This is a genomic window from Mycobacterium gordonae (genome assembly GCF_002101675.1).
GTDB lineage: Bacteria > Actinomycetota > Actinomycetes > Mycobacteriales > Mycobacteriaceae > Mycobacterium > Mycobacterium gordonae.
The window spans coordinates 1-57,671 of record NZ_LQOY01000016.1; the positions used below are offsets into that span (position 1 = coordinate 1).

Consider the following 57,671-nt stretch of genomic DNA (forward strand, 5'->3'; position numbering starts at 1 on the left):
ATGCTCCCCAACAACTCTGGGGTGCCGGGCTTCTCAAACGTCAACGCGCACAGGCGATCCGCGTACGCTTCGAGTCCGCGGAGGACCTCGGCGATCTCCTCGCACGTGCTCGCTGACATACCTTGAATTGTACGAACGGGTACTGACAAGTCGCCGTTAGCTGCTGGCCGGAACGCCGTCGACTCAACAGATTTCGTGGTGGGTGACCAAGGCGGTGACTGCCCGATGCCGCGATCGCTGCACTTCGAACGAAGACATGCCAAGCTCCGTCCTGCGCGACCGAGATGGCGCGAGGTCGATAGTTGCCGCACGCTGGTTCTCACCACGACAGCCGAGACCCCGCAGCCCCGCGTTGACGTTCAATGTCTAAGATAGTAAAAATAGACTTACGCGCCGAACCGCGGTGAAGTGTGGGCGGCCCATCGCCGCGCCGCCGCGTGGGAACGGAGAGCTCGTGACGGACATATCTTCAGACCTACCCGGAACCGAAGACCCCTCAGACCAGGAGTTCGGGCCGTCCGGGATTGCGCTGTCCACCTACCGCTTTCCGACGGGCTGGTTCATCGTCGGCTTCGCGTCTGATCTTGCTTCCGGCGAGGTCAAGCGGGTGCACTACTTCGGTGAGGAGTTGGTGCTGTTTCGCACCAAGTCGGGCAAGGTGCATGTGCTGGACGCCTACTGCCAGCACCTGGGCGCCAACATGGGCGTCGGTGGCACGGTGGAGGGCGAACACATCGTCTGCCCGTGGCACGGCTGGCAGTGGCGTGGTGACGGCACCAATGCGCTGATCCCGTACAGCAAGATCGGCTGCAAGAACAACGTCCGCATTCGTACCTATCCGGCCACCGAGTGGTACGGCTTCATCCTGGTCTGGCACGAGCGCCACGGGCGTGCCCCGTACTGGCAGCCGCCGGTGCTGCCCGAGCTCGAGACCGACGAGTACTACCCGCTGCATCCGCATACTCGGATGGTCAATCGGGTCAAGGTGCACGCGCAGATGATCATCGAAAACGCGGCCGACCCGTATCACGTGCAATACGTGCACAAAGCGGCCAACCCCGCCAACACCGCCTCGTTCGAGGTGTCCGGCTATCACCTGCACGCCACCGTCAACGCCCATTTCGGCGGCGGCCGGGCCAAGACCTGGCTGACGCCGAACGGTCCGGTAGACGCCAAGATCATCTACGACAACTACTCGCTGGGACTGGGCGTCGTCCGCTTCCCGAGCGACCTGGTGGCCACCTGCCAGGTCACCGGCCAGACCCCCGTCGACGAGGACTACACCGACTACTTCTACACCCAGGCCTCCATCCGTGAGCCCGGCGACAAAGGTGACGCTCCGACCGGCCGTGCGGCTAAATTCCTGGCGCTGCAACAGGAAGTGATCAAACAGGACTTCTTCACCTGGGAGAACATGAAGTATTTGGAGAAGCCAAACCTGGCGCCGGAAGAGGCACATGACTATGCGGCGCTGCGCCGCTGGGCGCACCGCTTCTACCCAGGTAAACAACCGTCTCCCAATGACTTCGGCTATACCGCCGACGGCCAGCCGGACCCGGCGGCTGCTGAGGCCTGATGGGACCTCTCGAGCCGGCCGACTTCGGTGTCGACAGCTTCACCGTCCCGGCAGTGCTCGATCGCCGCGCCGAGCAGTATCCGGACCGGGTGATGCTGTCGGTGGCCGGCATCGACATCACCTTCGAGCAGTTGCGGCAACGCTCGTGTGCGGCGGCCGATCTGTTGGTGCGCAGCGGTATCGGTGCCGGTGACTGCATTGCGTTGTTCACCGCGACCTGTCCGGAGTGGATTTATTTCTGGCTGGGGGCGGCCCGGATCGGCGCCGTGAGCGCCGCGGTGAACGCGGCCAACAAGGGTGATTTCCTCCTGCACAGCCTCACGCTGTCGCGGGCGAAGCTGGTCATCACCGACGCAGACCGGCGGCATCGCATCGATGAGATCGCAGATGTGAAAACCATTGTGGTGGAGGACGACTCGATCGCCACAGCGCTCGACCGAGACGTTACCTTCCCCGGGGTCGACGGCAACGAGACGGGGGCGCTGTTCTTCACCTCGGGCACCACCGGGCCGTCGAAGGCGGTTGCCACATCCTGGCAGTACCTGTTCACCGTGGCGGCCACCGCGGCCCAGGCCTGGGAGTTGAGGGCGGGGGAGGTGTTGTGGACCGCGATGCCGCTGTTTCACCTCAGCGCGGCCCCCAGCGTGCTGGCGCCGATGCTGGTCGGCGCAACGACGTTGCTGGCCGGTGCTTTTCACCCCCATCAAGTATGGGACGACGTCCGGGCACACGGGGCAGTCGGTTTCGTGGGTGCCGGCGCGATGGTGTCGATGCTGCAGAACCAGCCCGCCGATCCGCGCGATGCGGAGCTGCCGCTGCGGTTCATCTCGGCAGCCCCCATTGACGCAACCTCCTACCGGATGATCGAAAAGCGTTACCGCTGCGCCGTTGTCACCATGTACGGTATGACCGAGGCCTTTCCCCTCGCGGTCAACGGCGTCTCCTACGACGGGGTGCCCGGCACTTCGGGCCGCATCAACCCGAACTTCGAGGTGCGCATCGTAAACACCAACGGTGCGGAGTTACCAACTGGATCAGTCGGGGAAATCATCTGCCGGCCGCGGTTCGCCCACCTGATGAGCCAGGGTTATGTGCGTGCGGGTGACGGTCCGGATTTGCGGGTCGATCCACACCCGGACTGGTTCCGCACCGGCGATCTGGGCAGACTCGACCATGACGGCAACCTGACCTACGTGGACCGGGTCAAGGACTCGCTGCGCCGACGCGGGGAAAATGTCTCGTCGGTGGAAGTGGAGGCGGTGGTGATGACGCACCCGGCGGTGGCCGAGGCCGCCGCGATCGCCGTGCCCAGTGATCTCGGTGAAGACGACATCCTGCTGATCGTGACGTTGCGGCCTTCGGCCACAATGGATTGCGCCGAGCTGCTCGACTACTGTGCGGCCCGGATGCCCTATTTCTGCGTACCGCGGTACGTCGATACGGTCGAGGAACTTCCGAGAAATGTTATCGGGCGGATACGCAAAGACCTGTTGCGCGCCCGGGGATTGTCGGCAGGTGTGTGGGATCGTGAGCGCCACGGATACGTGGTGAGTCGGTGAGTCCGGAAGGCGAGGTTCGAGAAACACCATGACAATGACCTATCAGGAACAGCAGATGCTGCAGGCCGCGACCGGTCGCGCCGGCATCCTGGATCTCACCGCGCGACACAACCGGGCCTACTCCGCCGGAAACCGTGAAGCCTGGATCGGCACCTTTCGCCATTCCGGCGCCCGTTACACCCGCGGGGGCGAGACTTTCACCGATCTGTGGTCGGCATTCGACGGCGGCGACGGGCAGCGCCTGGTCAGCCTCGATCACGAAATCCACATTGATGGCGTGCACGCGACTCAGCATTGCGTGGCAATACTTTTCGCAGCAGTACACAATGACACCACCCTGCAGGCGACCGGCACCTACCGCGATCAGCTCATCTATGAACGGGGCGGCTGGTACTTCACCTCCCGCGAGCTTGTCTGGGACTCGGTACCCAGCCGCCATCTCGTCATGTGAGTGTCGCCGTGGAGCTGAGTTACCAGCTGGCTTTCGGCAGCTACGAAGACGCACTGCGAATGGTCGGCAAGGCGGGCGAACCCCGCACGGCGGCAACGCCGATCAGCGCTGCGCGCATCCAGTTGTTCGCCGCCATGGTCCGTGACGGCAATCGTTCGTACTGGGATGCCGAGTTCGCCCGCCAGCGGTGGGGTGGCCTGCTGGCACCCCCGGCCCTGTTGATGGGCTGGCTGGTCCCGCCACCGTGGCAGCCGGGGGGCCGCCCGCCGACCGCGTCACTCGCCTTGCGGGTCCCGTTGCCCGGTACCACCTTCATCAACGCCGCCAACGTTGTCGAGTTCCTGCACCCGATCCTGGAAGGCGACCGGCTCACCGCCATCGAGGAGCTGGTGTCGGTGTCCCCGGAGAAGCGGACCCGGCTCGGCGCGGGGCATTTCGTCGAAACGCTGGAAACCTATCGCCGCCAGGACGGCGCCGTCGTCGCAATGTCCCGCAACACCCTGTTCCGGTTCACCCCCGAGTCGCTACCGTGAGTGATCTGGACTGGAATGCGATTAGCATTCCCGCCCACCTGCCCGACGTCGTCGACGAGATCACCTACCAACGGGTGATCGAGAATGCCGGGGCAACCTGGGACTATTTTCCCGGCCACTTCGACCCGGCTTATGCGCAAAGCCACGGAAATCCAACGATTTTCGTCAACACCATGCACCTGGCCGGATTTGCCGACCGGCTAGCGACCGACTGGGCCGGTCCGGGCAGTCGCGTGGTGCGACGCTCGATGCGGCTGGCCGGCTCGATCTATGCCGGGGACACCATGGTCGGCCGCGGCCAGGCGGTGGCCAAACGTTGCGACACCACGACAGACCCGCCCCGCTATCTGGTCGACCTGCGGATCGAGGTGCGCAACCAGCACGACGTCCTGTGCTGCCCGGTCGAGATCACTTTGCAGCTTCCTCAACCGGATTGAGCGGAGGCAACTTTCCGTTGCAGGCGACCGACTGCAGCTCCACATACTCCTCCAAGCCCTCCGGCCCGAACTCACGGCCGATCCCCGAGTGCTTGAAACCCCCGAACGGGGTGCTGATGTCGAGCATGTACATGTTGATGCCATAGGTGCCGGTCCGAACCCGCGCCGCGATATCCAGGCCATGGGCGGTGTCGGCGGTCCACACCGAGCCGGCCAGACCGTAATCGCTGTCGTTGGCGATCCGGACCGCGTCGTCCTCGTCGGCATATGTCAGCACCGTCAGCACCGGACCGAATATCTCCTCGCGGGCGATTCGCATGTCGTTGGTGGCGTCGGTGAACAGTGTGGGGCGCACGTACCAGCCGCGCGGCTCGGGTGCGTCCGCGCCTCCGGTCACCAGGCGGGCACCCTGCTGTTGTCCGGACCGGATGTAATCCTGGACCCGCCGCTGTTGGCGTTGCGCCACAAGGGGTCCGATGTCGGTCTTGTCATCGGTGGGGTCGCCGACGGACAGGCTCGACATCATGTCGGCCAGTGCGTCGACGAGGTCGTCGTGACGCTGCCGGCTGACCAGGATGCGGGTCTGCGCGACGCAGGCCTGGCCGTTGTTCATCAGCCCGGCGGTCTTCAGCCCGGCCACCGTCTTGCCGATGTCGGCGTCGTCGAGGACGATGGCCGCCGACTTGCCGCCCAGTTCCAGGCTCACCCGCTTCAACTGCTCGCCGCACAGGGCCGCGATGCGCCGCCCGGTGGCGCTCGATCCGGTGAACGCGACTTTGTCCACGCCGGAATGCCGGACCAGCGCCTCGCCGGCAGCCGGGCCGCCGGTGACCACGGAGACGACGCCCTCCGGCAGCTCGAGCTGTTCGATCATCTCGGCCAACCACAAAGCATCCAAAGGGGTTTCGGGCGCGGGCTTGATCACCACGCTGCAGCCGGCGATCAGCGCGGGAATCAGCTTGGGCATGATCAGGCACTGCGGGACGTTCCACGGCACGATCGCCCCGACCACACCGACGGGCGCCCGGCGCAGGTGCGCCTCGCCCAGCACACCCCGCCGGCGTTCCACCCAAGGGAAGTCGCGGGCGGCCGCAAGTGTCAGATGGATCATCGACGCGGCCCCGGCCGCTTGCCCGAGCCGGCTGAAACTGCGTGGCGAGCCCATCTGGGCGGTGATCAGGTCGGCCATCTCGTCGATGTGCCGGCCGTAAACCCCGGCAAGTTCTTCGATCTTGCGCATCCGCTCCTGCGGCTGGAGCCGCGGCCACGGTCCCTGGTCGAAGGCATGGCGGGCGGCCGTGACGGCGGCGTCCACATCCTCGGTGGATCCGGCGGGGACGTCGGCGATCTGCTCCTCGGTGTGCGGCGAGATGACCGACAGACGCTCCGGGCTGGACGGTTTGCGCCACCGGCCGCCGATGAACAGTTGGTCATAGGAGCGGAGACTCGCCGTCATCGGGTGACCACCTCAGGGCAGGCGACGGTAATTTCGCTATTGATGCTAACATAGCCAAAAAAGCGGGGTTTCCCCTCGAGACGAGGCGTGACGTGACCAGCGACTGGCGTAGCTACCCGTTCGAATTGGTGCCCGGTGATAGTCAACTGGATTTCCCCGCGGCCGAAGGCCAGCACCCCGATCAGGAGTCCGACACCTGGTTCATCGCCGGTGAACTGGCCTCCGCCGATCGCTCTTTCGCGTTCCTGACCATTTTCAACCGGAACCGGCCGGGCGGCAGCATCGTCGCGGATTTCTACACGCTGGCGCTGTTCGATCTCGACACCGGTGAGTACGGCACCTACACCGATTACGACATGCCGCCGGCCAGTGCCGAACCGGGTGCCACGCCGAAACTGTCAAGCGCGGTAGGGCACCTGGACGTGTCCTACGACACCGGAGCCGGTGTTGCCCGGTGGGCCACGGTGCGCGACGCCGATGGCGCATTACGGCCTTACACCTACGACATCAGCCTGACGGGCACCGACCAGGCCGGCCAAGCCATGCGCCTGGACCTCACCGTCACGCCGACCCGGGCCCCGACACCGCTGGGCGCCTCGACCTACAACGGCAAGATCGCCTGCTTCGGCCAGGACGACACCTACTCCTACTTCCAGACCGGCATGGCCATGACCGGGACCCTGCAGTGGGGCGAAATCCGGGAACCGGTGACTGGAACGGCCGGACACGTGGACCGGCAATGGTTTCCCAAGTATGCGGGCGGCGGAACCGGTGAGCCGCCGCGCACCAGATCCCACGAATGGCGCACCATCAACTTCGACAACGGCGTGGACATGAGCATCTGGCGCCAATTCTTGCGCACCGAAGGCAATGCGCTGCAACCGTTTACCGGCATCACGACGAGCTATCCCGACGGACGGCCGCCGCAGTGTGTCGAGGACTTCGAGGTGACGGTCAGCAGCTACGTGCGGTGGCCCGATGAAATCCGCACCCTGATCCGCCCGCCGAGCAAGGCCCGCTACCTGCCCGATCGTCACCGGATCCGCTGTGCGGCATTGGGATTGGATATCGTCGGTGAGCCGCTGGTGGCCGCTCCGGCGCATGGCCTGCCGATCGAATACATGGAAGGTCCCTACCGCTACCGAGGAACGCTGGCGGGTGAGGCGGTGACCGGGTTCGCGTTCAACGAGCGCTCGCTGGCGATGTACCGGGACTGGGAGTTAGTTGACGTGCTGGCGTGCGCAGAGGCTGACGATCCCGACATCCGGGGTGCGGTCGATCAGTTGACGTCGCTACTGGCATCCGGCCGCCTCGACGAGGCGCTGGAGTTGGTGTCGAAGCTGCGCGACCACCGGACCGCCGCAACCATCCTCGACGACCTCAGCACGGCGTTGAGTCAGCCAGCGTGAGTGCCCGCTGCCACGCCAGGTGCCGATGCTGCAGCCCAGGTTCATTGCGCCCAAACACAAGTCGCTGCCGCGCACCGGATTCCAGATTGGCCTGCAGGCTTTCCACCAACCGGTAGTCCTCGTCGCGCACTGTAGCGTGGGCGTACTCGAAAACGGCCTGTGCACCCGCGGCGACGGAGTCGTCGGACATGTCCAGCGGAGTCGAGTTCTGGTGGACGGTGATGGATCTGCCCGGCCGGTCGCCGGGATACACGCGAAACAGCTCGCCGTTGGCGATCGTCACCGAGATCACGATGTTGGGGAATAGCGCGTAGATGACGACCAGGTTGTTCAACGGAACCCATTGGTCTTCGGCCTTCTCGTCAAGGTCGAGAATCGTGTTCAGCGGGAAGATCAACCGGTGGTGCGGACCGTAGGCGTCGAACACGGTGCAGTTACTGCGGGCGATGGTCGCAAACGTCTGCTGATGCACGGTGGCGAAGTGATAGTTCTCGGCGAAGGTGTCGATGGCCAGCTTCCAGTTGATGGGGGAGTCGAGCACCTTCTCGCCGAGCGGTGACCAGCGGCCGATGCCCCAGGAGTCGAGCTCGTCCGCCAGCGGTCCCAGATGCGCGGCCACGTCCAACTCAGTGCCGGGTTCCATTGCCACCCAGAGGAATCCGGCGAACTCGGTGGCGGGAAGTTCGGTCAGCCCGTCGGACTTGGGTGTGACATCGGGGAACCCTTCCCGGCCCGGCACTGTCACCAGGCGGCCGGTGTTGTCGTACGTCCAGGCGTGGTACGGACAGGTGAAGCGCCTGGCGACCCCGCACCCCGAAGCCACCTGTGACTGCCGGTGCAGACACACATTGTCGAAGGCCTGCACGGAACCGTCGGCCGTCCTGGTCAGCAAGATCGAACGGCCCATCACCGTCTTCGTGCAGTACGAACCGGGTGTCGGCAACTCGGAGACGTAGCCGACCAACTGGGGGCTGGCCAGCACCATCGCGCGGTCGCGCTCATGGGGTTCGGATGCGGTGTACTCGCGCGCGTCGACGTGGTGCTGGGTGGGTGCAAGGTCAGTTGTCTTGTCCCGCGCCAATTTCAGAGCGCGCCGCGTGAGGTCGATGAGCTGGTCGTGTTGCATCCGAACCCCCGGAGTAGCGATGGCCTTCACCCTAAGATTACTAACTTTATAGTAAAGCGGGAGAACCCTCATGGCGGCCCGATGTAGCGCAGCAGAGCGCGCCCCGACGAGCCGCGCCGCGGTGGCCGCGTCTTATGCGCGCTGGGCCCGGCCGGTTTGGGTCGCTCTCGTCTGGCCACCGTTGCGACACAGTGACACATATGTGACCGCTGAGGTCCCTGAGTCTGCTGGGGTCGTTGCGTACCCTGTGGCCTGTGCCGGTATCGCGACGTGACGTGCTCAGACTCGCGGCCGCCACTCCGGGCCTGCTGGGCCTCGGCGTCGCGGCGGCGTCGCTGGGTGCTGCGCCGGCATCCGCCTCGCTCGGCACCTTGCTGGACTACGCGGCCGGCGTCATCCCGGCCAGTCAGATCAGGGCGGCGGGCGCTGCGGGGGCCATCCGGTACGTCTCGGATCGCCGGCCCGGCGGCAACTGGATGCTCGGTAAACCGATCCAGCTCGCGGAGGCCCAGGACCTGCATGGCAGCGGCCTGAAGATCGTCTCGTGCTACCAATTCGGCAAGGGCAGCACCTCCGACTGGCTCGGTGGCGCGGCTGCCGGCATGCAGCACGCCAAGCGCGGCGCGGAACTGCATGCCGCGGCCGGAGGCCCCGCCGGTGCCCCGATTTACGCCTCGATCGATGACGACCCGTCGCTGGAGCAGTACAAGAATCAGATCGTGCCGTATCTGCGGTCCTGGGAGTCGGTCATCGGACACCAGCGCACGGGCGTATACGCGAACTCGAAGACAATCGACTGGGCGGTGCATGACGGTTTGGGCGCCTACTTCTGGCAGCACAACTGGGGCTCGCCCAAGGGGTACACGCACCCAGCCGCGCACCTGCATCAAGTCGAGATCGACAAGCGAACGGTGGGCGGCATCGGAGTCGACGTCAACGAGATCCTCAAGCCCCAGTACGGGCAGTGGGCGTAAAGGTTGCACTTCCTAAGACTTTGACAAACATTCCAGCAAACACTCGTTCGCTCAAAGCTGCTCGTCGGCTACGCCAGTGAATCCGCGTAGCCACGACGCGCGACACGGCGGGCAGTGGCGGCGACAGAAAATTTTGAGATAACGATTTGGTAACAATGCTGCTTTGATCAGCGCCGTTATAGCTACTCGACCGTAACCACCTGCATGCAGGACGTTTGTTCGAGATGTTTGTGCCGACCGTTTGGGCCGGTGTTACCCGCGACACGGTTACCCGCGCGTAGAACTCGTCAGTAACCTTCCGACGTCAAGAAAACGTACAGACCCTTATGACACTCTTATGGGGTCCGATGCAGGTTGACGGTGCCACTTCGTAGAGGGATCAGGCGCCGACGAAGCACCGGTCAGACGACTATCGGCTGCGATTCGGTGCGGAATCGCCCGGAATGTGACTGGGTCCTTTAACAGGGGCCGGCCCGGAACCGGCCGAACGAACCGAAACGCAACAGACGCGTAGACGCACGAACACAGACGCATACAGGGAGATTCGAAGGTGACGATCCACGAGCAGGACAGCTTGTCAGCAGACCGCGACGGCAGTGGACCGCACAGCACCCACGCGTTGGTCGATCGTCTGACGGCAGGAGAGCCGTACGCGGTCGCGTTCGGCGGTCAGGGCAGCGCCTGGCTGGAAACGCTCGAGGAACTGGTCTCCGGGGCGGGCATCGAAGCGGAATTGGCCGAGTTGGTCGGTGAGGTCCAACTGCTGCTCGAGCCGGTCGCCCGAGAGCTGGTGGTGGTGCGTCCGATCGGCTTCGAGCCGCTGCAGTGGGTGCGCGCGCTGGCGGCCGAGGACACCGTTCCGTCCGAGAAGCACCTGACGTCGGCGGCGGTCTCCATACCGGGCGTGCTGTTGACTCAGATCGCCGCTATCCGCGCGCTGGCCCGCCAAGGCATGGACCTTGCCGAAACCCCGCCGGTCGCGCTGGCGGGTCACTCGGCGGGCGTGCTGGCGGTCGAGGCACTCAAGGCGGGCGGTGCCCGCGACGTCGAGCTGCTGGCCATGGGCCAGCTCATCGGCGCGGCCGGAACGCTGGTGGCGCGCCGCCGCGGCATCTCGGTGCTCGGTGATCGCCCGCCGATGGTGTCGGTGACCAACGCCGACCCGGAGCGGATCAGCCAGCTACTCGACGAGTTCGCCCAGGACGTCCGCACCGTGCTCCCGCCGGTGCTGTCGATCCGCAACGGCCGCCGGTCGGTCGTCATCACCGGAACCCCCGAGCAGCTGTCCCGGTTCGAGCTCTACTGCCAGCAGATCTCCGAGAAAGAGGAAGCCGACCGCAAGAACAAATTGCGGGGCGGCGACGTCTTCGCGCCGGTCTTCGATCCGGTCAAGGTCGAGGTGGGCTTCCACACCCCCCGGTTGTCCGACGGCATCGACATCGTCGGCCGCTGGGCCGAAAAGGTCGGCCTCGACGTCGAGCTGGCCTGCCACCTGGCTAACGCGATCCTGGTCCGCAAGGTCGACTGGGTCGACGAGATCACCAAGGTGAATGACGCTGGAGCTCGATGGATTCTTGACCTGGGTCCCGGCGACATCCTGACCCGGCTGACGGCGCCGGTGATCCGCGGTCTGGGTATCGGCATTGTGCCAGCCGCCACCCGCGGTGGTCAGCGCAACCTGTTCACCGTCGGCGCCACCCCGGAGGTCGCCCGCGCCTGGTCGAGCTACGCGCCGACCGTCGTCCGCCTGCCCGACGGCCGGGTCAAGCTGTCCACCAAGTTCACCCGGCTCACCGGCCGCTCACCCATCCTGCTGGCCGGCATGACGCCGACCACCGTCGACGCCAAGATCGTCGCCGCGGCGGCCAACGCCGGGCACTGGGCCGAGCTCGCCGGCGGCGGGCAGGTCACCGAAGAGATCTTCGCCGACCGGGTGGCGCAGCTGTCCCGGTTGCTCGAGCCTGGCCGCACTTATCAGTTCAACGCGCTGTTCCTCGACCCCTACCTGTGGAAGTTGCAGCTGGGCGGCAAGCGACTGGTGCAGAAGGCCCGCCAGTCCGGTGCCGCCATTGACGGCGTGGTGGTCAGCGCCGGCATCCCCGACCTCGAGGAAGCCGTCGAGCTGATCGAAGAGCTCAACGACATCGGCATCAGCCATGTCGTCTTCAAGCCGGGAACCATCGAGCAGATCCGCTCGGTGATCCGCATCGCCACCGAGGCCCCCACCCGCCCGGTGATCATGCACGTCGAGGGTGGGCGCGCCGGTGGCCACCACTCCTGGGAGGATCTCGACGACCTGCTGCTGGCGACCTACTCGGAGCTGCGCTCGCGGGCCAACATCACCGTTTGCGTCGGTGGCGGCATCGGTACGCCCGAGCGGGCCGCCGACTATCTGTCCGGGCGCTGGGCGCAGGCATACGGCTTCCCGCTGATGCCGATCGACGGCATCCTGGTCGGTACCGCCGCAATGGCGACGCTGGAGGCCACCACGTCACCGTCGGTCAAGCAGATGCTGGTGGAGACCGGTGGCACCGATCAGTGGATCGGCGCCGGAAAAGCCCAGGGCGGCATGGCTTCCAGCCGCAGCCAGCTTGGTGCGGACATCCACGAGATCGACAACAGCGCGTCGCGCTGCGGGCAGTTGCTGGACGAGGTGGCCGGCGACGCGGACGCCGTGGCGGAGCGTCGCGACGAGATCATCGCCGCGATGGCCAAGACCGCCAAGCCGTACTTCGGCGACGTCGCCGACATGACCTATCTGCAATGGCTGCAGCGCTACGTCGAACTGGCTATCGGAGAAGGCAATTCGACTGCCGACACGGCCGCCCCCGGCAGCCCCTGGCTGGCCGACACCTGGCGCGACCGGTTCGAGGAAATGCTCAAGCGCGCCGAAGCACGTTTGCACGCACAGGATTTCGGCCCGATCGAAACGTTGTTCAACGACCCCGAGCTGTTGGAGGATCCGCAGCGGGCCATCGACGCCCTGGTTGCGCAGTACCCGGACGCGCAGACCATCCAGCTGCACCCGGCCGACGTGCCCTTCTTCATCTCGCTGTGCAAAACGCTGGGCAAGCCGGTCAACTTCGTGCCCGTCATCGACAAGGACGTCCGGCGCTGGTGGCGCAGTGACTCGTTGTGGCAGGCCCACGACGCCCGCTACGACGCCGACCAGGTGTGCATCATCCCCGGACCCGCCGCCGTCGCCGGCATCACCCGGCTGGACGAGCCCGTCGGCGAGCTGCTGGACCGCTTCGAGCAGGCAGCGATCAACGAGGTGCTCGCCGCGGGCGCCGAGCCGCGGGAGGTCACCGCCCGCCGGCTCGGTCGCGCCGACGTCCGCGGACCGCTGGCCGTGGTGCTCGATGCGCCCGACGTGCTGTGGGCGGGCCGCACCACCATCAACCCGGTGCACCGGATCGCCGAGCCCGGCGACTGGCAGGTGCACGAAAGCCGCACCGCCACACACACATCCACCGGTTCGAGGCTGCAGGTGACGGCCACCGGTGACGGAGTGACGCTGAGCGTGCCGGTGTCGGGCACCTGGATCGACATCCACTTCACCCTGCCCGCCAACACCATCGACGGCGGCATCCCGGTGGTGTCCACCGAAGATGCCACCGCCGCAATGCGTTCCGTGTTGGCTATCGCCGCCGGAGCCGACGGACCGGAATCGCTGCCCGAGGTGGTCGACGGTACGGCCACCGTGACGGTGAACTGGGACCCCGAACGGGTCGCCGACCACACCGGCGTCACGGCAACTTTCGGCGAGCCGCTCGCGCCGAGCCTCACCACCGTGCCCGACGCGCTCGTCGGACACTGCTGGCCGGCGGTATTCGCGGCCATCGGTGCGGCGGTGACGGACACCGGCGTGCCTGTCGTGGAGGGTCTGCTGAGCTTGGTGCACCTGGACCACGCCGTCCGGCTGGCCGGTCAGCTGCCCCAGGAACCGACCCAATTGACCATCGCCGCAACCGCCTTGAGCGCCACCGACACCGACATGGGCCGCGTGGTGCCGGTCACCGTCAGCGTCACGGCAAGCGACGGCGCCGGTGTCGCGACGCTCGAGGAGCGGTTCGCGATCCTGGGCCGCACCGGGCCGGCCGAACTCACCGACCCCGCGCGGGCCGGCGGCGCGGTCTCCGAGAATGCCACCGACACCCCACGTCGCCGGCGCCGCGACGTCACGATCGGGTCCCCGGTCGATATGCGCCCGTTCGCCGAGGTGTCCGGGGACCACAATCCCATCCACACCGACAAGGCCGCCGCTCTGCTGGCCGGCCTGGGATCGCCGATCGTGCACGGGATGTGGCTGTCCGCTGCGGCACAGCACGCGGTGACCGCGACCGACGGGCAGGCCCGGCCACCGGCCCGGCTGGTCGGCTGGACCGCCCGGTTCATGGGCATGGTACGCCCCGGCGACGAGGTGGACTTCCGGGTCGACCGTGTCGGAATCGACCAGGGTGCAGAGGTTTTGGAGGTTGCCGCCCGCATCGGATCGGATCTCGTCATGTCGGCGACGGCGCGGTTGGCCTCGCCCAAGACGGTCTACGCGTTCCCCGGTCAGGGTATCCAGCACAAGGGCATGGGCATGGACGTCCGGGCCCGGTCCAAGGCGGCCCGCAAAGTGTGGGACGAGGCCGACCGGTTCACCCGCGGCACGCTGGGTTTCTCGGTGCTGCATGTGGTTCGGGACAACCCGACCAGCATCATCGCCAGCGGCGTGCACTACCACCACCCGGACGGCGTGCTGTTCCTGACGCAGTTCACCCAGGTCGCGATGGCGACGGTGGCGGCCGCACAGGTCGCCGAGATGCGCGAGCAGGGCGCCTTCGTGGAGACCGCGATCACCTGTGGCCACTCCGTTGGTGAGTACACCGCGCTGGCCTGTGTGAGCGGCGTGTTCGAACTGGATGCGTTGCTGGAGGCCGTATTCCACCGCGGCTCCAAGATGCACGACATCGTCCCGCGCGACGAGTTGGGCCGCTCCAACTACCGGTTGGCGGCCATCCGGCCCTCCCAGATCGACCTGCCCGACGAGGAGGTCACCGACTTCGTTGCCGGCATCGCCGAACGCACCGGGGAGTTTCTTGAGATCGTCAACTTCAACCTGCGTGGTTCGCAGTACGCGATCGCCGGCACCGTGCGGGGTCTGGAAGCGCTGGAAGAAGAGGTCGAGCGGCGCCGCGAAATCACCGGCGGCAAGCGCTCTTTCATCCTGGTGCCCGGTATCGACGTGCCGTTCCACTCGCGGGTGCTGCGCGTCGGGGTCGCCGAATTCCGGCGCTCGCTGGAGCGGCTGATGCCCCGGGACAAGGACCCCGACGTCATCATCGGGCGCTACATCCCCAACCTGGTGCCGCGGCCGTTCACGCTGGATCGCGACTTCATTCAGGAGATCCGGGATCTGGTGCCCGCCGAACCGCTCGACGAAATCCTCGCCGACTACGACACCTGGCGGAACGAGCGGCCGCGCGAGCTGGCCCGCAAGGTCCTGATCGAGCTGCTGGCATGGCAGTTCGCCAGCCCGGTCCGCTGGATCGAGACGCAGGACCTGCTGTTCATCGAGGAGGCGGCCGGCGGCCTGGGGGTGGAGCGCTTCGTCGAGATCGGGGTGAAGACCGCGCCGACCGTCGCGGGCCTGGCCACCAACACCCTTAAGCTGCCCGAATATGCCCACAGCACAATCGAAGTGCTCAACGCCGAGCGCGACGCCGCGGTGCTGTTCGCCACCGACACCGACCCGGAACCGGAAGACGATGTGGTGGTGTTGGATTCCGACGCTGCCGCGTCGGAGGGCGCGCCCATTTCAAATGGCGCGCCGGACGTCGCTCCGGCTCCCGCCGGAGCTCCGTCCGGCGCTCCGAGACCCGACGACATCGGGTTCGACGCCGCCGACGCCACCCTGGCATTGATCGCCATCTCGGCCAAGATGCGCCTGGACCAGATCGAGCCGCTGGACTCCATCGAGTCCATCACCGACGGCGCGTCGTCGCGACGCAACCAGCTGCTGGTCGACCTCGGCTCCGAGCTGAACCTGGGCGCCATCGACGGCGCCGCCGAGGCCGACCTGGCCGGCCTGCGGGCGCAGGTCACCAAGCTGGCCCGCACCTACAAGCCGTTCGGCCCAGTGCTTTCCGACGCGATCAACGATCAGCTGCGCACCGTGCTCGGACCCTCCGGTAAGCGGCCCGCCGCCATCACCGAGCGGGTTTTGAAGACGTGGGAGCTGGGCGAGGGGTGGGCCAAGCACGTCACCGTCGAGGTGGCGCTGGGCACCCGGGAAGGCTCCAGCGTTCGGGGCGGTGCCATGGGCCACCTGCACGAAGGCGCCCTGGCCGACGCCGCGTCGGTCGACAAGGTGATCGACGCCGCCGTAGCCGCGGTGGGCGCACGACTTGGGATCGCCGTGTCGCTGCCGTCCGCGGGCGGTGGCGGCGGCGCGACCGTCGACGCCGCCGCGCTGAGCGAGTTCACCGACCAGATCACCGGCCGCGACGGCGTGCTGGCCTCGGCGGCGCGCCTGGTGCTGGGTCAGCTAGGCCTCGACGACCCGGTCACCGCCTCACCGACGGCTACCGACGCCGAACTCATCGACCTGGTGACCGTCGAATTGGGCTCGGACTGGCCACGTTTGGTGGCGCCGACGTTCGACGGCAAGAAGGCCGTGGTGTTCGACGACCGCTGGGCCAGCGCCCGTGAGGACCTGGTCAAGCTCTGGCTCACCGACGAGGGCGACGTCGACGCCGATTGGGCGCGGCTGTCCGAACGGTTCGAGGGCGCCGGGCACGTCGTCGCCACCCAGGCCACCTGGTGGCAGGGCAAGTCGCTGGCCGCGGGCAAGCAGATCCACGCCTCGCTGTACGGCCGGATCGCCGCCGGCGCGGAGAACCCGTCACCCGGCCCCTACAGCAACGAAGTCGCCGTCGTGACAGGCGCTTCCAAGGGCTCTATTGCCGCCTCGGTGGCAGCCCGGCTGCTTGCCGGCGGTGCGACCGTCATCGCGACGACGTCCAGGCTCAACGACGAGCGGCTGGCGTTCTACCGCACGCTCTACCGTGACAACGCCCGCTACGGCGCGGCGCTGTGGGTGGTGCCGGCCAACATGGCGTCCTACTCCGACATCGACGCACTGGTCGAATGGATCGGTAACGAACAGAGCGAAAGCCTTGGGCCCCAGTCGATTCACATCAAGGATGCGCAGACCCCGACGCTGCTGTTCCCGTTCGCGGCACCGCGAGTGGTAGGCGATCTGTCCGAGGTCGGTGCACGCGCCGAGATGGAGATGAAGGTGCTGCTGTGGGCCGTGCAACGGCTCATCAGCGGGCTGTCGAAGATCGGCGCCGAGCGTGACATCGCCTCGCGGTTGCACGTCGTGCTGCCGGGCTCGCCCAACCGCGGAATGTTCGGCGGGGACGGAGCTTACGGCGAGGCCAAGTCCGCGCTGGACGCCGTGGTGAGCCGCTGGCACGCCGAGACGTCGTGGGCCGAACGCGTCAGCCTGGCGCACGCGCTGATCGGCTGGACCCGCGGCACCGGGTTGATGGGTCACAACGACGCCATCGTCACCGCGGTCGAGGAGGCCGGTGTCACCACCTACTCGACCGAGGAGATGGCCGGTCTGCTGCTCGGTTTGTGTGACGTTGAATCCAAAGTGGCCGCCGCAAGTTCGCCGATCAAGGCTGATCTCACCGGGGGTCTGGCCGAGGCCAACCTGGACATGGCCGAACTCGCTGCCAAGGCGCGCGAGGATCATGCGGCGAAGGCCGCAGAAGACGGGGACGACGACGCCGCGGCCGAGGACACCATTTCGGCGCTGCCGTCACCCCCGCGCGGTTACCGCCCGGCACCGCCCCCGGAATGGGCTGACCTCGACGTCGACCCCGCCGACCTGGTGGTGATCGTCGGCGGCGCCGAACTCGGGCCGTACGGTTCGTCGCGCACCCGCTTCGAGATGGAGGTCGAAAACGAGCTTTCTGCCGCCGGCGTCCTCGAACTGGCCTGGACCACCGGACTGATCCGCTGGGAAGACGACCCCCAACCGGGTTGGTACGACACACAATCCGGTGATCTGGTGAACGAGTCAGAGCTGGTCGAGCGCTACCACGACGCCGTGGTGGAACGCTGCGGCATCCGCGAGTTCGTCGACGACGGCGCGATCGATCCCGACCACGCCTCGCCGTTGCTGGTGTCGGTGTTCCTGGACAAGGACTTCACCTTCGTGGTGTCCTCGGAGGCCGAGGCCCGGGCCTTCGCCGAATTCGACCCCGAGCACACGGTCGTGCGCCCGGTGCCCGAATCAGGCGACTGGCAGGTCACCCGCAAGGCGGGCACCGAAGTGCGGGTGCCGCGCAAGACCAAGTTGTCCCGTGTGGTCGGCGCGCAGATCCCGACCGGGTTCGACCCGACGGTGTGGGGAATCAGCCCGGACATGGCCACCTCGATCGACCGGGTGGCGCTGTGGAACATCGTGACCACCGTAGACGCCTTCCTCTCCGCCGGGTTCAGCCCGGCCGAGGTGATGCGCTACGTGCACCCGAGCCTGGTGGCCAGCACCCAGGGCACCGGCATGGGCGGCATGACGTCGATGCAGACCATGTATCACGGCAACCTGCTCGGCCGTAACAAGCCGAACGACATTTTGCAGGAAGTGCTGCCGAATGTGGTTGCGGCGCATGTGGTTCAGTCCTACGTCGGCAGCTACGGGTCAATGATCCACCCGGTTGCCGCCTGCGCGACGGCGGCAGTGTCGGTCGAGGAGGGCGTCGACAAGATCCGGCTCGGCAAGGCCGAATTGGTGGTGGCCGGCGGTCTGGACGACCTCACGCTGGAGGCGATCATCGGCTTCGGCGACATGGCCGCCACCGCCGACACGTCGATGATGCGCGGCCGCGGCATCGAGGACTCGAAGTTCTCCCGGCCCAACGACCGGCGCCGGCTGGGCTTCGTCGAAGCCCAGGGCGGCGGCACCATCCTGTTGGCGCGCGGTGACCTCGCCCTGCGCATGGGATTGCCGGTGCTGGCCGTGGTGGCGTACGCGCAGTCGTTCGGCGACGGGGTGCACACGTCGATCCCGGCGCCCGGCTTGGGTGCGCTGGGTGCGGGTCGCGGCGGCAGAGACTCGGCGCTGGCGCGCTCGCTGGCCAAGCTCGGTGTGACCGCCGACGACATCGCGGTGATCTCCAAGCACGACACGTCGACGCTGGCGAATGACCCCAACGAGACCGAACTGCACGAGCGGCTCGCGGACTCCTTGGGCCGTTCGGCGGGGGCACCGCTGTTCGTGGTGTCGCAGAAGAGCCTGACCGGGCACGCCAAGGGTGGGGCCGCCGTCTTCCAGACGATGGGGCTGTGCCAGATGTTGCGCGACGGCGTGATCCCGCCCAACCGCAGCCTGGACTGTGTCGACGACGAGTTGTCCGGTTCGTCGCACTTCGTCTGGGTGCGCGACACGCTGCGGCTCGGCGAGAGGTTCCCGCTCAAGGCCGGGATGCTGACCAGCCTCGGGTTCGGCCATGTGTCGGGCCTGGTGGCTCTGGTGCATCCGCAGGCGTTCATCGCCTCGCTGGAGCCTTCGCAGCGCGAGGATTACCAGCGGCGTGCCGAAGGCCGACTGCTGGCCGGTCAGCGCCGGCTGGTCTCGGCGATCGCCGGCGGTGAGCCCATGTACCAGCGACCGCCGGACCGTCGCTTCGACCACGACGCGCCGGAGAAGCGGCAGGAGGCGACGATGCTGCTGAATCCGGCCGCCCGGTTGGGGGACGGGGACGCCTACCAGGTGTCTGCCGGGTGACCCGCCGGATCCGTTAACCTGGCCACCCATGGGAATCGTCGGCATCGGGATCGACCTCGTCTCCATACCTGATTTCGCCGAGCAGGTCGACCAGCCGGGAACGGTGTTCGCGGAGACCTTCACCCCGGGTGAGCGCCGCGACGCCTCCGACAAGAGTTCGTCGGCGGCGCGTCACCTGGCGGCCCGCTGGGCGGCCAAGGAAGCGGTGATCAAGGCGTGGTCGGGCTCGCGGTTCGCTCAGCGACCGGTGCTGCCGGAGGACATTCACCGCGACATCGAGGTGGTCACCGACATGTGGGGCCGGCCGCGGGTGCGGTTAAGTGGTGAGATCGCCAAGCATCTGGCCGACGTGACGATCCACGTGTCGCTGACCCACGAAGCCGACACCGCGGCCGCCGTCGCGATCCTGGAGACCTCGTAGGCCGAGCAGACGCAAAATCACCGTGGAGCTTGCGCTCCAACGGGATTTTGCGTCTGCTCGCGAGGGTCACCGAGCCAGACTGCGGGCGTAACCCGCGCCCATACTCAGCAGCACCAGACCCACGACGATGAACGCCGCCACCCGGAAGATGCCGTCGAGGGTGGCCAGATCGAACAGGAACAGCTTGCCCGTGGCCGCGCCTGTCAACACCAGACCGGCGGTGATCGACTCGGTGCGACGTTCCCGGTCGCTGCGCAGCGCGTAGACGAAAAGCGCTGCCGCCATACCGATCCAGCAGATGGTCGCCGCCATGTGGCCGGCGAGGAATCCGCCGCCGGTGCCACCGACCAAGACACCGGCGGTCACCGCAAAGGCCGTGACGGCGTAGACGATCGATGCCGCTGCCGCGGCCACCAGCACCCCCGCGGCTTCGGAATCCAGCCAAGCCCTGGTCATCACGACCGCCAAGGCAATGACGAGCAGGCTGGCGGCCAGCGTGGACACCGCCACCGAGGTCGGCGTCGCGGTGGCCCGCACCAACACGGACAGCGGAGCATAGCTGTAGAACAGCCCGCCGCCGATGATGCCGAAACCGAGTGCAATCCAACGCGCCGTGACGTCATGGCGGCCGACGATGCCGATGGCGATGGCCAGCGCCAGCAACGTCGGGCCTTCGACATAGCCGGTGAAGGCGACGGAGACGGCGATCAGCGCCGAGATCGCCGACCACACCGACCAGATCTGGGTGACGATCCGCGGGTGTTGACCCATGAGCGCGGCCGCCAACATGCCTGCCGCCAACGCAGCCGCCAGGCCGGCGGCCAGCATCCGATCCACCGCAATTGCACTGGCCAGCACCGGGACGGTACCGAGAGAGGTCAGCAACGCCAGTCCACCTGCGTTCTTCGAGGACGGCAACAGGACGAGACCGCTGGCCATCGCCAAGAGCGCGGCCACCGCGCACGCACCGCCGAGCAACCACGCGTTGTCGTGCGGGCGGGCGCCCGGCAACGCGACCAGCAGCGGCAGCGTCGTCGCCGCGATCCGCGCCGCGTGCATCCGCAGCCAATCCTTACCGAGCTGCACCGGCAGAGCGGCGGCAGAGAGCGCGAGCATGAAGCCGATCAGCAACAGGTCGACCCCGCGGGTGATCTCGGGGGCCAGCGCGATCAGAGGCACCAGTACCAGCAGGGCCAGGTGCTCGGAGTCCCAGCGGCGCGCCAGTGCCAAGCCGGCGCCGCCCACGATCGCGGCCAGCACCAACCCGACCGGTGCGGCCACCCACTTGTAGATGGTGACGACCGCGATCACATCCAGGTATGCGGCGGCTATACCCGTGGCGGCCAACGCAATCGCTCCGATTCGTCCGCCGGGACGTCCGCGCAGCCGGACCGCCACCGCGACCAGCGCGCCGGCCAGAGCGGTGCCGCCGGCTACCCGGATCTCGGGTCGAAGCAGCCCCGCCTGCGCGGCCAGCACCAGCAGCAGCACGACGCCGATCAGCGTCACGGCAACGCCGGCGACGGCCAGTAGCTTGCCGATCCAACCTGACTCCGCTGGTGCGGACACGTTTGCTGGGCGCTGTGGGGGAGGGGGCGCAGCGGGCTGTGGTGGAGATGGGCGCGGCGGGCGCGGGGCGGGGGGCGCAGCGGCCGCGGGCTGCCAGTATTGCCAGTAGTTTTGCCAATAGGTCGCGGCCTGCTGCTGCGGCGTGACAGGTGGTGGTACGAACACCGGCGCCGGCCGCGGCGAGGGCGCCGGTGCGGGCTCGCTGGCGGAAAGCAGACGGTCCAACTGTGTCAGTTCGCCCGAGACGCGGGACAACTGACGGGCCAGGGCATCGAATTCGTGCGAAAGCCGGCTGATGACAGCCTGATGCGATTCGGTCATGGTGATCCACCCTGCCGGGGCCGCGGCGCCCCGGGATGAGTAGGACTACCTGAATGCCGCTATTGGTCGAGCCCGTGCTCGATCGCGTAGCGGGTCAGCTCCACCCGGTTGGCGACCTGCAGCTTGCGGAACGTCGCCTGCACATGGTTTTCCACGGTTCGGTGGCTCAACGACAGACGCTCCGCAATTTGCTTGGCGGACAACCCTTTTGCGACGAATCGCAATACTTCGGTCTCGCGCTCGGTGAGACTGGGCGTGGCGGGACCGGGATTCGGGTTGGTCGCAATGCGCCGGTATTCGCCCAGCACCAGTCCGGCCAGGCTCGGCGTGAACACGGCGCGCCCCGCCGCGGTGGCCCGCACCGCATCGGCCAACTCGGCCTTGGATGCGCTCTTGACCAGATATCCGGCGGCCCCGGCCTTGACCGCCTCCAGCACGTCGTCCCGTTCATCGGAGGCCGAGAGCACCAGCACCTTGCTGGCCGGTGAAACCTCGAGCACTTGCATCGTTGCTTCAACGCCGTCACCGTCCGCCAGGCGCATGTCCATCACCACCACATCCGGCTTCACCACTGCTGCCCGCCGCCGGGCGGACCCGACCCCGTCGGCGGTGGCGACCACATTGAACCCGTCGTCGGCCAGGTCGCGCGCCACCGCGTCGCGCCAGATCGGGTGGTCATCGACAACCATCACCGTCGGTTCGCCCGCCTCAGTCATGACGGGGCACGCTCAATTCCCATTCCGTTCCCTCTCCCGGGCTGGTGTGCAGCTCGGCGCTGCCACCCAGCGACATCAACCGTCCCACAATTGACTTCGAAATTCCGACGTGTCCCTGGCCGACCGCTTCCTGCAGACGGCCGGGGGCGATGCCGACCCCGTCGTCGCGGATGCTCACCGTTACCGAATCACCCAGGTCTTCCAGTAGCACGAAAGCGCGCGCTTGCGGACCGGCGTGGGCGCGGACGTTGTCCAGGGCGTTGCCCACCGCTGCGTCCAGTTCGGCGGCAACCGCTCCGTCCAGGGGCACGGCGGTGCCCGGCAGGCTCATCGAGACGCGCTCGCTTTCCCGGCGGCGGAGCAGGGCGCGCACATCGACGGTCTCGTCGGTTTCGCTTTCCATCTCGGTGGACGTCACCCAACTGCGCAGCGCGCGTTCCTGTTCGCCCGCGAGGGTGGCGAGTTCGGCTGCTGAGCCGCCGATTTCGTGACCTCTCTTGGCGACGAGGGCAAGCACCTGGATGACGCCGTCGTGCACCTGCCGGGACAACCGCTCTCGTTCCTCCACCGCTGCCGACAGGCGGGCCGCGCGCTGCAGTTCGCCGTGGGCGCGCCGGGCCGTGCTGGCCGCGAGTCCCACCGCGAGGCCGGCCGCCAACTCGACGATGATGGTGGCGTTGCGACCCAGGTTGACATTGATGTAGCCCTTGACGAACTCGCTGGCCGCGGTCACTGCGACGCCGGTCAGCATGCCACCGGTAGGACCAAACTGCAGGGCCGCCGAGATGGTGGCGTTGCTGGCCCACAGCGTCGTCGGCCAGGTCTGATTGTTGTGCGCCCACTGTCCGGTGGCGACCACCTCGGTGGACAGCATGAGCCCCACCACGACCACGAGTTCGGCGATCACCCACGCCGGCCGTCGTCCGAAACCCCGCAGGTAGGCGAACGCGCAGGCCGCGCTCCAGGCGATAAGGACCGCGAACAACGACCAACCCACCGCCGGGTGAGACAGATCAGAGCTGATCGCGATGTGAAAACCCAGCGCATAGATGCAGCTCAGCAGCCGGAACAGCTGAGCTGCCCGCCACAGCGGAGTTGTCGGGTCGGGACCGTCGGAGGTCACCCGGGCAAGTTTAACTAGCCTCGAAGGCATGACTGACCTGGTTGAGCGGGTGCGCGAGGTGTTGCCTTCAGTGCGGCGCGATCTCGAGGATCTGGTGCGAATCGAATCGGTGTGGGCAGACCCGGCTCGCCGCAATGAGGTGCACCGCAGCGCCCAGATGGTGTCGGATCTGTTGTCGCAGGCCGGTTTCGACGATGTCCGCATCGTCACCGAGGGTGGCGCTCCGGCGGTCATCGCGCATCATCCGCCGCCACCGGGTGCGCCCACTGTGCTGCTGTATGCCCATCATGACGTGCAACCCGAAGGCGACCGCGGTCAGTGGCATTCGCCGCCCTTCGAACCGACCGAACGCGACGGGCGTCTGTACGGCAGGGGTACCGCGGACGACAAGGCAGGCATCGCAACACATTTGGCCGCGTTCCGAGCGCACGGCGGCCGGCCTCCGGTGGGGGTGACGGTATTCGTGGAGGGCGAGGAAGAATCGGGCTCGCCGACGTTGGGCCAGTTCCTGGCCGCGCACCGCGACGAGTTGGCCGCCGACGTGATCGTGATCGCAGACTCGGACAACTGGAGCACCGAGGTTCCGGCCCTGACGGTGTCGCTGCGGGGGATGGCCGACTGCGTGGTGGAGGTCGCGACCCTGGATCACGGCCTGCACTCCGGGCTGTGGGGTGGCGTGGTGCCCGATGCGCTGACCGTTCTGGTGCGGCTGCTGGCCAGCCTGCACGACGACGACGGCAATGTGGCGGTTCGGGGCCTCCACGAAAGTAAGGCAGCCGATGTCGAGTACCCGCCGGACCGGGTGCGGAAGGAATCCGGACTGCTGGACGGGGTGACCGAGATCGGCTGCGGTTCGGTGCCGCAACGGCTGTGGGCCAAGCCCGCGATCACGGTCATCGGCATCGACACCACGCCGGTGGCCGCGGCCTCGAACACGCTCATTCCGCGGGCCCGGGCCAAGATCAGCATCCGGGTGGCGCCCGGCGGTGACGCCGCGCAGCATCTAGACGCGGTGGAGGCGCACCTGCGTGCCCACGTCTCCTGGGGTGCGCAGGTCAATGTCATCCGCGGCGAGCTGGGCCAGCCGTACGCGATCGACGCCAGCGGGCCGGTCTATGACGCCGCGCGGGCGGCGTTCCGGCAGGCCTGGGGCGTGGACGCCATCGACATGGGCATGGGTGGCTCCATCCCGTTCATCGCCGAGTTCGCCCGGGCGTTTCCGGAGGCCAAGATTCTGGTGACGGGCGTAGAAGACCCGGGAACTCAGGCGCACAGCATCAACGAAAGTCTGGACCTCGGGGTGCTGGAGCGCGCGGCGATCAGCGAGGCGCTGTTGCTGGCAAACCTCGGTACGGGTCACCACCCCCATCGGCTTTGACGAGCCTGAAGGTGGAGCAGGAGCTGTTTCCGAGTGAGTCACAGGCGTCACATGGGAATCTTCTCCGGTCGGCATGATGGTTGCCCGCCTCATAGCGACACCGGATCTGTCGCTCGAAGGCGGGCACGGAGTGCCTCGATCCCGCCACAGGCCAATGCGACGGACGTGACTAAGCCGGAGACGAAGCCGGCAACCCAGTCCGCCTACTAGACCGACAGATCCCGCCGCAACTTGGCCACGTGCCCGGTGGCCTTGACGTTGTATTGCGCGACCGCGATTTTGCCCTTCTCGTCAACGACGAACGTCGAGCGAATGACCCCGGTGACGGTCTTGCCGTACATCTGCTTCTCGCCGAACGCGCCGTACGCGGTGAGCACCTTGCGCTCCGGGTCGGACAGCAGCGGGAACGTCAGCCCCTCGGCGTCGCGGAACTTCGCCAGCTTCTCCGGCTTGTCGGGGGAGATGCCGACGACGTCGATGCCGGCCTCGTTGAGTTCGGCCAGGCTGTCGCGGAAGTCGCAGGCTTGCTTGGTGCAGCCGGGCGTCGAGGCGGCCGGGTAGAAGTACACGACGACTTGGCGGCCCTTGTAGTCGGACAGCTTCACGTTGTTGCCGTCGGCGTCGGGCAGGTTGAAGGCGGGCGCCTTATCGCCTGGCGCCAGCCGCGTGGTCTCGGTCAAGGTGCATCCCTTTCTTGTCGCCGAAGCGTCGGCACTAGGGTAGTTCCTCAGTGCACCAGCCTGACTTGGAGGACAGACACGTGGCGGACCGCGATCCCGACACCATCAAGCAGGAGATCGACCAGGCCCGCGAGCAGCTGGCGGCAACCGTCGACTCGCTTGCGGAGCGGGCCAACCCTCGCCGTCTGGCCGACGACGTCAAGGCCAAGGTGATCGAGTTCCTGAACAAGCCCATCGTGACGGTGACGCTGACCGGGGTCGGTGCGGCCGCCGTCGTGGTGGTGATCTACCGCATCCGCAAGCACTGAACCTGCCCGCGAGCGCTGCGCCGGTGACGACAGCCACCGTCATGTGGGTCATGCGGGTCAGGCGGGCAGACCTTTCACACCGGGGGTCTGGCTGGTGACGTGGATCGGAATGTCGTCGTCCCACGGCTGGGCCTCGGCCATATCGGCGACCTCCACATATCCGCGCTCGAACTCCCCCGTCGCGGCGTCCACCAGCCGGTACTCCTGGCGCTGGGTCTGAATGGGTTGCGAGTCCAGGATCACCACCCGCACCTCGCCCGGCTCGAACCCGCATCGCTGCTGCAGCGCCTCGATGAGGCACTCGTTGTGCAGATGCCCGTCGCCGAAGTTCCAGCCCAGCACCATCGCGCATAAGACTTCACCCTCGCAGAGGTTGTAGTCGTCTTCGTCGTATCCGGCCAGCGCCCGATGCGCGAGGGTGAACAGCGCGCGCCCGTGCGTGTTCATGCCGCGGAATGCGTAGGCAAGGTGAATCGGGACCTGAGTGGCCTCTTTGCTCTTGTACAGCCGCTCGAGTTGCAGATGCTGCATCGGCCCGAGCGCGCGCGACCCGATGCGGATCTTTTCGTCGGCTGACGGCTTGACGCACCAGACGGTGGTGTCCCAGTTGCCTGCGTAATACCGCATGCCGGGCAGGAAGGAAACCTTGCGCGGGAACAGATTTCCTATGACGACGGTGCCGGCCACCACCGCGAATAACGCGGCCACCAACATCGGCTGGTCCACATCTGCGAGGCCGATGCCCGCATATGCGACGAACAGCCACAGCACTCCGAACATCATGAAGACGTTCCACTCCAGCGGAACGCCCATCGGAAAGGCCAACAGGATGTTGAGGTGGAACACGATCATCACGAATGCGGCGATGGCCGTGGGCCATCCGCCATGTGAAAAGAGCAGCACCAACGGCACCAGTCCCTCCACCGCGGTGGAGAAGTGCGCGATGAAGCCCGACAACGCGCTGGGCCGCAGATCATCCGGGTACCGCTTGAACAGCGACCGCTTGAGAAACCCGGAGGGGATGAACGGGTTGTTCGCCAGCATGGTCGAGATCACGAACGGGAAGTGCCTGTTCAGCTTGGAAGTTGCCGCACCGAGCCAGATGACCATGAACACCACCTTCGCCCCGATGACGATGTCTGCCCCGGAGAACAGGAACACCAGTGTCAGGGGGGCGTACACCTCGCCGCGGGCTGCCAGGAAGATGATTTTGTCGCGCAACCCCAACACGGCCAGCACTGAGAGGACGGCGATCGGTTGCCATCGGGGCAGCACGCCGATCGTGGTGTGCAGGGCGGGAATCGGCCCGCTCCCGTCGGACACCAAGGCGGTGGCCAGGAGCACGAGCAAGGCTGCGTAGAGCAGCGCGTCGAGCGGAGTTCTGTTGGTGCCGTTGGTCAGCGGTATCCGGCCGGGCCAAGGGGGCAGGCGGATGGTGCCGGGACGCAGCCAGTACAGAGCGGAACCTATCGGCGGGAAGTAGCGCCCGGCCAGCGGCCCGAAACAGCAACCGAGGCCAACGACTTCGAACAGCATTGTGTAGAGCACGGCTTTCTGGAAGACGATCGGCTCAGTCCACCACGAGGCGACGTCGGTGAACCCGCCGATGCCCGTAGTGGTCCAGGCGAATACCCAGGCGCCCAGGATGTAGAGCAAGATCTTGATGCCGTACATCACGTGCATGATCAGCGGTGTGCCGAAGCCGTTTGCGGCGATGTGCTGCATCATCGGTATCACGCGTTGGGCCCGCGGGCGTTTGCTCCACTCGGCCATCTCGACGACGGGCAGGTTCGGCTGGATGAACCCCATTGCTGCTCCTTCGAACTGTGGCTCGCATTGTGGAGACGCTCGCCAGCGAGGGTCGGGCCGTGAAAAAAACTACCCGCGAAGGGGGTGCTGCGACAGGGCCATGTCGACTCAGCGGGACAGAAATGCCGGTTGCGCATTCGTCGTCGGCCGGACCGGTGCAGCGCTGGTGGCCTCCGGCACTGGCGATCGCGACAGCTGTGCTGGATCTGGTTGCCCGGCAGGTGCTTTCGGGGTCAAGCCTCGGCTAGCCCGCGACCGCCCGTGACCACGCGAGCGGGTTGAGTTCGCGGAACGGGTCGTCGGCCCGCAGCGCGAGCAGATCCCGCAGGATCGCTTCGAGTTCGCGCTGGGTGTTGTCGCGTACCGTCGTCACCCAGCTATCGGCCGAAGCCTTCTCGGGCTTCGTGGTGTCGATCGGATCGCCGAACCGCAGATACATCCGTTGCGGGCGGGGGATGAGGGTCGGCCCGATGCCCCGCAGCAACGGCATCACCATGTCGGCATCGCCGCTGAGTCTCTTGCTGACCGCTTGGCTGAGACGGCCCATCCTGCTGTCGCGGGTAACCAAACTCTTGTAGACATCGTCGCCGCCGACGAGACCGACCGGCACGATCGGGTAGTCATGCTCGACTGCCAGGCGGGCGAATCCGGACCGGCCGCGCCAATTGAGCTGGTATTCCTCGCCTTTGAACTTGGCGATCTCGCGGCCACCGCCAGGGAACACCAGGATGGTCTCGTTGTGGCGCATCAGTTCACCCGCGGTATCGCGGGCGCCGACGATGCCACCGTAGGCGGCGATCAGGTCGCGTCCAAGCCCCTTCGCCTGCCCGAATTTTCGGTCGGCCAACGGCCGCACCCGGGTCCCGGTCACCCGCCGGACATAGTGGGGAATGAGCAGAATCTCGGCCTGAGCCTGCTGAGTGTGGTTGCCGACCAACAAGAACCGGCCATCGGCCGGCAGCTTGTCCAGGCCGCTGACATACGGGCGGTACAAGTCGACAAGGGGCTGGATGCCGCCCTGGATCGTCTGCAAGGCATCGCTGAGCATCCGCACCCGGCGGGGTTGGTTCATCACTGCGTCCAGCGCTTCGGTCATGGTTCCTCCATCTCGTTCCTGAGTACTATACCGAACGAACTAGTTCGTATGGTAGCTTTCTGTGATGCGCAGTACAGACGAACTTCGCGAGACGATCCTGGGCGCGGCGCGATCGGAGTTCGCTCAATTCGGATTGGCCGGTGCCCGGATCGACCGCATCGCCCGAGCCGCAAGTGCCAGCAAAGAGCGGCTTTACGCGCACTTCCGGGACAAGGAGACGCTGTTCCGCAGCGTGGTCGCCGCCGACAGCGCCGAGTTCTTCGCTGCGGTCACATTGCGACCCGATGCGGTGCCGGACTTCGTGGGCGACATCTTCGATCTAGCCTGCCGGCGACCCGAGCACCTGAGGATGATGACCTGGGCCAACCTGGAAGGCCTGACACTGGACCCCCCACCGGCGCACGAATGGGATTCGGTGCCCGAGCGCGATATCCGCTCCATCGAGGAAGCTCAGGCGGCCGGCTTTGTCGACCCCGCATGGCAGCCCATGGAACTGCTGGTGGTGCTGTTCGGCGTGGGGCTGTGCTGGGCGCAGTCGCCACACCCGGATGCTCGGACCTCCGACCCGCAGGTGCTGGCATCCCGGCGCGCGGCCGTCGTCGAGGCAGCCCGCCGAATTATCGCGCCGCGAGAATAGCTTCGGCGGTGCGGCGCCCGCTCACCAGCGCGCCCTGGATCGAAGCGGTGTCGCGGTGGTCGCCGCACAACCAGATCCCCGCCGCGGTGCGGATCGGGCGGCGCACCGACAACGGCGGGTCTTGTGCCGGCAGGGCTTTGGGGATCACGTGCCGAATCAACGGTGTCCAACGGCGACCGTCGGTCTGCAAGATGTCCGCGGCGTGTTCCCGCATCGCGGTTTCCGGCGGCACCGTGCCGTCACCGGCCACCACCGCCGAGGCCGCGATCAGATGTCGGCCCGGCGGCGCGTATGTCCGAGCGGCGGCACTGATCACCGCGGTGTTCAGCACCGGCCCCCGGGGATGAGAGCGGCCGTCCACCCGGAGCATCGGCGGACCTGGCACCGCATGATCGGTTGCCCACCAATCGGTCACGACTCCGTGCATGTGCGGCGCCGTCTCGGTGGTCAACCACGCGGCCGCGACCGCGTCCGTCGCGACGACCACATGCTGCGCCCGGACGCTGACACCCTCCGCATGAACGAGGTACTGATTGCCCTCAGAATCGATACGGAATGCCCGGTGCTCCAAAGCTATCCGATCGCCGATTCGCGCTGCCAGCTGCTTCGGCAGGGCCTGCATGCCGTCCGCCGGCAGTGCGGGGACCCCGAGCACGAACATCCGCGCCAGCAGCAACGCGAACGCGTTCGACGTGGTGCCGGTGGTCTCGAGCACGACGCCTGCCAGGAAGCGGTCGAGCACCCGGCGCACCTCGCCGCGCACGCCCGCCCGATCCAACGCTTCTCTGAGGCTGACATCCCGATCCCGGTGCTTCTTGAGGTGCTTTGGCCGCAGGGCCGGGGCCGCCCAGCGCGCCAGGGCCACCACGTCGCGAGGAGCGATTCCGCCGGCAGCCAACATCGCCGGCACTCGGCCGGCAGAGCGCAGCGGATGCACCCACTCCTGCGCACCTTCCTCGGAGCGGACCACGACACCGGCGCCGAACGGTTGCAGGCGCAGCCGTGCCAGATCGACCGCCTCTCGCAGCTCCGGGTACGCCGGATTGAGCACCTGGAAGCCGCGGTCGCAACGGAACCCGTCGACGATGTCGGTACGGATGCGGCCACCGACCACGCTCTTGGCCTCCCAGACCAGGACTTCGCGACCGGCGCGCACCAGCACATCGGCACAGCGGAGGCCGGCCAACCCCGCCCCGATGACAAGAATCTCTGTTTCGTCCATGTCAGCTCACCCAACGTCGCTATTGGTCTGAATGTACAGTAGTGGCGAAAAGTGTGAATACTGGTTACGCTGTCCACTACCGGGCCGTCTGACGCTGAGAGGGAGTCCTTGCAGAGTGCTGACCGGCCGTCCGACCGCGTCGAGGACGCACGGGTGGCCCGGACCCGGGCCGATGTGGCCCGGGCAACCCTCGAGATCCTCAACGGTGAAGGGTCCGAAGCGATCACCCACGCCCGCGTCGCCGAGATGGCCGGATATTCGAAGACCACGGTGTACACGCACTGGCCCGCGCGGGTCGACCTGATCAGGGCGGCGATCGAATCGCTGGGCGAGATGCCCCACCATCAACGCACCGGCGCCCTGCGGGTGGACCTGATCGAGGAACTCAAGGTCTTCCGTTCCGGCATCATCGAACTGCGGCTCGACCGGGTGCTCGCCAGCATGGCCCAGTGGGCGTCTTCAGAGCAGGTCAGACAGCTGCGAGACAAGGTCAACACCGACGGCCAGCAGCAGATGTACGCGATGCTGGGCGAAGTCTTGTCCGGGGCGGAATTGCACGCGGCCGTCTCCATGCTGACCGGCGTCGTCGCGTGCCCGTCGCTGATGTACGGCACCCTGCCGGAGGACGACGTCATCGAAGCTGCCGTCGACATGGTCCTGGGAAGCGCCGACTCACCGCATACGCCGCCTCGTACGGTGGAGACGTGAGCATGTTGTCGGCGGTCGGCGCCGTGCGGCGCGACCTGGGAAACAGATTGTTCGGCATGGTGGCCGGGCCGGACGGGCCGGCCAATCGGGAGCGCATCCACCACACACCCGGTGATCGATGGTTCGCACCGGACCGTCCCATCCGGCAGGTGCATGCGGATGCGTCGATGTTCGTGGGCGGATTGCGGGCCCTGCTGTTGCAGTCCCTGCACCCGCTGGCCATGGCCGGTGTCGCCGAACACTCCGACTATCGGGGCGATCCCTGGGGACGGCTGCAGCGCACCAGCACTTTCCTGGTCACCACCACGTTCGGCTGTGCTGCTGATGCCCAAGCCGCGGTCGACCACGTGCGTCGCATCCACCGGTACGTGCACGGCATCGCGCCGGACGGGCGGCCGTACCGTGCGTCTGACCCGCATCTGCTGGAGTGGGTTCACATCGCCGAGGTGGACAGCTTCCTGCTCGCCCATCAGCTCTACGGCGCGGCACCGCTCGACCAGGCCGGCCGGGACGGCTACGTCGCCGACATGGCCGTCGTGGCGAAAGCGCTCGGCGTGCCCGAACCACCGCGCACCGAACAGGAACTGCGCGACCGGATTCAAGGCTTCCGGCCTGAGCTGCGTGGCACACCGGCCGCCCGGGACGCCGCCCGGTTCCTGCTGCTGACGCCGCCCCTGCCGGTGCCGGCCAGGCCCGCTTACGGCGTGTTGGCCGCCACGGCGGTGGCGATGCTGCCGACGTGGGCCCGCCTGCCGCTGCTGCTGCCGTACCTCCCCTTGCTGGAGACGACGGTGACTCGCATGGCTGGACGCGCGCTCGTCGGGACGCTTCGGTGGGTCATGACGCCGGCAAGTGACGCGGCAGAGACGTCAATTTCCCCGGCGGGACCGAAAAATTCGTCTACGGCCTGACGGCGGCGCGGTGCTCTGAGAGCGTTCGAGAGCCTTGGGAGCCCATACCGGGTGGCCCGAGTCGATGGCTCGCCGGAAGGCAGCTTGTGCGGCCGCTATGTCGCCGTGCTCGGCCCACAAAGTTCCCAGCCCGAACTCGGCGGCGGGCCCTGACTCGGTATCCCCCGAGTCGACCGCTTGCTGGAAAGCGGCTGCGGCCCGGTCCACCTCGCCTTGCCCGGCCCACAGGATTCCGAATCTGAGTGCGGCTCCGGGCGCGTGGTCGGGGTGGCCCGAGTCGAGTGCGGACTGGTAAGCGGCTGTGGCGCCCTCGATGTCGCCCAGACCGGCTCGCAGCATGCCTAGAGAATTGGCGGCTGCGGGCGCATGCTCGGGATGCCCGGAGTCGATCGCCGATTGATAGAGGGCCGTGGCGTCGGCGAAGTCGCCGTCCTTCTCGTGCAGCTTCGCCATGTTGATCGCCGCCCGTGGTGCCACCTCGGCATCCCCGGTGTCCATTGCCAATCGGTAGGACGCGCCGGCCCGGTCGAATTCTCCGGACCTTTCCCGCAGTTGCCCGAGATTGACCAACGCCTTGGCCACCAGGTCGGGGTGCCCGGAGTCGATGGCGGCCTGACAGGCCGTCACCGCGCCGTCCAGATCGCCTTGCTTTTCCAGCAGAGTGGCCAGGTTGAAGACCGCGAGCGGGGCCAGCTCCGGGTGATCAGTGGCGATGACGATCTGATACGCCTCCGCGGATCCCTCGACATCGCCCAGCGCTTCTCTGGTCAACGCCAGGTTGAACGCTGCAGTCGGAATCACCTCGGGATTCCCGGATGCTACGGCGATTCGGTAGGCCACCTCGGCTCCCGCGGCATTGCCGCGACCTGCGCGCAAGCCGCCCAACTGGAGCAGGGCTATCAGAATCGACTGTTCATGTTCGGATTCGATCGCAAACCGGTAGGCCGCCTCTGCTCCGTCGGCATCGCCTTGTTCGGCTCGCAGGTTTCCCAGATTCAGTGCGGCCATGGGGGCGTGCTCGGGGTGACCGGACTCGATTGCCCGCTGGTAGGCCTCCGTCGCGCCCGCAATGTCGCCCTGTCCGGCAAGCATGAACCCGAGTGCGAAGGCGGCTGCTGAAGCCCAGTGCGGATGTTCGGAGTCGATGGCCCATTGATATGCCGCGAGAGCACCGTCGGCATCGCCCTCGGCGGCCCGCTGCCGGCCCAGGGCGAATGCTGCCGGGGCCGCCTGCTCGAGGTCACCCGAGTGCAGTGCCCGCTGGAACGCCGCATCGAGGTCGGCGGTTCCGCTCGACGCGTCCTGCGGTCGCGCGTGCTCGGAAGGGTGTCGAGGCGTTGGCATGTGGTGCGCCGTCAGGGTTTCGAACCCCGGACCCGCTGATTAAGAGTCAGCTGCTCTACCAACTGAGCTAACGGCGCGTGCTCGGCTTGAGACCGGCTCTCGACAATAACAGGCCTCGCGCCGCAGAGTGAAATCCCCGGGTCGGATCCGGGGTGGGCCTGCGGAACCGCCGGGCACCAATCCGTCCGCATGTCCACGGCGAGTGCCGGTGAGGCACTACAATACTGGAAACAATTAAGGGTCAGCGGTGACCGTAATTTGCGAACAGAATGTGAAGGTCACTTGATGACGCCTTTGCGCAGACGTCGATCGTGGCTGGCTGCTGCCATGGTCTTAGTTGCTGTGTTCGGTGTTGCCTGCAGTAGCGGACCCAGTGCTCCGGTCGCCGCCAAGGTCATCGAAAACAAGGGCACGCCTTTCGCCGACTTGCTGGTGCCCAAGCTCACCTCGTCGGTCACCGACGGGGCGGTCGGGGTCACCGTGGATGCGCCGGTGACGGTCAGTGTCGCCGATGGCGTGCTGGCATCGGTCGCCATGGTCAACGACAATGGCCGCGCGATCGCCGGACAGCTCAGCCCCGACGGCTTGCGCTGGCAGACCACCGAGCAGCTCGGCTACAACCGGCGCTACACGCTGAACGCCAAGGCGACCGGGCTCGGTGGCGCGGTTACTCGCCAGATGGCCTTCCAGACAAGCTCGCCCGCGCACTTGACCATGCCCTACGTGGTACCCAGCGACGGTGAGGTGGTGGGCGTTGGGCAACCGGTCGCGATCCGCTTCGACGAGAACATCGCCGACCGCGCCGCGGCGGAGAAGGCCATCAAGATCACCACCAACCCTCCGGTCGAGGGTGCGTTCTACTGGCTCAACCGACGCGAAGTGCGTTGGCGTCCAGAGCATTACTGGAAGCCCGGTACCAATGTCGACGTGGCGGTGAACACCTACGGCGTCGACCTGGGTGAGGGGATGTTCGGCGAGGACAACGTCAAGATGCACTTCACCATCGGTGACGAGATGATTGCGACGGTCGACGACAACACCAAGATCATCACCGTGCGGATCAACGGCGAAGTGGTCAAGACCATGCCGACCTCGATGGGCAAGGACAGCACCCCGACGAACAACGGGGTCTACATCGTCGGTGCCCGGTTCAAGCACATCATCATGGACTCCTCGACCTACGGTGTGCCGGTCAACTCGCCCAACGGATATCGCACCGACGTCGACTGGGCCACCCAGATCTCCTACAGCGGAATCTTCGTGCATTCCGCGCCGTGGTCGGTGGGCGCGCAAGGGCATTCGAACACCAGCCACGGCTGTCTGAACGTGAGCCCGAGCAACGCCGTGTGGTTCTACGACCACAGCAAGCGGGGGGACGTCGTCGAGATCGTGAACACGGTGGGCAGCATCTTGCCCGGGACCGACGGCCTGGGCGACTGGAATATTCCGTGGGACCAGTGGCGTGCGGGTAACGCCAACACCGGCGATCGCTAGCGCGCCGGGTCGCCGGTATCAGGCGTCACAACAGCACCGTGGGGAAAGGCATGACTCCGTCTGAAATGTGATAGCGCATGCGATATCACAGTCAGCGGCATCTACACCCGCAGCACCGAACCCAGCGCCGACAGCGGCACGTGCGCTTCGACGGTGCCGCCGTCCATGTACCACTGCTGGGCGCCGGGGGTGAAGTCGATCGGTTCGTCATGTCCCACCGGATAGTCGGGCATGTAGATAATCAGCTCGTCCGGCGTCAGCGCCCAGGCCCGGTACGCCCCGGAGTAGACCTTGTCCGGCGTCCAGCGGTCGGGAAGGAACGGATAGGTCCCCGGGTCATGCGGCGGCGCAGCCTGATTGAGCGCGGTCTCGATGTACGGCTGAGCCAGCGGCGGTAGGGCGGTCAGCGGGTTGCCGTTGGTCAGGTCGGCCAGCTGCACGCGCCGGCCGCCCGCCATGTCGAAGGTGAAGGTGCGGTAGGCGTTGTTGGGACGCGGGCCGTCGGCATGGTAGTCCTCGTGGAAGACGGCGCTGAGCAGGTTGCCGTGTTGGAAGACCTGATAGTTCTCCTCACCGTAACTGTCGGCGACCATGTGCGCATTGGCCTTTCGCCAGTTGCCGACCAGGGTCCGCAGGTAGTCGCGGATCACTGGTCCCGTCGTGGGGTTGTCCACCAGCTCGCCCGGCACCGCAATCTTGATGTCGCGCACCGCGTTGCGCTCGGAGGTCACCGTCGTATGGCAGTACTGTCCGTCCCAACCGCCGCCGAGCTCGCCGCAGAACGAGTCCGCCGAAGCCTGTGCGGCCGGCACGCCGAAAACCGTCGCCGCGGCGGTCAGTAGCGATGCCGCGAAGGTCCTTGTGATCACTGTCGGCTCCGAATCGCTTACAGCAGCTGGACTTTGCTGGCGCGCCAGCGGCCGTCGACCTTCTCCATCGTCATCTTGATTCTGCTGCGGTCGATGCGCGGATCTGGCACTGCCATGTTGGCCACGGTCTGATCGATGAACACCAGCACCACAACCTTGTTGGCGGTTTCCGAGGCGATCGCCGAATCCACCACCACTCCGTGCGCGGTGGCTTTGTTGTCGATCAGCAGCTGCCGAAGTTGCACACTGGACTGGGTGTACATGTCCTTGAACTCGCCGGTGGCACCGTCGAGCACCTGGCGGAAGTTCTCGTCGACATTGTTGGAATCGATGCTCGTCAGCACCCCGGCGTACTTGATTGCCGCCTGCTGGGCTTCCTGGCCGGCTACTTTCACCTGGTGCGCCTGCCATTGCAGCCAGCCGAGGTAGCCCGAAACCGCCAGGGAGGCAGCCAACAAGACCGGAAGGACACTACGGCGCAAGTAGTGGCGCCAGGGTCGGTTGAACCGCTTGGGCTTTTCCTTGCGGCTCAGTAGTAGCGACCCCTCGTCCTCCTCGTCGGTGTCTTCCTCGTCGGTGTCTTCCTCGCCGGTGTCTTCGTCGGCGGTGGCGGTGGGACCCTCCGCCGGGACGTCTTCGGCGACCTTCGTCTCCTCGGCGTCGACTTCGTTCTCAGTCGTAGCGGTCACTGTCATCTCCTCGTGCTGGATGGGCTCAGTGTGGCGGTTCGATCGGCAAGGACGGCCCCCCGTAGGGCGTGGGAATCGTGAAGCGGCCCCGCGGAGTTGGATCCGTCCTGCGTCCCAGGTCCGCCCCGGGCGGTGGGCCCGCGGTGTCGTCGCCGCCGGGTCGCGGCGCGTTCTTGGCGCCGCGGATACCGACTCCCGGGTCGTCGTCGCGGCAGTAGGTGTACATGAACGGTTCGTAGTAATCGGCCGCCGACGGCGGATGCGACGGCGTGCCGTAGTCGCACGCATAGCGGGGGTAGAGCTCGGCCGTCGCCCACACGCCGTGGTCGTGGAATGAACTGGCCACCGCATCCAACACGGATCCGCGATAGTCAGGGAACAGTGCGTTGAGCGCCGGCACCCGCAGATAAAGCAGTTGCGAGGCGGTGGCCAGACTGCCCAGCAGCGCCACCATGGTCTCGGAGTTGTCGGCGAACAGGCTGTCGATGGCGCCCAGCGCCTGCGGTGTCTGGGCGGTCAGGCGCCGGTAGCCGTCCTGCATCCTGGCGACGCCGGCCAGGGTCCGGTTGAGGTCCACGGTGGTGGCGGCCAGTCCCGCGTTCTTGTCGGCCGCCAGGGTCAGCACCACCCGACTGGTCCGCAGAATGCTCGTCGTTTCGGGTAGCACCGAGTCCAGTGTCGACAACAGCATGGTGCCACCGTCGACGATGGCGGCCAGTTTGCCAGGGCCCTCCTTGCTCAAGCTCAGTTCCTTCTTGATCAGCTCGAGCTTGCGCGGATCGACCTGGGCCAGTAGCCCGTCGGCGTCACCGAGCAGTTGGGCCAGGCTCACCGGGACGCTGGTGCGGTCGAGCCCGATGACGCTGCCGTCACGCAGGTAGGGGCCGGCGTCGGATTCGGCTTCGAAGTTGATGTACTGCTCGCCGGCCGGCGACAGGGCCGACACGTGGACCGCGGCGTTCGCGGGAATCCGTACCTGTGAGGTGATGCTGGCAATGGCGTCCACGCCACGGTCGGTGATGCGTAGCGAATCCACGCTGCCGATCCGCACGCCGCGCAGTGCGACGTCCTGATTTGGCAGCAGGCCACCGGATTCCGGCAATTGCACGGTGACCTTGTACGTCGAAGCGAACGGCTTCACCCGCAGTGCGCCGATCAGCAGGTAGGTGGTGGCGACGACCAGGGTCAGCACCAGGCCGGCCACCGACAGCCAGACCTGGCGGTGGTGGGCGGCCCGTACCCCGCGGACGATTGCGCTTGCTGCGGAGTCGATCACGGTGGTGGTCCCGATGGTCCAGGAGCGACGAGGAGGCCACCCGGTACGTTCGGGTCCGGGATCACCGGAACCTGTGGCGAGTTCGGGCCCCGCCCGACAACACGTTCCTGCAACCGCCACAGCGTGTACTTCAGCGAACCGATGAACTCGTTCCAGGTGAACCTGGTCGGACCATGCAGGCCACGGTCGCCCGGAAAGCCGATGTCCGGTATCGATCCCAGGATCAGCTGGTCCACCCCGACGTGCACCGAAATAGCGTTCCCCGCAGTGGATTTGACCAGAGCGGGAATCATCCGGTTCAAAGGTAGCCAGCTGGTCTCGGGGCTTACCGCGACGTCGTTGGCGGCGCCGGCGATGGTGTTCAGGTCACGGATCACGCTGCGCCCGCTGGTGTCGGTGCCGCTCAGGGAGGGGAAGCGGGCTAGCAGCCTGCTCGTGTCACCGACCTGCACCACGAGGTTGGACAGCTCGGTGGTGTTGGCGGCCAAGGCGCTCATGGCTGGGTCGGCTGCGGCCATCACGTCGGTGAGAGTCTGGTTCTTGGCGTCGAGTTCCCGGCTGAGGCGCGACAATTCGGTCAAGGCGCCCGAAATCTGGCCGGACCGTGCGTCCATGGTGCCCAGCAATTGATTGGATTTGCGGACCAGGTCGCCGAACGCGTGGCCCTGGTCCCCGGTGGCCTTGCCGAACCCGTTGATGATGTTGGTGAAGTTGCGCACCGCGCCGCCGTTCACCAGGATCGCGGCCGAACTCAGGACCGATTCGACGGTTGCCGCCGCGCTCGTCGAATCCAGTCCGATGGTGTCGCCGTTGCGCAGCATCGGTGTGTCCGGCGCGGGTTCGGCGGGCGGGCGTACCGACACGAACACGTCTCCCAACGGTGTGGCGGTTCGCAATTCGGCGGTACTGCCCCGTGGCAGCAGCACGCCGTCGCGGATGCGCAGCGTGGTGACCGCGGTGTAGTCGCGCGCCACCATCGACTCGACCTGTCCGACGTCAGCGCCGGCAAGTTTCACCTTGGCGTTCATCGGCAGGTTGAGCGCGTTGGCGAAGACCGCGGTCAGTTGGTATCCGCCCGACCCCAGGCCGGGGGCCGGAAGGGGAAGGCTAGCAAGGCCATTCGTAGCGCAACCGGAGGTGAGCAACACCGCCGCGGCGATCGCGGCGGCGGCCCGTGCCTTGGTGCTCGTCATTTCTGGCCCATCGCCGCCAGGCCGTCCAACACGTACGTCAAGCCGAAGTCGGGCCCGAAGTCCTGCACCGTGCCGGTGCTGCAGCCGAGTTGGCGCAAGCCCATCAGGTTGCAGACTTCCTTGGTCAGCTGGCTGTCGAAGATCATCCGGTCGGTCAGGAAATGGGCACGCACCGCACCGTTCTCCCGATCCACCATGTTGTAGGCGTTGTCGGCCAACATGGGTGCCACGTCCAGTGTTTCGGCGAGTTCTCGACGCCGGTCGACCAGCGTCGTCGCCAGCTTGTTGCCGTTCAGGGCGGCCTGCCGGATGGTGTCGCGGTTGGCGTCGAGCAGTTCGCCCGTCCGCTGGACCAGTTGGTCGAGCTTTCTGCCGGTGCTGCCCGTACCGAGGTCCTCGTCGGCCAGGATCTGACTGACCTGGTGGATGGTGGCGGCGAAGTCGCGAAGCTTGCCGTCGTTGCTGGCGGCGGCCTCGAACAGGGAGCTGATGTTTTTGATGATCGCGGTGATCTGCTGGCGGGTCTGCGCCCCCCCGTCGCTGCTCAGCCGCAGCGCCCGCGACAATTCGTCGAGCGCGCCCTTGATTTTTTCGCCATTGCCGTCCAGGACTCGACTGCCGCCGTTGAGCACGTCGGCCAGCGGACCCCCGCCGTGCCCGTCACCCTCGAGCGACTTGGTGACCTTGTCCAAAACGGCCAGCACGCGGCTGAATTCGACGGGAGTCCGGGTGCGGGTCAGCCCGATGGTGTCGTGGTTCTCCAGCACCGGGCCGCCGCGGTAGGGCGGGGTCAGCTCGACCTGCCGGTCGGTGAGGATCGACGTCGACACGGTGACGGCTTGAGCGTTCGCAGGGACTTTGACGTCACGATCGACGGTGAACTGAACCTCGACATAGCCGCCTCTGGGCGTGATCTTGGTGACCTTGCCGACCGGCATCCCCAGCACCGCCACGACGTTGCCCTCGTATAGACCTGACGCGCTGTCGAATTGGGCGGTCACCGTGATCGGGTCCTTCTTGCCGGCCAGGTACCACCACCCGGTTCCGATCATGGCGACGACCACCGCCACGACGGCGATGACGGTGATGACCCGGCCCCTCACTTGCAGTCCTTGTAGTACGGGATCATGCCGAATTGCTGGGCGCGGCCACTGATCGCGCACATCCACGAGTCGACGAGCAGTGCGCTGGGGGCGTTGAAGCTGACTGCGTTGGCGTCACCGGTCAGGTTGGCCGCCTCCCGCATGAAGATTGGAGTGATCTGCAGCAGGTCGCGCAGCAGATCATCGTGTTGAGCCATCATGTCGGTGAACTCACGCATGTCTTTGAGCAGCACCTCGACTCCGGAGCGGTCGTTCACCACGACCTGGTGCATGGTGTCGACGAGGCTGGTGAGAGACCGCATCATCGCGTGGAAGACGGCTCGGCGGGCCACGAACTGACCGAGCAGATCTTGGGCCTGGTTGACGACATTGCCGATGCTGGATTGCTGTCGTCGCAGGGTGTTGGTGACCTGTTCGGTGCTCTTGAGCAGTTGTCCGAGTTGGTCACGGCGCGTGGCGATGATCTCCGAGAGCGTGTCGATGTTGTGCATCGCCTCGGGCACCACGGCGGGCAGGCCCTCGAGTTGCTTGCCCAGCACGGCCAGCGATTGCGCGAACCGGTCAGAGTCGACCTGTTCGAAAGTCGTTGTGGCGTCCTGCAATGCCGCCTGCAGGTCGTAGGGAACCTCGGTGTGCGTCAGGTCGAAGGTGCCGTGGGGCAGCGAACCCGAACCGTCCGGCTGCACGGCGAGGTAGCGCGATCCGAGGATGGTGGTGACTTTGATCGAGGCCTTGGAATCGCGGCCCAGCGCGACGTCGTCGCGAATCTTCAGCCCCGCCGCGACGTGGTCGCCGTCGAGTTTCATGCTGGTGACCTCGCCGACCGGTATGCCAGCCACGGTGACCGGGTTACCGGGCCGCAGCGAGGCCGCCTGCAGGAACTCGGCGGTGTAGTGCTTGTATCCGGCCCCCAGGGCATGCACGACCAGCATGGCGCCGATCAGCACCGCCACCACGGCAACCGCCGACAGACCCAGCCAGAGCGGGTTGTAGTGTTCCAACGGACGTTTTCGCAGTCTCGAGAACAGCTCAGCCACCTGAGCCCCCGTCCGTATTTCGGCAGCGGGGGGTGTGCCACGCCTTGTTGCCTGGTGTTGCGGCGTTGACGATGATCGGCACCACGTCGTTGAGGCCAGGAAAGAACCCGAACATGTTCAGGTCGCACAGGTAGGCGTTGCCGTAGGCGCCCTGGTTGCCCACCCGGACAAGCCCTTTCAACAACAGGGGAATGTTGTCGCCGAAGAAGGCCACCTGCGGTTCCACATCCATCAGGTGCCGGGACACGCCGGGGCGGCGGTCGATGAATTCCCGGAGTGCAGGGTAGTCCTGCTCGGCGGCCACCGAGAGGTTGCTCACCAGTCGCGACAGGGATCCCATGGAGGTCACCAACTCCGGACGGCGTTGGTCCAGCGCGGCGACCACGTCACGGGTCTGCGTGATCACCCCGTCGATGTCGGCGTTCTGCGCGGCGAGGCTGACGACCACCTTGTTGAGGTTGGTGATCACATCGCCCAGCGCCTGATCTCTGCCGGCGAAAGTCTCAGTGAGGGTGGATGTCTGGCTGATCAGCGTGGCAAGCGATGAGGTGTCACCCTGCAGCGACTCGATGACGCCCTTGGTCAGGTTGTCGGCATCGCGCGGATTGAGCAGACTGAACAGCGGCTCGTAGCCGTTGAGCAGCGCGGTGACGTCGAAGGACGGCTCGGTGCGCTGCAGTGGGATGGTGGCGCCCGGTGGGAGCTCCGTTTGACTGCCTTCCTTGCCGAGGGACAGGCCGAGGTAACGCTGGCCGACGATGTTCTGGTAGGTCACCGAGGCGACGGTGTTGCCGAACAGGTGCTGTTCGGTCTGCACCACGAACGACACCTTCGCCAATTTGCCGTCCAGTTCCACCTTTTCGACCCGGCCGACCCGGACGCCCGCCATCCGGACGTCGTCGCCCTCGCGCAGCCCGTACACGTCGGTGAACACCGCCGAGTAGGACGCCGTGGTGCCGGCGACGTCGCGTCGCAGGCTCACGTACACCAGCCAGGTCAAAGTCAGCGCGATGACCATGAACAGGGTCAGGCCGATCAGGGGGCCCCGGAACTTCACTGGGCACCCCCCACCAGCGACACGGTGGTGCCCCGCGCCACCGGGCCCAGCAGGATCTCCGTGGCGGCAGTGGCCGGGCGTCCGGTGATCACGCCCAGCATCGTGCGCTCGTAGTCACTGCCAACCGGTCCGACGGTCCCGCCGTAGGACGACGGCACCGACCCGGCGGCCGGCGGACCCAGCAACGGCGGAGGCGCTACCGGACCGTGCGCTGGGGGCGATGGGTCCGGGTTGTCCGGGTCGGCTCCGGTCCGAATTGGTGGTGCCGGTGAAATAAAGGGCGGCAGAGGGGGATTGGGGTCGTTGAGGTTGGGTGGCGGGTTGACCAGCGGTGGGCCGACAGCCACCAGATTGCCGTCGGGGCCGACCACCGTGCCCGGCGGCGGAGCCAGATCCTTCGGTGGCTGATAGTTCTGCGGCAGCAGCACGTCCGGCAGGTCAGGTTTGTTGGGGACCAGCGGCGCGGTGTAGCAGCTGGGGCCCTTCAACTCGCCGTACCGCGGGCAGTCTGCACGGCTGTAGGCGAAGGTCTGGGTGAATGAGATCCTGACCCGCATGTTCCCGACTCCGAGTTCTGGCACCCAGACTTCTTCCATGAATTTCCTGGCCAGGTTGTCGAGTTTGGCCACCGCGGGCACGAAGTTGTTCGACCGCATCGCCAGTACGCCGAGCACGGGCGTCATCTCGGTAGAGATCCTGATCAGCTGATCCATGTGGTTGTCGAACGACTGGCGGGTGGTGCCGACCGTGTTCTGCGCGCCGGTCAGCAGCGAGGTCAGCTGTCCGCGCGTTTCGGCGAAGGTCTGCATCGGTTGCACCGCCTCGTGCAGTGCGTCGAGCAGGTCCGGGGCGGTGGACTGCAGCCCCCGGGCGGCCTCCAGCAGCGCCGACACCGTCGATGGGCCCGCATCGGTGCTGACGATCGAATTGAGTTGGTCGATAAGCCGATTGAGTTGTGAGCCGCTGTTCAGCAGCGCGGTCCGGCGATGATCGGTGGCGGCCGCCAGCGCCGCCAGGATGCCCACCGACCGATCGTCGCGACCGCGACCCGCGGCGGCCAACAGATCGCGCAGCTTGCTGACCGTGGTCTGAAAGAGCACGGTCGGCAGGTTCTTGTCTTCCTGAATGTGCGCACCCGCCCGGATGGCCGCTCCGGGTCCGGTCCCCACCAGCTGCACCGACGAGACCGCGAACACGTTGCTGGGGACCACCCGCGCGGTCACCGCCGCCGGAATCGACTGGGCGTATTCGGGTTTCAGGTCGATGTGAACGTAGTTGGGCCGGCCGTGTTCAGCGGGCACGACGCTGTTCACCATGCCGACCAGAACGCCGTGATACTTCACGTCCGATTTCTGCGGCAGGCCGTCGCCCACGTTGACCAGATGGGCGACGACCCGCACATAGTCGTTGAGCCGCCCTGTCGATTTGTAGAGCAAGCTCACCGTCAACAGGGCCGCGACGAGGATGACGGCGATACCACAGCCGAGCAGCTGACGATCGGAGGGGCCGCGCCCGTCGATGTCGAAGGAATTTCCTTTCACCTCGGCCAATCTCAGCCACCGAACCTTGCGCCGGCGTCGACTCCCCACAGCGCCATCGTCAGCAGCATATTGACCATGATCATGACGGTGATGCTGGCCCGCATGCCGTGCCCCGCCGCGACGCCCACGCCCTCGGGACCGCCGCTGGCGTAGAAGCCGTAGTAGCACTGGATCGTCGACGCGATCCAGACGAAGATGACGGCCTTGACCAAGGAGTACAGAATGTCTTTGCCCGCCAGCATCAACGAGAAGTAGTGCAGGTAGGACCCGGCAGAGCCGCCGCTGCTGATCTGTACCACCACCTGCGTACTGAGGTAGCCGATAGCCAGACATGCGGCGTAGAGCGGGATCATCGCCATCACCGAGGCGATCAGCCGGGTGGTCACCAGATACGGGATAGGCCGGATCGCAATGGATTCCATCGCGTCGATCTCCTCGGCGATGCGCATCGAGCCTAGCTGGGCGGTGAACCGGCAACCGCCTTGCATCGCAAAGGCCATGGCGGCCATCAGCGGAGCCAACTCGCGGGTATTGACTAGCGAAGACACGAAGCCGGTCGCCGGACCCAGGCCCAGCAGGTCGAGGAAGTTGTAGCCCTCGATGCCGACCAGCGCTCCCACGGTCATGCCGAGGACCACTGCCACACCGGCGGTTCCGCCGCCCACCACGATCGAGCCGTTGCCCCAGGTGATGTTGGACAGTAGGCGCAGGAACTCGCCGTTGTACTGCCGCAGGGTGAGGGGGATGGCCGCCAACGCCCGCACGAAGAACACCAGCATGTGGCCCAGCCTGCTGATCGGCTTGATTCCCCTGCGGTACAACCGGATCACGCGCCCGGTGACGGGCGCCAGTGGTAGGTAGGGAGAGGCGGTCACTCACAGCCCCGTCCGGGGCGACAACATGATGTAGAGCTGGCTGATCGCGACGTTCACGATCATCAACAGCAGAATCGATTCCACCACAGCCGCATTCACCGAATTGGCGACGCCCGTCGGGCCGCCCTTGGTAGACAACCCCTTCTGCGCCGACACGATCGCCACGATGGCGCCGAAGATTATCGCCTTCAGCAGCGCCAGAATCATGTCGCCGGTGGTGGCGAACGAGGCGAAGGTGGATACGAAACTGCCCGGGGCACCGTTCTGGAAGTACACGTTGAACAGGTAGCTGGCGAAGAATCCGACGAAGCACACCACTCCCGTCAGCGCGACTCCGATCATGATCGCGGCGGCGAAACGCGGCACTACCAGGCGCCGGATCACCGACACGCCCATGACCTCCATGGCGTCGGTCTCCTCGCGCATGGTCCTGGAGCCTAGGTCGGCGGTGATGGCCGAGCCGACCGCCGCTGCCATCAGTACCGCGGCTACCAGGGAGGCACCCTGCCGGATCACCGCGAGCCCGCTGGCCGCCCCGGCCAGCGAGGTCGCGCCTACCTGGCCGGCCAGCAACGCGAACTGAATCGACAGCGTGACGCTGATCGGCAGCGATACCAGGATTGTCGGCAGCACCGCGGTGCCGGCCATGAACGCGCCCTGGCGAACGAACTCCTGCCATTGGAATCGGCCGGTGAACAGGTCGATGAAGAAGTACTGCAGGGTGCGGATGCCGAGCACGAACTGCTCGCCGACGGTCCGCAGTGAGGCCAGCGGATGACGGTCGACGTAGCCGACACCCCACTCCCGGATGGCGGCGACGCCGTCATCACGTAGTCCGGGCTCGGATTCTATGGTCATCCCAACGCGACCAGCATGCTCTCTAGCAAACCCGGGGCACCGTTCATTGCGAACCTGGAACCGTCGTCATCGGCGCACACCCCACCCTTTGCTCCCTGAGCGCCGAGCGAAAGGGGTTGGGTGCCATCGAGGGATCCCTGCTGTGCAAGGGCCCGCGGTGCCACAACTCTGCAGCTCAATACGGTTTGCGCTTACACGCTAGCCTACTTGATAGGCACTATCAATAGTGTAGAGTCACTCACCTGCGAGCGTTACTGGATTGCACGGTCGTGGTGGAATGTCAGGCTCACGAAGGTGATGGCATGTCCTCAGCAAACACTGAGTCGCTGCGAGACCGGCGGCGGGCTGAGTTGCTCTCGCAGATCCAGCACACGGCGCACGAGCTTTTCGCCGAGCGGGGATTCGATGCGGTCACGACCGAGGACATCGCGGCGGCCGCCGGAATCTCGATCAGCACCTATTTCCGGCATGCGCCGACGAAGGAAGGTCTGCTGGTCGATCCCGTCCGCGAAGCGATCAGCGAGATGCTCGATTCATTCGGCACCAGAGCGGCCCAGGAATCAGCCGTCGAAGTGCTGATCCAGTTGTTCGTCACCCACGCCCGGGATGCCAGCGAGTCCGACCGTCTCGACACCTGGCAGCGCGCGATCGTGACCGCTCCGCACCTGTTGAGCAAGTCGACGCTGATCGATGAATCCGATCAGCGCAGGTTCGTCGAACTGGTGGCGTCGCGGATGGGCGTCGACCCGTCGGTCGATATGCGCCCGTCGCTGTTGGTCTACACGAGTTTGGCCACCGTCAAGTTCGTCATCAACTGCTGGCTGACCGCCGACACCGTCCCGAGCGAGCCCTTCCACGTCCAGATGGAAGAGGCGTTACGCATCACCCTGGCCGGGTTCGCGTGACCGCGCGGGCGTTGGTTCTGCGGTGGGGGTGGCGAATGGCGCGTGGAACGCCGCCGTGGGCACAGAGTGAAGCCTGGGTTGGCAGAGTCGCCGTGCGCACGCGCAAGCTTCGGCGGCTCGTCGGCAGGTCTCCCGTGCTTCGTCCCGAAGGTGCATGGCGGTGTCCTGATAAACCTCTTGACGCAATACCCGATAGATCCGCTCAACCTCCAGGTCGATGACCCGGGTTCCCGAATATTCCGCAAAGGCCCTCGACGGATTGAGTTCAGACACTGACACCGGATAGCAGGTCAAACGCCATCCAAACCTGTTAACAAATTGAAGCAATCAGCATTACTTCTCGCCACTTAATGGTTGCTGATGCACAGTGGTTGCTTACGCACAGTCGTAACAGCCCGTCGAATAAAAGATCAGAGGGGCGGACGCCCCTCTGATCTGTGGGGTGAGTGACGGGACTCGAACCCGCGACATTCAGGATCACAACCTGACGCTCTACCAACTGAACTACACCCACCATGGCCGCATGCGCGGCGACGTCGATACTAACCGCTTGAGCGCTCCTCGGCCGAATCGATTTCCCCTTCAGTGTCCGTGTCGGCCTGAAGATCGGCCACCACCGCGGCGATTTCGCTGGTAGCGGGCCCGGGCTGCGGGACGAAGGCGGTTCGCCGGTAGTACTGCAACTCGCGGATGGACTCGTGGATATCGGCAAGCGCGCGATGCGCCAGACCCTTGGGCGGTTGTCCGAAGTAGATGCGCGGATACCAGCGCCGGCACAGTTCCTTGATCGAGCTGACGTCGATCATCCGATAGTGCAGAAAGGCGTCCAGGGCGGGCATGTCTCTGGCAATGAAGGATCGGTCGGTCGCGATCGAATTACCGGCCAGTGGCGCCGTCTTGGGCGCTTTGACATGTGCGCCGATGTAGTCGAGGACCATGGCCTCCGCGGTGGCCAGGTCGACAGTGGAGGCCCTGACCTCGTTGGTCAGCCCGGATCGGGAGTGCATGTCCTTGACGACATCGATCATCGACGACAGCGCGGCGTCGTCGGCGTGGATAACCACGTCGATTCCGTCGCCCAGGACGTTCAGGTCGGCGTCGGTGACCAGGGCGGCGATTTCGATCAACTTGTCCGACCCCAGATCCAGCCCGGTCATCTCGCAGTCGATCCACACCAGTTCGTCACGCACAGCGCTCACACTAAGCCCCCGTGCAGCTCAGGTGAGCCCTGACCCTGCCACGCGTGGCGAAGTAGGGTGATGCTTTTCCACACAGCGAGGGGCGTCGATGAGCAGTGAATCAGAGCTGGGACCCGCGCAGCGCATTGCAGCGGGCTACGCCGTCCAGGGCCAGGCACTGGAATTGGGCACCGTCGTTGTCGACGGTCAGGCAGACCCGGCCGCACAGATCCGTATTCCGCTGGCCACCGTCAACCGGCACGGCCTGGTGGCCGGGGCCACCGGAACCGGCAAGACCAAGACGCTGCAGCTCATCGCCGAACAGCTCAGCGCGGCCGGGGTGCCGGTCTTCATGGCCGACGTGAAGGGTGACCTGTCCGGCTTGGCCCGGCCCGGCGAGGCCAACGACAAGACCGCGGCACGCGCCAAGGACACCGGTGACAGCTGGGAGCCGATGGGGTATCCGGTGGAGTTCCTGTCGCTCGGCACCAAGGGCATCGGCGTGCCGGTACGCGCGACGGTCGACAGCTTCGGTCCGGTGCTGTTGTCGAAAGTGTTAGGCCTCAACGCCACTCAGGAATCCACACTCGGACTGATCTTCCATTGGGCGAAGGAGAACAACCGTCCGCTGGTCACGTTGGGCAATTTGCGCACGGTCATCAGTCACCTCGCGGGCGACGAGGGCAAGGCCGACCTGAAGTCCCTTGGCGGTGTGTCGGCGACGACCGCGGGTGTCATCCTGCGAGCGCTGGTCAATCTCGCGGGGGAGGGCGGCGACACCTTCTTCGGTGAGCCGAAGCTCGACCCGAACGATCTGCTGCGGGTCGACGCGCAAGGCCGAGGCACGATCAGCCTGCTCGAGTTCAGTGGCCAATCTTTGCGGCCGGTGATCTTTTCGACTTTCTTGATGTGGTTGCTGGCCGACCTGTTCGCGCAGTTGCCCGAAGTCGGCGACATCGACAAGCCCAAGCTGGTGTTCTTCTTCGACGAGGCGCACCTATTGTTCGCAGACGCGTCCAAGGCTTTCCTCGAACAGGTCGAACAGACCGTCAAGCTCATCCGGTCCAAGGGTGTCGGTGTGTTCTTCTGCACCCAGTTGCCCACCGACCTGCCCAATGACGTGCTGTCGCAGCTGGGTGCCCGCATCCAGCACGCGCTGCGGGCGTTCACCCCCGACGATCAGAAGGCGCTGAGCAAGACCGTGCGTACGTACCCGAAAACCGATGTGTACGACCTGGAGTCGGCGTTGACGTCACTGGGTATCGGTGAGGCCGTGGTCACCGTGCTGTCGGAGAAGGGCGCACCGACGCCGGTCGCGTGGACCCGCATGCGGGTGCCCCGGTCGTTGATGGGGGCCATCGGCCCCGATGAGGTCACCAAGGCGGCAAAGGCCAGCCCTCTATACGCCAGATACGGTCAGACGGTCGAGCAGCCCGAGGCTCCGCTGGTCACGCCGGGCGGCCCGGCTCCCTCGGTTCCTCAGGTCGACGCCGAACTGCCGCCCATGCCGGCGCCGTTCGAGCCCAAGGGGCCCGCGATGTGGGAGGAAGTGCTGAAGAACCCGACCGTGAAAAGCGGTATCAACACCGCGATTCGCGAGATCATCCGCAACATGACTCGCCCCGGCCGTCGTCGCTAGTCGCCGCCCAGCTTCTTGTAGAAGGCGCCGACGATAGGCGCCACGATGGCCCGCGGTGCATATCCACTCGCCACGGACATCGCCTTCGACGTCAGCCCCGGCACAATGCGCATCTTGTTGCGCTCCAACGCATCCAGGGACACCTGCGCGGTGTGTTCGGTCGAGATCCACAGGAAATCGGGCACCAGCTTCTCCACCAGTGACCGTTCGTCGCCTTCGGGCAGGTCCGTGCGCACCGGGCCGGGCGCCAGCAGCGTGACGTGCACACCATTCTTGCGGACTTCGCCGCGCAGCGATTCGCTGAAGGTGTTCGCGAAGGCCTTGGTGGCGGCGTAGGTGGCGTTGTAGGGAATCGGCGAATTGCCCGCTGCCGAGCCCGAGATCAGGATCCCGCCTGCGCCGCGCTGGATCATGCCCGGTAGCACCGCCAGCGTAAGGTCGTGCACCGCAACGGCATTGAGCTGCACCTGAGCCTTCTCGCCGGCCGGGTCGAGGTCGGCTACCGCGCCGAATGTCGCGGTGCCGGCATTGGCGCACAGGATCGAGATCGGCCGGGTAGCCAGTTCGTCGCAGAGCTTGGCCCGTTCCGCGGGGTCCGCGAGGTCGGCCGGTCGTACCTCGACCGTGACGCGGTACTTCTCCGCAAGCCGGGCGGCGAGCTGGTTGAGCAGCTCCTCGCGCCGCGCGGTGATGATCAGGCTGTGTCCGCGCGCGGCCAGCTCGGTGGCGAGCGCCTCGCCGATGTTTTGCGAAGCCCCGGTGACTACAGCACGCGCGTCGGGACTGGGAGCGGGAACCGGCATGACGACGATCGTAGACAGTGGGAGGGAGCGGCCGGGCGCAGCGGGTCGCTGCCCGAACTAACGCAGCGATTGCAAGCGCGGCGTAGCCGGGCGCAGCGGGTCGCTGCCCGAACCAACGCAGCGATCGCAAGCGCGGCGTAGCCGGGCGCAGCGGGTCGCTGCCCGAACCAATACGCTTTCGTGCATGACCGACGCGGAGCCGGGCCCCACGGACCGCCAAAGCGCCGAGACTGAAATTTCGCAGAGGAAAGTCGAGTGCGGGCCTGCAAAACTTCAGGCTCGGCGTGATGAACAGTGGTCTCCTGCGAAGCGAGCCCGAATCGTGGCCTGGGCCCTGTGGGACTGCGGCTCGACCGGCCTGAACGCGATCACGGCGACCTTCGTGTTCTCCGTCTACCTCACGAGCAGCGTGGGGGAGGGCACTCCCGGCGGCGCGACTCCAGAGAGCTGGTTGGGTCGAGCCGCAGCCCTCGCGGGGATTGTCGTCGCATTGCTCGCGCCCATCGTCGGCGTGTGGGTGGCATCGCCGCATCGACGACATGTCGCGCTGGGTGCGTTGACCGGCCTCGCGGTGGCGACCACGTGCGGGATGTCACAAATACGCGATCAACCCGGTTATCTCTTTCCCGGGCTGGCGCTGCTGGCCGCGACGGCGGCGTGTGGCGACCTGGCCAGCGTTCCGTACAACGCGATGTTGCGGGAATTCTCGACACCGGCGACGGCCGGGCGCATCTCCGGTTTCGGCTGGGCAGCGGGGTACATCGGCAGCGTTCTGCTGTTGATCCTGGTCTATCTCGGCTTCATGACCGGCGACGGCGACGAGCGCGGCCTGCTGCATTTGTCCACCCACGACGGGCTGAACGTACGGGCCGCCATGCTGTTGGCGGCGGCATGGTTGGCGGTCCTGGGGCTCCCGCTGCTCTTCGCCGCGCGCCATTCATCCGACCCGCTGACGCCGGTTCCTGCCAAGACGAGCCTGCTGGGCGGTTACCGCAAGCTGTGGGCCGACATCTCCACGGAGTGGCGGCGCGACCGCAACCTCGTCTACTTCCTGGTGGCCAGCGCGATCTTCCGGGACGCCCTGGCGGCGATATTCGCCTTCGGTGCGGTACTGGGTGTCAACGTCTACACCCTGTCTAAGGGCGACGTGCTGATCTTCGGAGTCGCCGGAAGCATCGTGGCCGCGGTCGGCGCGGTGCTGGGCGGGCTGATCGATCACCGGGTCGGCTCCAAGCCGGTGATTCTGGTGTCGCTGACGGCCATCCTCGCCTCTGGACTGAGCCTGCTGGCACTTTCCGGGGCGTTGGCCTTCTGGGTGTGCGGGCTGCTGCTGTGCCTGTTCATCGGGCCGTCGCAATCGTCAGCGCGCGCGCTGCTGTTGCGCATGGCCCAGCACGGCAAGGAGGGCGTGGCTTTCGGGCTGTACACGATGACCGGCAGGGCGGTGGCGTTTCTGGCGCCGTGGTTGTTCTCCGTCTTCGTCGATGTATTCGGCGCGGCCCGGGCCGGTCTGGGGGGCATTTGCCTGGTGCTGCTGGTCGGACTTCTGGCGATGTTGAAGGTGCGGGTCCCGGCCTAGCGCGGGGCGTCGCAGATGGTCAGGCCCTGTCCGGTGCGCTGTCTGACCTGAACCCCGGCCACCGTGACCGAGCACGTGATCTCGTGGCCGATGTTGACGACCGTGACGCTCGCGGGGGCTTTCGCCGCGGTGGACAGGCTGACTTGTTTGGTCCAGGGCAGGGCCACATTGAACTCGGTCTGGATCATGTCGCCGGCGTCCATGTACATGACGCTGATCGCGCGGCCCTCGCCGTTGACGGTGTACACGACCGTCTGCATAGCTCCCGGTGTGTTCGGCACACCGGGCGGTGTCGTCGTGCCCGGAGGCGCCGTCGTGGTGGTGCGCGGCGGGCGGCGGGTGGTCGAGGGCGGCGACGTCGTGCGGGTGGTCGGCGGCGCGACGGTCGTGCTGGGCACCGGGGGCAGCGGTTCGATAGCAGTCTGCTGCTTGAGCGACCCGTTGGCGATGACGAGCGCCACGACCAAGCCGATAACCAGCAACACCGCCGCCCCGGCCAAGAACCACAACCACCGCGGTGAACGCGGCGGGCCATCGGTCGGTCCTTCGTCCTTCGGCGGCCCCCCCTGCTGCCAATACTGTGGCGGCAACTGTTGGGTGGGGTTGGGCTGGTAGGCGCCCTGCGACCATGGCGAACCAGCACCGCCGTAGGCGGCGTACGGCATCTCATCGGCATACGCCGGGTAATCGATCGGCGGCGAATCGCCGGGCTGCTGCGGCCACGCCGAATCAGACCCCGGTTGAGGGGGACCGAATTGCTGGGTGCGACGTGGATCGTTCATGTCCACTTCGAAGGGTACCGGGCATTTCACCGAACGGTTTCGCGACCGGCCCGAGGTGGTCGGACGGCTAAGGAGTGCCGGCGGTCAAAGCCGCGAGCGTCATCGCCCGCATGACCGCGCGTGACCGGACCGCGCGCGCCGGCTTGGCGTCGGCCGATTTCATGCTGTGCGGCGTGGAGTTCAACAGCCCAAATACGGCGTGTGCCATCAGCCGGGCGTCGGCTTCGGCCAGAGCGGGGTTGAGTTCGCGCAGCACTCCTACCCAGATCTCTACGTACTGCCGCTGCGCTTTGCGCACCTGCCGTTCGGCAGCCTGGGGTAGGTGTGCGAGGTCGCGGTCCTGAATCCGGATGAGGTCCGGTTCGCCCAGGGCGAAGTCGAGGTGGAAATCGATCAAGCCGTCCAGCGTCGCGGCCGCGTCGGCGCCGCGGTCCTGCACGGCACGCGCACCGGCCAGCAGCCCGGCGCTGATGCCGACCAGCAACTCGACCAACAGCGATTCTTTGTTCGGGAAATGCCGGTAGATGGCCGGACCGCTGACGCCCGCGGCGGCGCCGATGTCTTCCAGTCGCACCGCGAGGAATCCGCGCTCGGCGAACAGTCGCTCGGCAGCGGACAGCAGTTGCTGGCGCCGGTCGGATTTCAACTGGCTGCGGCGATTTGACGGCTCTGGCTGGCCGGGTTCGTTGTCCGGGGCGGACGCAGGCATGACGGCCTCCTGGACATGTCGGTTAATCGTCACTAACGTAGCATCCGATCGCCGGCCGGAGGAACCGTGGCAACCGAACGTAGACCGCTTTCCTACGAACGTGGCCCGGATACGCCCGCGTTGCTCGAGACGACCATCGGCGCGAATATTGCTGACACCGCAACAACGTTCGGGGCGCGCGATGCGCTCGTCGATGTCGCTGCGGGCAGGCGGTGGAGCTACCGCGACTTCGTGGCCGACGTGCGCCGGCTCGCGACCGGGCTGCTACGGGCCGGCGTCAGGGCAGGCGATCGGATAGGCATCTGGGCGCCCAACCGCTGGGAGTGGGTTCTGGTCCAGTACGCCACCGCCGAGATCGGGGCGATCCTGGTGACCATCAACCCCGCTTACCGGGCGCGCGAATTGGCTTACGCCCTGCGGCAATCCGGCATCGCGATGGTGATCGCCGCGGCCGGCTTCAAGGACGCCGATTACGTGGCGATGCTGACCGAGGTCAGATCCGACTGTGCCGAGCTACGCGACGTCGTGATCATGGGCACCGCGGGCTGGGATGAGCTGGCCGGCTCGGATGCCGACCCGGCCGCGCTAGCGCAGGCGGCCGCGGCGTTGGCGCCCACCGATCCGATCAACATCCAATACACGTCCGGGACAACGGGTTACCCGAAGGGTGTCACGCTCAGCCACCGCAACATCCTCAACAACGGCTACCTGGTGGGGGAGCTGCTCGATTACACCGAGCACGATCGGATCTGCATCCCGGTGCCGTTCTACCACTGTTTCGGCATGGTCATGGGAAACCTGGCGGCCACCAGCCGCGGTGCCTGCATGGTGATCCCGGCGCCGGGGTTCGATCCCGCCGCGACACTGTGGGCGGTGCAGGCCGAGCGGTGCACCAGCCTGTACGGAGTGCCGACGATGTTCATCGCCGAACTCGGCCTCGCGGACTTCGGCGACTACGAGTTGGGCAGTCTGCGCACCGGCATCATGGCCGGTGCGCCCTGCCCCGTCGAGGTGATGCGCCAGGTGATCGAGCGCATGCACATGCCGGGGGTCTCGATCTGCTACGGCATGACCGAAACAAGCCCGGTCTCCACCCAGACCCGCACCGATGATCCGCTGGAACGGCGCGTCGGCACCGTCGGGCGCGCGGGTCCGCACCTGGAAATCAAAGTGGTGGAACGCGATACCGGTCAGACCGTGCCGCGCGGTGTGTCCGGCGAGTTCTGCACCCGAGGCTATTCGGTGATGTCGGGGTACTGGAACGACCCGGCGAAAACGGCCGAGGTGATCGACCCCGAGGGATGGATGCACACCGGGGACCTGGCCGCGATGGACGACTGCGGGTATGTGCAGATCACCGGACGCATCAAGGACATCGTGATGCGGGGTGGGGAGAACATCTCGCCACGGGAGATCGAGGAATTCCTCTACACCCACCCCGACATCGTCGACGGACACGTCATCGGCGTGCCGGACGACCGCTACGGCGAAGAGATCATGGCCGTGGTCAAGCTGCGCGACGGGGCCGTGGAGTTGACCATCGAAGCGCTGCGGGAGTTCTGCGCCGGCCGCATCGCCCGGTTCAAGATCCCGCGTTATCTGCGGATCGTCGAGGAGTTTCCGATGACAGTCACCGGCAAGGTACGCAAAGTCGAGATGCGCCAGGCGGCGATCGAGTGGCTGCGCGGCAGTCAATAGCCGCTGCTGAGCGGCACCCACCCGCCCTGGACGCACCCGCTGCGGAATGGTATTCTCACCGTTTAGTTAATGATTATTAACTGAAATCGGAGGCTCTGGCGACAAATGGACAAGGTGGTGGCTACCGCCGCGGAGGCGGTCGCGGACATAACCGACGGATCGTCGCTGGCCGTCGGCGGATTCGGGCTGTGCGGCATCCCGGAGGCGTTGATCTCGGCGCTGGCCGATCTGGGCGTCACCGATCTGGAGACGGTGTCCAACAACTGCGGTGTCGACGGCATCGGACTAGGAGTGCTGCTGCAGCACAAGCGAATCCGCCGCACCATCTCGTCATATGTCGGCGAGAATAAGGAATTCGCGCGGCAGTTCCTCTCCGGTGAACTCGAAGTGGAGCTGACCCCGCAGGGCACCCTGGCCGAACGGTTGCGGGCCGGCGGGATGGGTATCCCGGGCTTCTACACACCGGCCGGGGTGGGCACCCAGATCGCCGACGGTGGCCTGCCGTGGCGCTACGACGCCTCGGGCGAGGTCGCTGTCGTGTCGCCACCGAAAGAGACCCGGGAGTTCGACGGCGTCACCTATGTTCTCGAGCGGGGGATCCGCACGGACTTCGCGCTGGTGCACGCCTGGAAGGGCGACCGGCACGGCAACCTGGTGTACCGCTACGCGGCCGGCAACTTCAACCCCGAATGCGCACCGGCCGGACGGATCACCATCGCCGAGGTGGAGCACCTCGTTGAGCCCGGTGAGATCGACCCCGCCACCGTGCACACTCCGGGCGTGTTCGTGCAGCGGGTGGTGCACGTGCCCAACCCGGAGAAGCGGATTGAGAAGGAGACGGTGCGGTGATGGCCGCCTTGACCGCCGAGTGTGACGCTGTCGTCACGTTGGACGCCGAGCGTGACTGCACAGTCGCCCCCGACGCCGAAAGGAGTGGCGCCAGATGACCGCGCCGACGACGATGCAGAGCGCAGCGATGAGGAGGAGTGGCGCCAGATGACCGCGCCGACGACGATGCAGAGCGCAGCGATGAGGAGGAGTGGCGCCAGATGACGTGGAGCAGAGATGAGATGGCAGCCCGCATCGCCGCCGAATTCACCGAAGGCCAGTACGTCAACCTCGGCATCGGCATGCCCACGCTGATCCCCAACCACATACCCGACGGCGTCAACGTCGTCCTGCACTCGGAGAACGGGATCCTCGGGGTCGGGCCCTACCCCCGGCGCGAGGACGTCGACGCGGATCTGATCAACGCCGGCAAGGAGACGGTCACCGTCTTACCGGGAGCGTCGTTCTTCGGCTCCTCGACGTCATTCGGGGTAATCCGCGGCGGGCACCTCGACGTGGCAGTGCTTGGGGCGATGCAGGTTTCGGTCACCGGCGACCTCGCCAACTGGATGATCCCCGGCAAGATGGTCAAGGGGATGGGCGGGGCGATGGACCTGGTGCACGGCGCGCGCAAGGTGATCGTGATGATGGAGCACGCCGCCAAGGACGGCAGTCCCAAGATCCTCGAGCGGTGCACCCTCCCGCTGACCGGTGTGGGCTGCGTCAACCGCATCGTCACCGAACTGGCCGTCATCGACGTCCGCGACGACGGCCTGCACCTCATCGAGACCGCCCCGGACGTCTCGGTCGAAGAAGTGGTCGCTAAAACCCAACCGCCGCTTGTTCTTTCGGACTCGGTGGCGCGGTGACGACGATAGCCCCGTCCTTCGCCGACGAACATCGCCGGTTGGTTGCCGAACTCAACGAGAAGCTGGCCGCAGCCGCCCTGGGCGGCAACGAGCGCGCCCGCGAGCGTCACGTCAGCCGCGGCAAACTGCTACCCCGCGAACGGGTGGACCGGCTGCTCGACCCGGGTAGCCCCTTTCTCGAGCTGGCCGCGCTGGCCGCCAACGGCATGTACGGCGACGAATCTCCCGGAGCCGGAATCATCACCGGCATCGGGCGGGTGTCGGGACGCGAGTGCGTGGTCGTCGCCAACGATGCCACCGTCAAGGGCGGCACCTACTACCCGATGACGGTCAAGAAGCACCTGCGGGCCCAAGAGGTCGCCCTGCAGAATCTGCTGCCGTGTATATACCTCGTCGACTCTGGAGGCGCTTTCCTGCCCCGCCAGGACGAGGTGTTTCCCGACCGCGAACACTTCGGCAGGATCTTCTACAACCAGGCGACCATGAGCGCCAAAGGAATTCCTCAGGTCGCGGCGGTACTCGGGTCGTGCACCGCGGGTGGGGCATACGTGCCGGCGATGAGCGACGAGGCCGTCATCGTCCGCGAGCAGGGCACGATCTTCCTGGGCGGCCCACCCCTGGTCAAGGCGGCCACCGGCGAGATCGTCACCGCCGAAGAACTCGGCGGCGGGGATTTGCACTCCCGAGTGTCGGGCGTCACCGACCATCTCGCCGAGGACGACGAGGACGCGCTGCGGATCGTGCGCTCGATCGCGGCCACCTTCGGACCCCGCGGACCCGCACAGTGGGACATCCGTCCGCCAGTGGACGCCCGCTATGACCAGACGGATTTGTACGACGTGGTCCCCCCCGATCCGCGGGTGCCCTACGACGTCCGGGAAGTGATCGTGCGTCTGGTTGACGGCGGCGAATTCAGCGAGTTCAAGGCCAATTACGGCAAAACGCTGGTGACCGCCTTCGCGCACATCCACGGCCACCCGGTCGGGATCATCGCCAACAACGGGGTGCTGTTCAGCGAATCCGCCGTCAAGGGAGCGCATTTCATCGAGCTGTGCGACAAGCGCCGGATCCCGCTGCTGTTCCTGCAGAACATCGCCGGCTTCATGGTGGGCCGCGACTACGAGGCGGGCGGCAT

General features: G+C 66.4%; 46 protein-coding genes and 2 tRNA genes (1 of these 48 running past the window's edge). 22 read left to right on the forward strand and 26 right to left on the reverse strand.

Annotation, left to right across the window (positions count from 1 at the left end; genetic code table 11):
* Positions 1 to 454 precede the first annotated feature (454 nt).
* From AWC08_RS02540 to AWC08_RS02560, 5 genes are read left to right on the forward strand one after another with little or no spacing between them, the layout of a single operon-like run.
* Positions 455 to 1,576: an aromatic ring-hydroxylating oxygenase subunit alpha gene (locus AWC08_RS02540; RefSeq protein ID WP_069432758.1), complete on the forward strand. Its 1,122-nt coding sequence runs from the start codon at positions 455 to 457 to the stop codon at positions 1,574 to 1,576.
* Positions 1,576 to 3,135 carry an AMP-binding protein gene (locus AWC08_RS02545; protein ID WP_069432757.1) on the forward strand — a complete coding sequence of 520 codons (1,560 nt, stop codon included), beginning with the start codon at positions 1,576 to 1,578 and terminating at the stop codon, positions 3,133 to 3,135. The genes AWC08_RS02540 and AWC08_RS02545 overlap by 1 nt, the downstream gene beginning before the upstream one ends.
* A 28-nt stretch (positions 3,136 to 3,163) precedes the next feature.
* A complete protein-coding gene (locus tag AWC08_RS02550; RefSeq protein WP_069432756.1) occupies positions 3,164 to 3,586 on the forward strand; it encodes a nuclear transport factor 2 family protein in 423 nt (140 codons plus the stop codon).
* A 59-nt stretch (positions 3,587 to 3,645) separates the two neighbouring features.
* Positions 3,646 to 4,119, forward strand: coding sequence for an FAS1-like dehydratase domain-containing protein (locus AWC08_RS02555; protein WP_069432772.1), 474 nt, complete (start codon positions 3,646 to 3,648; stop codon positions 4,117 to 4,119).
* Positions 4,116 to 4,556, forward strand: a complete 441-nt coding sequence (locus tag AWC08_RS02560; RefSeq protein ID WP_069432755.1) for a MaoC/PaaZ C-terminal domain-containing protein — start codon at positions 4,116 to 4,118, stop codon at positions 4,554 to 4,556. The genes AWC08_RS02555 and AWC08_RS02560 overlap by 4 nt, the downstream gene beginning before the upstream one ends.
* Here the strand turns inward: AWC08_RS02560 and AWC08_RS02565 are convergent.
* Positions 4,528 to 6,012: an aldehyde dehydrogenase gene (locus AWC08_RS02565; RefSeq protein WP_069432754.1), complete on the reverse strand. Its 1,485-nt coding sequence runs from the start codon at positions 6,010 to 6,012 to the stop codon at positions 4,528 to 4,530. The genes AWC08_RS02560 and AWC08_RS02565 overlap by 29 nt on opposite strands.
* A 92-nt stretch (positions 6,013 to 6,104) precedes the next feature.
* On the opposite strand from AWC08_RS02565, the gene AWC08_RS02570 reads away from it, so the two are divergent.
* The gene (locus AWC08_RS02570) at positions 6,105 to 7,421 is read left to right on the forward strand and encodes a lipocalin-like domain-containing protein (protein ID WP_069432753.1); all 1,317 of its coding nucleotides are present in this window, start codon (positions 6,105 to 6,107) and stop codon (positions 7,419 to 7,421) included.
* Here the strand turns inward: AWC08_RS02570 and AWC08_RS02575 are convergent.
* Positions 7,393 to 8,547: an aromatic ring-hydroxylating oxygenase subunit alpha gene (locus AWC08_RS02575; RefSeq protein ID WP_069432752.1), complete on the reverse strand. Its 1,155-nt coding sequence runs from the start codon at positions 8,545 to 8,547 to the stop codon at positions 7,393 to 7,395. The two genes, AWC08_RS02570 and AWC08_RS02575, sit on opposite strands and share 29 nt — an antisense overlap.
* A 254-nt stretch (positions 8,548 to 8,801) precedes the next feature.
* Between AWC08_RS02575 and AWC08_RS02580 the strand changes: the two genes are divergently transcribed.
* The 3 genes from AWC08_RS02580 to acpS all read left to right on the forward strand — a co-directional run bounded on the left by AWC08_RS02580 (position 8,802) and on the right by acpS (position 19,732).
* Positions 8,802 to 9,521 (forward strand): DUF1906 domain-containing protein, encoded by a 720-nt coding sequence (locus tag AWC08_RS02580; protein ID WP_069432751.1) that lies wholly within the window; start codon positions 8,802 to 8,804, stop codon positions 9,519 to 9,521.
* 550 nt (positions 9,522 to 10,071) lie between these two features.
* The gene (locus AWC08_RS02590) at positions 10,072 to 19,311 is read left to right on the forward strand and encodes a type I polyketide synthase (RefSeq protein ID WP_069432750.1); all 9,240 of its coding nucleotides are present in this window, start codon (positions 10,072 to 10,074) and stop codon (positions 19,309 to 19,311) included.
* Between the two features lie 28 nt (positions 19,312 to 19,339).
* Positions 19,340 to 19,732: a holo-ACP synthase AcpS gene (gene acpS, locus AWC08_RS02595; protein WP_055577800.1), complete on the forward strand. Its 393-nt coding sequence runs from the start codon at positions 19,340 to 19,342 to the stop codon at positions 19,730 to 19,732.
* A 66-nt stretch (positions 19,733 to 19,798) separates the two neighbouring features.
* On the opposite strand, the gene AWC08_RS02600 is transcribed toward acpS, so the two are convergent.
* Genes AWC08_RS02600 through macS form a run of 3 tightly spaced genes read right to left on the reverse strand, consistent with a single transcriptional unit; the run spans position 19,799 to position 23,491 of the window.
* Positions 19,799 to 21,622: a DUF2339 domain-containing protein gene (locus AWC08_RS02600; RefSeq protein ID WP_069432749.1), complete on the reverse strand. Its 1,824-nt coding sequence runs from the start codon at positions 21,620 to 21,622 to the stop codon at positions 19,799 to 19,801.
* Between the two features lie 59 nt (positions 21,623 to 21,681).
* The gene (locus tag AWC08_RS02605) at positions 21,682 to 22,338 is read right to left on the reverse strand and encodes a response regulator (RefSeq protein WP_069432748.1); all 657 of its coding nucleotides are present in this window, start codon (positions 22,336 to 22,338) and stop codon (positions 21,682 to 21,684) included.
* Positions 22,331 to 23,491: a MacS family sensor histidine kinase gene (gene macS, locus AWC08_RS02610; protein ID WP_069432747.1), complete on the reverse strand. Its 1,161-nt coding sequence runs from the start codon at positions 23,489 to 23,491 to the stop codon at positions 22,331 to 22,333. Before macS ends, AWC08_RS02605 begins: the two co-directional genes overlap by 8 nt.
* Here macS and AWC08_RS02615 point away from each other — a divergent pair.
* The gene (locus AWC08_RS02615) at positions 23,490 to 24,839 is read left to right on the forward strand and encodes a dipeptidase (RefSeq protein ID WP_069432746.1); all 1,350 of its coding nucleotides are present in this window, start codon (positions 23,490 to 23,492) and stop codon (positions 24,837 to 24,839) included. The two genes, macS and AWC08_RS02615, sit on opposite strands and share 2 nt — an antisense overlap.
* A gap of 206 nt (positions 24,840 to 25,045) precedes the next feature.
* Here the strand turns inward: AWC08_RS02615 and bcp are convergent, their stop codons facing one another.
* Positions 25,046 to 25,519: a thioredoxin-dependent thiol peroxidase gene (bcp, locus tag AWC08_RS02620; protein WP_065135786.1), complete on the reverse strand. Its 474-nt coding sequence runs from the start codon at positions 25,517 to 25,519 to the stop codon at positions 25,046 to 25,048.
* An 80-nt stretch (positions 25,520 to 25,599) separates the two neighbouring features.
* Here bcp and AWC08_RS02625 point away from each other — a divergent pair, with 80 nt between their 5' ends.
* Positions 25,600 to 25,827, forward strand: coding sequence for a DUF3618 domain-containing protein (locus AWC08_RS02625; RefSeq protein WP_065135805.1), 228 nt, complete (start codon positions 25,600 to 25,602; stop codon positions 25,825 to 25,827).
* A gap of 57 nt (positions 25,828 to 25,884) precedes the next feature.
* On the opposite strand, the gene AWC08_RS02630 is transcribed toward AWC08_RS02625, so the two are convergent.
* Both AWC08_RS02630 and AWC08_RS02635 read right to left on the reverse strand, forming a co-directional pair.
* Positions 25,885 to 27,636, reverse strand: coding sequence for a DUF3556 domain-containing protein (locus AWC08_RS02630; RefSeq protein ID WP_065135785.1), 1,752 nt, complete (start codon positions 27,634 to 27,636; stop codon positions 25,885 to 25,887).
* A gap of 244 nt (positions 27,637 to 27,880) precedes the next feature.
* Positions 27,881 to 28,732 carry a lysophospholipid acyltransferase family protein gene (locus tag AWC08_RS02635; RefSeq protein ID WP_065135784.1) on the reverse strand — a complete coding sequence of 284 codons (852 nt, stop codon included), beginning with the start codon at positions 28,730 to 28,732 and terminating at the stop codon, positions 27,881 to 27,883.
* Between the two features lie 64 nt (positions 28,733 to 28,796).
* Between AWC08_RS02635 and AWC08_RS02640 the strand changes: the two genes are divergently transcribed.
* Complete coding sequence (locus AWC08_RS02640; protein ID WP_065135783.1) at positions 28,797 to 29,369, forward strand: TetR/AcrR family transcriptional regulator; 573 nt, start codon at positions 28,797 to 28,799, stop codon at positions 29,367 to 29,369.
* Here the strand turns inward: AWC08_RS02640 and AWC08_RS02645 are convergent.
* A complete protein-coding gene (locus AWC08_RS02645) occupies positions 29,350 to 30,591 on the reverse strand; it encodes a flavin monoamine oxidase family protein (RefSeq protein ID WP_065135782.1) in 1,242 nt (413 codons plus the stop codon). The genes AWC08_RS02640 and AWC08_RS02645 overlap by 20 nt on opposite strands.
* A gap of 108 nt (positions 30,592 to 30,699) precedes the next feature.
* Here AWC08_RS02645 and AWC08_RS02650 point away from each other — a divergent pair, with 108 nt between their 5' ends.
* Positions 30,700 to 31,299: a TetR/AcrR family transcriptional regulator gene (locus tag AWC08_RS02650; RefSeq protein WP_069432745.1), complete on the forward strand. Its 600-nt coding sequence runs from the start codon at positions 30,700 to 30,702 to the stop codon at positions 31,297 to 31,299.
* A 2-nt stretch (positions 31,300 to 31,301) separates the two neighbouring features.
* Complete coding sequence (locus AWC08_RS02655) at positions 31,302 to 32,210, forward strand: oxygenase MpaB family protein (RefSeq protein ID WP_069432744.1); 909 nt, start codon at positions 31,302 to 31,304, stop codon at positions 32,208 to 32,210.
* Here AWC08_RS02655 and AWC08_RS02660 read toward each other — a convergent pair.
* Both AWC08_RS02660 and AWC08_RS02665 read right to left on the reverse strand, forming a co-directional pair.
* Entirely contained in the window at positions 32,169 to 33,554 is a 1,386-nt protein-coding gene (locus AWC08_RS02660; RefSeq protein ID WP_069432743.1) for a tetratricopeptide repeat protein, read from the reverse strand. The two genes, AWC08_RS02655 and AWC08_RS02660, sit on opposite strands and share 42 nt — an antisense overlap.
* A 1-nt stretch (position 33,555) precedes the next feature.
* Positions 33,556 to 33,631, reverse strand: a tRNA-Lys gene (locus tag AWC08_RS02665).
* Positions 33,632 to 33,839: 208 nt separating this feature from the next.
* On the opposite strand from AWC08_RS02665, the gene AWC08_RS02670 reads away from it, so the two are divergent.
* Positions 33,840 to 35,048, forward strand: coding sequence for a L,D-transpeptidase (locus AWC08_RS02670; protein ID WP_083270998.1), 1,209 nt, complete (start codon positions 33,840 to 33,842; stop codon positions 35,046 to 35,048).
* 101 nt (positions 35,049 to 35,149) lie between these two features.
* On the opposite strand, the gene AWC08_RS02675 is transcribed toward AWC08_RS02670, so the two are convergent.
* The 10 genes from AWC08_RS02675 to AWC08_RS02720 are packed head-to-tail and all read right to left on the reverse strand — an operon-like array spanning position 35,150 to position 45,546.
* Positions 35,150 to 35,917: a mannan-binding family protein gene (locus tag AWC08_RS02675; RefSeq protein WP_065135777.1), complete on the reverse strand. Its 768-nt coding sequence runs from the start codon at positions 35,915 to 35,917 to the stop codon at positions 35,150 to 35,152.
* Positions 35,918 to 35,934: 17 nt separating this feature from the next.
* Complete coding sequence (locus tag AWC08_RS02680; RefSeq protein ID WP_069432741.1) at positions 35,935 to 36,612, reverse strand: YfgM family protein; 678 nt, start codon at positions 36,610 to 36,612, stop codon at positions 35,935 to 35,937.
* 19 nt (positions 36,613 to 36,631) lie between these two features.
* Positions 36,632 to 37,882, reverse strand: a complete 1,251-nt coding sequence (locus AWC08_RS02685) for an MlaD family protein (protein ID WP_065135775.1) — start codon at positions 37,880 to 37,882, stop codon at positions 36,632 to 36,634.
* Complete coding sequence (locus AWC08_RS02690; protein WP_065135774.1) at positions 37,879 to 39,075, reverse strand: MlaD family protein; 1,197 nt, start codon at positions 39,073 to 39,075, stop codon at positions 37,879 to 37,881. The genes AWC08_RS02685 and AWC08_RS02690 overlap by 4 nt, the downstream gene beginning before the upstream one ends.
* Positions 39,072 to 40,184, reverse strand: coding sequence for an MCE family protein (locus AWC08_RS02695; RefSeq protein WP_256100461.1), 1,113 nt, complete (start codon positions 40,182 to 40,184; stop codon positions 39,072 to 39,074). The genes AWC08_RS02690 and AWC08_RS02695 overlap by 4 nt, the downstream gene beginning before the upstream one ends.
* A complete protein-coding gene (locus AWC08_RS02700) occupies positions 40,175 to 41,215 on the reverse strand; it encodes an MlaD family protein (RefSeq protein ID WP_069432740.1) in 1,041 nt (346 codons plus the stop codon). Before AWC08_RS02700 ends, AWC08_RS02695 begins: the two co-directional genes overlap by 10 nt.
* Entirely contained in the window at positions 41,208 to 42,272 is a 1,065-nt protein-coding gene (locus tag AWC08_RS02705; protein ID WP_069432739.1) for an MCE family protein, read from the reverse strand. The genes AWC08_RS02700 and AWC08_RS02705 overlap by 8 nt, the downstream gene beginning before the upstream one ends.
* On the reverse strand, positions 42,269 to 43,813 hold the full coding sequence (locus AWC08_RS02710; protein WP_065135802.1) for an MlaD family protein: 1,545 nt from the start codon (positions 43,811 to 43,813) through the stop codon (positions 42,269 to 42,271). The genes AWC08_RS02705 and AWC08_RS02710 overlap by 4 nt, the downstream gene beginning before the upstream one ends.
* Positions 43,814 to 43,824: 11 nt before the next feature.
* Positions 43,825 to 44,688, reverse strand: coding sequence for an MlaE family ABC transporter permease (locus AWC08_RS02715; RefSeq protein ID WP_069432738.1), 864 nt, complete (start codon positions 44,686 to 44,688; stop codon positions 43,825 to 43,827).
* Positions 44,689 to 45,546, reverse strand: a complete 858-nt coding sequence (locus tag AWC08_RS02720; protein ID WP_065135771.1) for an MlaE family ABC transporter permease — start codon at positions 45,544 to 45,546, stop codon at positions 44,689 to 44,691. It abuts the gene before it with no gap.
* 302 nt (positions 45,547 to 45,848) lie between these two features.
* Between AWC08_RS02720 and AWC08_RS02725 the strand changes: the two genes are divergently transcribed.
* Entirely contained in the window at positions 45,849 to 46,451 is a 603-nt protein-coding gene (locus AWC08_RS02725) for a TetR/AcrR family transcriptional regulator (protein ID WP_065135801.1), read from the forward strand.
* Between the two features lie 438 nt (positions 46,452 to 46,889).
* Here AWC08_RS02725 and AWC08_RS02730 read toward each other — a convergent pair.
* Positions 46,890 to 46,965, reverse strand: a tRNA-His gene (locus AWC08_RS02730).
* 28 nt (positions 46,966 to 46,993) lie between these two features.
* Positions 46,994 to 47,641: an oligoribonuclease gene (gene orn, locus AWC08_RS02735; RefSeq protein ID WP_065135770.1), complete on the reverse strand. Its 648-nt coding sequence runs from the start codon at positions 47,639 to 47,641 to the stop codon at positions 46,994 to 46,996.
* A gap of 97 nt (positions 47,642 to 47,738) precedes the next feature.
* On the opposite strand from orn, the gene AWC08_RS02740 reads away from it, so the two are divergent.
* Entirely contained in the window at positions 47,739 to 49,268 is a 1,530-nt protein-coding gene (locus AWC08_RS02740; protein ID WP_065135769.1) for a helicase HerA-like domain-containing protein, read from the forward strand.
* On the opposite strand, the gene cmrA is transcribed toward AWC08_RS02740, so the two are convergent.
* Positions 49,265 to 50,071 carry a mycolate reductase gene (gene cmrA, locus AWC08_RS02745; RefSeq protein ID WP_065135768.1) on the reverse strand — a complete coding sequence of 269 codons (807 nt, stop codon included), beginning with the start codon at positions 50,069 to 50,071 and terminating at the stop codon, positions 49,265 to 49,267. The two genes, AWC08_RS02740 and cmrA, sit on opposite strands and share 4 nt — an antisense overlap.
* A 319-nt stretch (positions 50,072 to 50,390) precedes the next feature.
* Between cmrA and AWC08_RS02750 the strand changes: the two genes are divergently transcribed.
* Positions 50,391 to 51,650 (forward strand): MFS transporter, encoded by a 1,260-nt coding sequence (locus AWC08_RS02750; protein ID WP_232007734.1) that lies wholly within the window; start codon positions 50,391 to 50,393, stop codon positions 51,648 to 51,650.
* On the opposite strand, the gene AWC08_RS02755 is transcribed toward AWC08_RS02750, so the two are convergent.
* Together AWC08_RS02755 and AWC08_RS02760 are read right to left on the reverse strand one after the other, a co-directional pair.
* On the reverse strand, positions 51,647 to 52,432 hold the full coding sequence (locus tag AWC08_RS02755) for an MmpS family transport accessory protein (protein ID WP_065135800.1): 786 nt from the start codon (positions 52,430 to 52,432) through the stop codon (positions 51,647 to 51,649). The two genes, AWC08_RS02750 and AWC08_RS02755, sit on opposite strands and share 4 nt — an antisense overlap.
* A 67-nt stretch (positions 52,433 to 52,499) precedes the next feature.
* A complete protein-coding gene (locus tag AWC08_RS02760) occupies positions 52,500 to 53,141 on the reverse strand; it encodes an SACE_7040 family transcriptional regulator (RefSeq protein ID WP_065135766.1) in 642 nt (213 codons plus the stop codon).
* Between the two features lie 66 nt (positions 53,142 to 53,207).
* Here AWC08_RS02760 and AWC08_RS02765 point away from each other — a divergent pair, with 66 nt between their 5' ends.
* The 4 genes from AWC08_RS02765 to AWC08_RS02785 all read left to right on the forward strand — a co-directional run.
* Positions 53,208 to 54,839, forward strand: coding sequence for an AMP-binding protein (locus AWC08_RS02765; protein WP_069432736.1), 1,632 nt, complete (start codon positions 53,208 to 53,210; stop codon positions 54,837 to 54,839).
* A gap of 105 nt (positions 54,840 to 54,944) precedes the next feature.
* Entirely contained in the window at positions 54,945 to 55,688 is a 744-nt protein-coding gene (locus AWC08_RS02770) for a CoA transferase subunit A (RefSeq protein ID WP_065135764.1), read from the forward strand.
* Between the two features lie 200 nt (positions 55,689 to 55,888).
* Positions 55,889 to 56,536 (forward strand): CoA transferase subunit B, encoded by a 648-nt coding sequence (locus tag AWC08_RS02780; RefSeq protein WP_069432770.1) that lies wholly within the window; start codon positions 55,889 to 55,891, stop codon positions 56,534 to 56,536.
* Positions 56,533 to 57,671: the 5' portion of a carboxyl transferase domain-containing protein gene (locus AWC08_RS02785; protein WP_069432735.1), read on the forward strand. 439 nt of this gene lie beyond the right edge of the window; the window shows 1,139 of its 1,578 coding nt (coding positions 1-1,139); the start codon lies at positions 56,533 to 56,535; its stop codon lies off the right edge, out of view. The genes AWC08_RS02780 and AWC08_RS02785 overlap by 4 nt, the downstream gene beginning before the upstream one ends.

Excerpts from the sequence above, each read along its gene's own strand:
- AWC08_RS02565 (WP_069432754.1), bottom strand. The coding sequence starts at position 6,012 with ATGACGGCGAGTCTCCGCTCCTATGACCAACTGTTCATCGGCGGCCGG.
- AWC08_RS02635 (WP_065135784.1), bottom strand. The coding sequence starts at position 28,732 with ATGACCGAAGCGCTGGACGCAGTGATGAACCAACCCCGCCGGGTGCGG.
- AWC08_RS02720 (WP_065135771.1), bottom strand. The coding sequence starts at position 45,546 with ATGACCATAGAATCCGAGCCCGGACTACGTGATGACGGCGTCGCCGCC.
- cmrA (WP_065135768.1), bottom strand. The coding sequence starts at position 50,071 with ATGCCGGTTCCCGCTCCCAGTCCCGACGCGCGTGCTGTAGTCACCGGG.
- AWC08_RS02605 (WP_069432748.1), bottom strand. The coding sequence starts at position 22,338 with ATGACTGAGGCGGGCGAACCGACGGTGATGGTTGTCGATGACCACCCG.
- AWC08_RS02575 (WP_069432752.1), bottom strand. The coding sequence starts at position 8,547 with ATGCAACACGACCAGCTCATCGACCTCACGCGGCGCGCTCTGAAATTG.
- AWC08_RS02655 (WP_069432744.1), top strand. The coding sequence starts at position 31,302 with ATGTTGTCGGCGGTCGGCGCCGTGCGGCGCGACCTGGGAAACAGATTG.
- AWC08_RS02670 (WP_083270998.1), top strand. The coding sequence starts at position 33,840 with ATGACGCCTTTGCGCAGACGTCGATCGTGGCTGGCTGCTGCCATGGTC.
- AWC08_RS02640 (WP_065135783.1), top strand. The coding sequence starts at position 28,797 with ATGCGCAGTACAGACGAACTTCGCGAGACGATCCTGGGCGCGGCGCGA.
- AWC08_RS02630 (WP_065135785.1), bottom strand. The coding sequence starts at position 27,636 with ATGGGGTTCATCCAGCCGAACCTGCCCGTCGTCGAGATGGCCGAGTGG.
- AWC08_RS02615 (WP_069432746.1), top strand. The coding sequence starts at position 23,490 with ATGACTGACCTGGTTGAGCGGGTGCGCGAGGTGTTGCCTTCAGTGCGG.
- AWC08_RS02725 (WP_065135801.1), top strand. The coding sequence starts at position 45,849 with ATGTCCTCAGCAAACACTGAGTCGCTGCGAGACCGGCGGCGGGCTGAG.
- AWC08_RS02550 (WP_069432756.1), top strand. The coding sequence starts at position 3,164 with ATGACAATGACCTATCAGGAACAGCAGATGCTGCAGGCCGCGACCGGT.
- acpS (WP_055577800.1), top strand. The coding sequence starts at position 19,340 with ATGGGAATCGTCGGCATCGGGATCGACCTCGTCTCCATACCTGATTTC.
- AWC08_RS02740 (WP_065135769.1), top strand. The coding sequence starts at position 47,739 with ATGAGCAGTGAATCAGAGCTGGGACCCGCGCAGCGCATTGCAGCGGGC.
- AWC08_RS02690 (WP_065135774.1), bottom strand. The coding sequence starts at position 39,075 with ATGACGAGCACCAAGGCACGGGCCGCCGCCGCGATCGCCGCGGCGGTG.
- AWC08_RS02600 (WP_069432749.1), bottom strand. The coding sequence starts at position 21,622 with ATGACCGAATCGCATCAGGCTGTCATCAGCCGGCTTTCGCACGAATTC.
- AWC08_RS02760 (WP_065135766.1), bottom strand. The coding sequence starts at position 53,141 with ATGCCTGCGTCCGCCCCGGACAACGAACCCGGCCAGCCAGAGCCGTCA.
- AWC08_RS02545 (WP_069432757.1), top strand. The coding sequence starts at position 1,576 with ATGGGACCTCTCGAGCCGGCCGACTTCGGTGTCGACAGCTTCACCGTC.
- AWC08_RS02645 (WP_065135782.1), bottom strand. The coding sequence starts at position 30,591 with ATGGACGAAACAGAGATTCTTGTCATCGGGGCGGGGTTGGCCGGCCTC.
- AWC08_RS02660 (WP_069432743.1), bottom strand. The coding sequence starts at position 33,554 with ATGCCAACGCCTCGACACCCTTCCGAGCACGCGCGACCGCAGGACGCG.
- macS (WP_069432747.1), bottom strand. The coding sequence starts at position 23,491 with ATGCCTTCGAGGCTAGTTAAACTTGCCCGGGTGACCTCCGACGGTCCC.
- AWC08_RS02555 (WP_069432772.1), top strand. The coding sequence starts at position 3,646 with ATGGTCGGCAAGGCGGGCGAACCCCGCACGGCGGCAACGCCGATCAGC.
- AWC08_RS02780 (WP_069432770.1), top strand. The coding sequence starts at position 55,889 with ATGACGTGGAGCAGAGATGAGATGGCAGCCCGCATCGCCGCCGAATTC.
- AWC08_RS02680 (WP_069432741.1), bottom strand. The coding sequence starts at position 36,612 with ATGACAGTGACCGCTACGACTGAGAACGAAGTCGACGCCGAGGAGACG.
- AWC08_RS02770 (WP_065135764.1), top strand. The coding sequence starts at position 54,945 with ATGGACAAGGTGGTGGCTACCGCCGCGGAGGCGGTCGCGGACATAACC.
- AWC08_RS02755 (WP_065135800.1), bottom strand. The coding sequence starts at position 52,432 with ATGAACGATCCACGTCGCACCCAGCAATTCGGTCCCCCTCAACCGGGG.